At 63.3% G+C, this 57,671-nt stretch carries 47 protein-coding genes, 1 tRNA gene and 1 pseudogene (2 of these 49 cut by a window edge); 27 read left to right on the top strand and 22 right to left on the bottom strand.

Annotated elements, in window-relative coordinates; genetic code table 11:
* From QX041_RS23110 to QX041_RS23120, 3 genes are all read left to right on the top strand, one after another.
* On the top strand, nt 1-207 hold the end of the coding sequence (locus QX041_RS23110) for a hypothetical protein (protein ID WP_316166596.1). It extends 225 nt beyond the left edge of the window; only the last 207 of its 432 coding nucleotides appear in the window; its start codon lies off the left edge, out of view; the stop codon is at nt 205-207.
* A gap of 172 nt (nt 208-379) precedes the next feature.
* Complete coding sequence (locus QX041_RS23115) at nt 380-946, top strand: HPF/RaiA family ribosome-associated protein (RefSeq protein ID WP_315714350.1); 567 nt, start codon at nt 380-382, stop codon at nt 944-946.
* A gap of 51 nt (nt 947-997) precedes the next feature.
* Nucleotides 998-1,990 carry a ribose-phosphate diphosphokinase gene (locus QX041_RS23120; protein WP_316166597.1) on the top strand — a complete coding sequence of 331 codons (993 nt, stop codon included), beginning with the start codon at nt 998-1,000 and terminating at the stop codon, nt 1,988-1,990.
* A 22-nt stretch (nt 1,991-2,012) separates the two neighbouring features.
* Here the strand turns inward: QX041_RS23120 and QX041_RS23125 are convergent, their stop codons facing one another.
* Nucleotides 2,013-2,939: a hypothetical protein gene (locus QX041_RS23125; RefSeq protein ID WP_316166599.1), complete on the bottom strand. Its 927-nt coding sequence runs from the start codon at nt 2,937-2,939 to the stop codon at nt 2,013-2,015.
* Nucleotides 2,940-3,180: 241 nt separating this feature from the next.
* Here QX041_RS23125 and QX041_RS23130 point away from each other — a divergent pair, with 241 nt between their 5' ends.
* Nucleotides 3,181-3,843: a phosphoribosyltransferase gene (locus QX041_RS23130; RefSeq protein ID WP_316166600.1), complete on the top strand. Its 663-nt coding sequence runs from the start codon at nt 3,181-3,183 to the stop codon at nt 3,841-3,843.
* Nucleotides 3,844-3,854: 11 nt separating this feature from the next.
* Here the strand turns inward: QX041_RS23130 and QX041_RS23135 are convergent, their stop codons facing one another.
* Nucleotides 3,855-4,073 carry a ChaB family protein gene (locus QX041_RS23135; protein WP_316166601.1) on the bottom strand — a complete coding sequence of 73 codons (219 nt, stop codon included), beginning with the start codon at nt 4,071-4,073 and terminating at the stop codon, nt 3,855-3,857.
* Between the two features lie 162 nt (nt 4,074-4,235).
* Here QX041_RS23135 and QX041_RS23140 point away from each other — a divergent pair, with 162 nt between their 5' ends.
* From QX041_RS23140 to QX041_RS23160, 5 genes are all read left to right on the top strand, one after another.
* On the top strand, nt 4,236-5,579 hold the full coding sequence (locus tag QX041_RS23140) for a nicotinate phosphoribosyltransferase (protein WP_316166602.1): 1,344 nt from the start codon (nt 4,236-4,238) through the stop codon (nt 5,577-5,579).
* 67 nt (nt 5,580-5,646) lie between these two features.
* Nucleotides 5,647-5,910, top strand: coding sequence for a hypothetical protein (locus QX041_RS23145; RefSeq protein WP_316166603.1), 264 nt, complete (start codon nt 5,647-5,649; stop codon nt 5,908-5,910).
* Complete coding sequence (gene polX, locus QX041_RS23150; RefSeq protein ID WP_316166661.1) at nt 5,911-7,362, top strand: DNA polymerase/3'-5' exonuclease PolX; 1,452 nt, start codon at nt 5,911-5,913, stop codon at nt 7,360-7,362. It begins immediately after the preceding gene.
* A 75-nt stretch (nt 7,363-7,437) separates the two neighbouring features.
* Complete coding sequence (locus QX041_RS23155; RefSeq protein ID WP_315718649.1) at nt 7,438-7,767, top strand: hypothetical protein; 330 nt, start codon at nt 7,438-7,440, stop codon at nt 7,765-7,767.
* A gap of 58 nt (nt 7,768-7,825) precedes the next feature.
* Complete coding sequence (locus QX041_RS23160) at nt 7,826-8,173, top strand: cytochrome c (RefSeq protein WP_315718648.1); 348 nt, start codon at nt 7,826-7,828, stop codon at nt 8,171-8,173.
* A 193-nt stretch (nt 8,174-8,366) separates the two neighbouring features.
* Here QX041_RS23160 and QX041_RS23165 read toward each other — a convergent pair whose 3' ends face one another.
* The 3 genes from QX041_RS23165 to groL form a co-directional block, all read right to left on the bottom strand.
* Nucleotides 8,367-8,867 carry a DUF2267 domain-containing protein gene (locus QX041_RS23165; protein WP_316166604.1) on the bottom strand — a complete coding sequence of 167 codons (501 nt, stop codon included), beginning with the start codon at nt 8,865-8,867 and terminating at the stop codon, nt 8,367-8,369.
* Nucleotides 8,868-8,897: 30 nt separating this feature from the next.
* Nucleotides 8,898-9,752, bottom strand: a complete 855-nt coding sequence (locus QX041_RS23170) for a universal stress protein (protein ID WP_315718646.1) — start codon at nt 9,750-9,752, stop codon at nt 8,898-8,900.
* Between the two features lie 156 nt (nt 9,753-9,908).
* A complete protein-coding gene (gene groL / locus QX041_RS23175) occupies nt 9,909-11,531 on the bottom strand; it encodes a chaperonin GroEL (protein WP_315718645.1) in 1,623 nt (540 codons plus the stop codon).
* Between the two features lie 230 nt (nt 11,532-11,761).
* On the opposite strand from groL, the gene QX041_RS23180 reads away from it, so the two are divergent.
* The gene (locus tag QX041_RS23180; RefSeq protein ID WP_316166606.1) at nt 11,762-12,997 is read left to right on the top strand and encodes a hypothetical protein; all 1,236 of its coding nucleotides are present in this window, start codon (nt 11,762-11,764) and stop codon (nt 12,995-12,997) included.
* Between the two features lie 224 nt (nt 12,998-13,221).
* Nucleotides 13,222-14,310, top strand: coding sequence for a hypothetical protein (locus QX041_RS23185; RefSeq protein ID WP_315718643.1), 1,089 nt, complete (start codon nt 13,222-13,224; stop codon nt 14,308-14,310).
* Nucleotides 14,311-14,702: 392 nt separating this feature from the next.
* On the opposite strand, the gene QX041_RS23190 is transcribed toward QX041_RS23185, so the two are convergent.
* From QX041_RS23190 to QX041_RS23200, 3 genes and pseudogenes are all read right to left on the bottom strand, one after another.
* The gene (locus QX041_RS23190; RefSeq protein WP_315718470.1) at nt 14,703-15,026 is read right to left on the bottom strand and encodes a hypothetical protein; all 324 of its coding nucleotides are present in this window, start codon (nt 15,024-15,026) and stop codon (nt 14,703-14,705) included.
* Nucleotides 15,027-15,246: 220 nt separating this feature from the next.
* Nucleotides 15,247-16,014, bottom strand: a pseudogene (locus QX041_RS23195) (S1 family serine peptidase); the annotation flags it as partial.
* A gap of 18 nt (nt 16,015-16,032) precedes the next feature.
* Complete coding sequence (locus QX041_RS23200) at nt 16,033-19,554, bottom strand: caspase family protein (RefSeq protein ID WP_316166609.1); 3,522 nt, start codon at nt 19,552-19,554, stop codon at nt 16,033-16,035.
* A gap of 526 nt (nt 19,555-20,080) precedes the next feature.
* On the opposite strand from QX041_RS23200, the gene QX041_RS23205 reads away from it, so the two are divergent.
* Together QX041_RS23205 and QX041_RS23210 are read left to right on the top strand one after the other, a co-directional pair.
* Nucleotides 20,081-20,836: a hypothetical protein gene (locus QX041_RS23205; RefSeq protein WP_315718473.1), complete on the top strand. Its 756-nt coding sequence runs from the start codon at nt 20,081-20,083 to the stop codon at nt 20,834-20,836.
* Nucleotides 20,837-21,309: 473 nt separating this feature from the next.
* The gene (locus tag QX041_RS23210; RefSeq protein WP_315718474.1) at nt 21,310-21,459 is read left to right on the top strand and encodes a hypothetical protein; all 150 of its coding nucleotides are present in this window, start codon (nt 21,310-21,312) and stop codon (nt 21,457-21,459) included.
* 21 nt (nt 21,460-21,480) lie between these two features.
* Here the strand turns inward: QX041_RS23210 and QX041_RS23215 are convergent.
* From QX041_RS23215 to mobA, 5 genes are all read right to left on the bottom strand, one after another.
* Nucleotides 21,481-21,556 (bottom strand) — tRNA-Ile (locus QX041_RS23215).
* 175 nt (nt 21,557-21,731) lie between these two features.
* A complete protein-coding gene (locus QX041_RS23220; RefSeq protein WP_315717974.1) occupies nt 21,732-22,703 on the bottom strand; it encodes a tripartite tricarboxylate transporter substrate binding protein in 972 nt (323 codons plus the stop codon).
* Nucleotides 22,704-22,786: 83 nt separating this feature from the next.
* A complete protein-coding gene (locus QX041_RS23225) occupies nt 22,787-23,998 on the bottom strand; it encodes an ABC transporter substrate-binding protein (protein ID WP_315717975.1) in 1,212 nt (403 codons plus the stop codon).
* Between the two features lie 184 nt (nt 23,999-24,182).
* On the bottom strand, nt 24,183-24,773 hold the full coding sequence (locus QX041_RS23230) for a cation transporter (protein WP_315717976.1): 591 nt from the start codon (nt 24,771-24,773) through the stop codon (nt 24,183-24,185).
* 9 nt (nt 24,774-24,782) lie between these two features.
* Entirely contained in the window at nt 24,783-25,412 is a 630-nt protein-coding gene (gene mobA / locus QX041_RS23235; protein WP_315717977.1) for a molybdenum cofactor guanylyltransferase MobA, read from the bottom strand.
* A gap of 240 nt (nt 25,413-25,652) precedes the next feature.
* On the opposite strand from mobA, the gene mobB reads away from it, so the two are divergent.
* The 3 genes from mobB to QX041_RS23250 all read left to right on the top strand — a co-directional run bounded on the left by mobB (nt 25,653) and on the right by QX041_RS23250 (nt 28,908).
* On the top strand, nt 25,653-26,186 hold the full coding sequence (gene mobB / locus QX041_RS23240) for a molybdopterin-guanine dinucleotide biosynthesis protein B (protein WP_315717978.1): 534 nt from the start codon (nt 25,653-25,655) through the stop codon (nt 26,184-26,186).
* 106 nt (nt 26,187-26,292) lie between these two features.
* Complete coding sequence (locus QX041_RS23245; protein WP_315717979.1) at nt 26,293-26,553, top strand: sulfurtransferase TusA family protein; 261 nt, start codon at nt 26,293-26,295, stop codon at nt 26,551-26,553.
* A 699-nt stretch (nt 26,554-27,252) separates the two neighbouring features.
* Nucleotides 27,253-28,908 carry an OFA family MFS transporter gene (locus tag QX041_RS23250; RefSeq protein ID WP_315717981.1) on the top strand — a complete coding sequence of 552 codons (1,656 nt, stop codon included), beginning with the start codon at nt 27,253-27,255 and terminating at the stop codon, nt 28,906-28,908.
* On the opposite strand, the gene QX041_RS23255 is transcribed toward QX041_RS23250, so the two are convergent.
* Together QX041_RS23255 and QX041_RS23260 are read right to left on the bottom strand one after the other, a co-directional pair.
* A complete protein-coding gene (locus QX041_RS23255; RefSeq protein ID WP_315717982.1) occupies nt 28,895-29,197 on the bottom strand; it encodes a hypothetical protein in 303 nt (100 codons plus the stop codon). The two genes, QX041_RS23250 and QX041_RS23255, sit on opposite strands and share 14 nt — an antisense overlap.
* Nucleotides 29,198-29,275: 78 nt before the next feature.
* Nucleotides 29,276-29,728, bottom strand: coding sequence for a hypothetical protein (locus tag QX041_RS23260; protein ID WP_316166610.1), 453 nt, complete (start codon nt 29,726-29,728; stop codon nt 29,276-29,278).
* A gap of 440 nt (nt 29,729-30,168) precedes the next feature.
* Between QX041_RS23260 and QX041_RS23265 the strand changes: the two genes are divergently transcribed.
* From QX041_RS23265 to QX041_RS23300, 8 genes are all read left to right on the top strand, one after another.
* Complete coding sequence (locus QX041_RS23265) at nt 30,169-30,258, top strand: K(+)-transporting ATPase subunit F (RefSeq protein WP_042340291.1); 90 nt, start codon at nt 30,169-30,171, stop codon at nt 30,256-30,258.
* Nucleotides 30,259-30,292: 34 nt separating this feature from the next.
* On the top strand, nt 30,293-31,996 hold the full coding sequence (kdpA, locus tag QX041_RS23270) for a potassium-transporting ATPase subunit KdpA (RefSeq protein WP_316166611.1): 1,704 nt from the start codon (nt 30,293-30,295) through the stop codon (nt 31,994-31,996).
* 16 nt (nt 31,997-32,012) lie between these two features.
* Nucleotides 32,013-34,130 (top strand): potassium-transporting ATPase subunit KdpB, encoded by a 2,118-nt coding sequence (gene kdpB, locus QX041_RS23275; RefSeq protein WP_316166612.1) that lies wholly within the window; start codon nt 32,013-32,015, stop codon nt 34,128-34,130.
* Between the two features lie 122 nt (nt 34,131-34,252).
* A complete protein-coding gene (locus QX041_RS23280; RefSeq protein WP_315717986.1) occupies nt 34,253-34,858 on the top strand; it encodes a K(+)-transporting ATPase subunit C in 606 nt (201 codons plus the stop codon).
* 67 nt (nt 34,859-34,925) lie between these two features.
* Nucleotides 34,926-37,643: a sensor histidine kinase KdpD gene (locus tag QX041_RS23285; RefSeq protein ID WP_316166613.1), complete on the top strand. Its 2,718-nt coding sequence runs from the start codon at nt 34,926-34,928 to the stop codon at nt 37,641-37,643.
* Nucleotides 37,640-38,329 (top strand): response regulator transcription factor, encoded by a 690-nt coding sequence (locus QX041_RS23290; RefSeq protein ID WP_316166614.1) that lies wholly within the window; start codon nt 37,640-37,642, stop codon nt 38,327-38,329. Before QX041_RS23285 ends, QX041_RS23290 begins: the two co-directional genes overlap by 4 nt.
* 622 nt (nt 38,330-38,951) lie before the next feature.
* Nucleotides 38,952-39,131 (top strand): hypothetical protein, encoded by a 180-nt coding sequence (locus QX041_RS23295; RefSeq protein ID WP_315717991.1) that lies wholly within the window; start codon nt 38,952-38,954, stop codon nt 39,129-39,131.
* A gap of 183 nt (nt 39,132-39,314) precedes the next feature.
* Nucleotides 39,315-39,593 (top strand): DUF6496 domain-containing protein, encoded by a 279-nt coding sequence (locus tag QX041_RS23300; RefSeq protein WP_315750196.1) that lies wholly within the window; start codon nt 39,315-39,317, stop codon nt 39,591-39,593.
* Between the two features lie 232 nt (nt 39,594-39,825).
* Here the strand turns inward: QX041_RS23300 and QX041_RS23305 are convergent, their stop codons facing one another.
* Nucleotides 39,826-40,707: a Ku protein gene (locus QX041_RS23305; RefSeq protein ID WP_316166615.1), complete on the bottom strand. Its 882-nt coding sequence runs from the start codon at nt 40,705-40,707 to the stop codon at nt 39,826-39,828.
* A gap of 639 nt (nt 40,708-41,346) precedes the next feature.
* On the opposite strand from QX041_RS23305, the gene ligD reads away from it, so the two are divergent.
* Entirely contained in the window at nt 41,347-44,037 is a 2,691-nt protein-coding gene (gene ligD / locus QX041_RS23310; RefSeq protein ID WP_316166616.1) for a DNA ligase D, read from the top strand.
* Between the two features lie 95 nt (nt 44,038-44,132).
* Here the strand turns inward: ligD and QX041_RS23315 are convergent, their stop codons facing one another.
* Nucleotides 44,133-44,297, bottom strand: coding sequence for a DUF3309 family protein (locus QX041_RS23315; protein WP_006614022.1), 165 nt, complete (start codon nt 44,295-44,297; stop codon nt 44,133-44,135).
* 170 nt (nt 44,298-44,467) lie between these two features.
* Here QX041_RS23315 and QX041_RS23320 point away from each other — a divergent pair, with 170 nt between their 5' ends.
* Nucleotides 44,468-44,779: a polyhydroxyalkanoic acid system family protein gene (locus QX041_RS23320; RefSeq protein WP_315717996.1), complete on the top strand. Its 312-nt coding sequence runs from the start codon at nt 44,468-44,470 to the stop codon at nt 44,777-44,779.
* Here the strand turns inward: QX041_RS23320 and treY are convergent, their stop codons facing one another.
* Genes treY through treS form a run of 5 tightly spaced genes read right to left on the bottom strand, consistent with a single transcriptional unit; the run spans nt 44,780 to nt 56,866 of the window.
* Nucleotides 44,780-47,581, bottom strand: coding sequence for a malto-oligosyltrehalose synthase (treY, locus tag QX041_RS23325; protein ID WP_316166617.1), 2,802 nt, complete (start codon nt 47,579-47,581; stop codon nt 44,780-44,782). It lies immediately after the preceding gene.
* A gap of 1 nt (nt 47,582) precedes the next feature.
* A complete protein-coding gene (gene treZ / locus QX041_RS23330; RefSeq protein WP_316166619.1) occupies nt 47,583-49,349 on the bottom strand; it encodes a malto-oligosyltrehalose trehalohydrolase in 1,767 nt (588 codons plus the stop codon).
* Nucleotides 49,346-51,421 carry a glycogen debranching protein GlgX gene (glgX, locus tag QX041_RS23335; protein WP_315750201.1) on the bottom strand — a complete coding sequence of 692 codons (2,076 nt, stop codon included), beginning with the start codon at nt 51,419-51,421 and terminating at the stop codon, nt 49,346-49,348. The genes treZ and glgX overlap by 4 nt, the downstream gene beginning before the upstream one ends.
* Before the next feature lie 4 nt (nt 51,422-51,425).
* A complete protein-coding gene (gene glgB / locus QX041_RS23340; protein WP_316166620.1) occupies nt 51,426-53,564 on the bottom strand; it encodes a 1,4-alpha-glucan branching protein GlgB in 2,139 nt (712 codons plus the stop codon).
* Nucleotides 53,561-56,866, bottom strand: a complete 3,306-nt coding sequence (gene treS, locus QX041_RS23345; protein ID WP_316166621.1) for a maltose alpha-D-glucosyltransferase — start codon at nt 56,864-56,866, stop codon at nt 53,561-53,563. Before treS ends, glgB begins: the two co-directional genes overlap by 4 nt.
* Nucleotides 56,867-57,222: 356 nt before the next feature.
* On the opposite strand from treS, the gene malQ reads away from it, so the two are divergent.
* Nucleotides 57,223-57,671, top strand: the 5' portion of a protein-coding gene (gene malQ / locus QX041_RS23350; protein ID WP_316166623.1) for a 4-alpha-glucanotransferase. 1,504 nt of this gene lie beyond the right edge of the window; the window shows 449 of its 1,953 coding nt (coding positions 1-449); it begins with the start codon at nt 57,223-57,225; its stop codon lies off the right edge, out of view.

Below are 57,671 nucleotides of genomic sequence, written 5' to 3' on the forward strand. Positions count from 1 at the left end.
GCGGCCGGCGCGCTTCTCGGCGCCGGGATCGCGGCGACGGCATCGCCTTATTACTACGACGATCCCTATTATTATGGTCCGCCCTACGGCTATGTCGGCGTCGGCTACGGGCCGTATTACGGCCGTCCCTACTATGCCCGTCCGTATTGGCGGCATCGCTATTATGGCTGGGTGGTCCGTGGGGCGGCCCCTGGTGAGATCGGCTGATTGGTTCCGGATGCCCTGGCGTCTGCGCGAGCGATCGCGCAGACGATTTCGTGTTTGCTGCGAGCTGATCGTGATCGCGTGGCAGCCAGAACGCTAAAGGCAAGTTGATCTTGCTCAAAGCTGCTCCTCGCTCCCGTGGTCCAATAAGTTCGACACGGGAGAGGAGCCGGAAATGCAAACACCAGTTCAAATCGAATTTGAAGGGATTCGCGTCTCCGCTGAAATCCGGGCTGCCGTTGAGCAACATGTCGCGGAACTGGAGAGCCGCTTTGGCCGGATCACCGCGGCGCGCGTCATGGTCAAAGGTCCGGGCGGTCATCACCAAACCGGCGGTCAATATCTGGTGAGCGTTCGGCTGGCGCTGCCCGACGGTCGGGAAGTCCACGTTGGACGTACCCCGAAGCTGGATGAACGGTACGTCGACTTGACCTTCGCCGTGGACAACGCATTCAAACGCGCGCGTCGACAACTGCAGGACCGGGCGCGACTGATGCGTGGCGATGTCAAGACGCACGAGCCTCAACCGATCGGAACCGTTGCGCGTATCGATCCAAGCGGCCAGTTCGGCTTTCTGGAAGCCGCCGACGGCCACGAAGTCTATTTCAACTGTAATAGTGTCGTTGATGGTGGACCAAGCATCGTGCCCGGCGCCCGCGTAAGCTACGTCGAGGAGATCGGAGAAAAAGGACCGCAGGCGAGCACGGTCAGATTGCTCGGGAAACATGGGCTGCGGGCTTAGATCGGCGGCCGAGACGCGAGCGGCGAGCAGGTTTGACGTTGGAGGTAACCGATGATTGGTGATCGCCTGCGTTTGTTCTGTCTTCATGGCACGGAAGGGCTTGGCGAAAAAATCGCTCACGCGCTCGGATGCCGTCTCGCCGCTGTCGAAGAACGCAGCTTCGAGGACGGCGAACACAAGGTGCGGCCGCTGGAAGTTGTCGCCGGCTGCGACGTCTACGTTCTGCATAGCCTCCACGGCGGTCCTGACGAGAGTCCGAACGACAAGCTGTGCCGGCTGCTGTTCCTGGTCGGAGCGTTGAAGGATGCCGGTGCTGCGCGGGTGACGGCGGTCGCACCGTATCTGTGCTATGCGCGAAAGGATCGTCGCACCAAGGCCAATGACCCCGTCACGATCCGTTATCTTGCGACCATGTTCGAGGCGATCGGTGTTGACGCAGTGGTGACCCTCGAAGTTCACAACGAGGCCGCGTTCGAGAACGCGTTCCGTTGCCCATCGGTAGCGCTGAGCACGGCGCCGCTCTTGATCGGCAGGATCAAGGCGATCGCGGCTGATCGGCCGATTGCCGTGGTTTCGCCGGATCTCGGAGGCGGCAAGCGCGCGGACCTGCTTCGCGAGGTTCTGGGGAAAGCGCTCGGCCGTCCGATCGGCAAGGCATTCGTGGAGAAGCATCGCAGCTCCGGCGTCGTTTCGGGCGATTTGTTCGCCGGGGAGGTGGCGAACGCGCTGTGCGTAATCGTGGATGATCTCATCAGCAGCGGTGGAACCCTGGTGCGGGCGGCGAAGGCGGCCCGTGCCCATGGAGCCGAAGAGGTGATAGCTTGCGTCGCGCACGGCCTGTTCATGCCGGGCGCGGCAGCGACGCTCGCCGACCCTGCGATCGGCCGCATCATCGCGACCGACAGCGTGCCACCGTTCAGGCTTCCGCCGGGCGCGGTTCGCGATAAGCTCGAGATTGTCTCGGCGGCGTCCCTTCTCGGAGAGACCATTCGTCGGCTGCACCACAACGAGCCGCTGACGGAGCTGCTTCCGTATCAGGATTGATCCCCGCAATTCAAATTCTGGCTCACGCCGTGAGCTGCCGCTCAAGCTGCGCTGCGTCCGCCTTGGCAAGTTTGAGATAGGTGCGCGCCAGCCGCGGCCATTTTTCCGGCGTCCGTGGATGGGCGTCGACGAGATGAGCGATGGATAGCCTGGCGCGCAGCATGGCGCGGCCAATCCGATAGAACAAGAACAGTCCGCTGGCCGGGTCATCATTGAGCTGGACGGCCAGATATCGCCGAAGCCTCTCACCGACCCACGGTCCTCCCAGTCGAGCGCATTCCAAGTGCAGGAAGGCAATTTCGTCCAGTGCATCCGACGTCCGCAAGCGCGCATTGAACTCCAGGCAGTCGATGATGGGGAAGGGAGGGCTCAACCAGATATGTTCCGGCCGCAGATCGCCATGGCCGTCGAGGACGAGCCGGTGATGCACCCGCTGCGCCAGTAGATCGGTCCGCTGCCGCAGGAAACGGCATTGCAGGTTGGCGATGCGCTCGATGGTGCCGCGGGGCAGGTCGAAGGCCGACTCGAGCAAACCTCGCCGATCCGCCAGAACTGCCTTTTGCAGGGTCACCATGTAGCTCTCCGGATTGATCATGATCCGGCGCGCATGCGAATAGAAGCGGCTCAAGCGACTTGCCAAACCATCGATCTGGGCCCGGGAGACCTTGCGATCGCGAAGCCCGACTTCGAGCGTTTGGCCTTCGTCGAGCCGGCGCATGACGACGAGCCAATCAACGATGTGTCCGCCTCCTCCGATGGCGTAGCCACCCGGCGCAGCCGTCAGCGGCACCACGCCGTGATAGACGTCGGGCGCCAGCCTTCGGTTCAGCGAAACCTCAGCGCGGCAGGCCTCTGCGCGGCGCTCAAGGCTGGAGAAATCGAGATATGGAAAATGAACCGGCTTCTTGAGCTTGTAGACGCGCTCGTCAACCATGAAGACCCAGGACATGTGGGTCTCCCGCGTGATCACAGCGTCGGGCGCCGGGACATAACTGTTCGGCCGGCTGAGAAACGCCACCTTGCGAGCAAGAGCGCTCGCGCTGCCGTTCTCAGCGTCCTCGCCCCAGGGTTCATTCTGCCATCCGGGCATATGATGCCTATCGCCAATCGAGGCAGCCGGCAGCTTGATACGGATCAATAGCAGTGGTTGTCCGGCTCATATCCTGCCTCTCTTCCGCATGAGGTCTGCCATGCTGTTCCAGAACCGAACCGATGCCGGCCGGCAACTCGCCGAGGCGCTGCTCAAATACAAGGGGCGGCACCCGGTCGTTCTTGCGCTGCCACGCGGCGGCGTGCCGGTTGCGGCGGAAGTCGCAGCAGCCCTCAATGCGCCACTCGATCTGCTGCTGGTCCGCAAGATCGGGCTGCCGGGGCAGCCGGAGCTCGCAATGGGCGCCATCGCGGATGGTGAGGGCATGACCACCATACGTAACCAGGACGTGATCGAGCTATCCGGCGTCACCTCCGAAGAATTTGAGGTCGTCTGCAGGGAGGAACGTGCTGAGATCGAACGGCGCCGCAAGCGCTATCTGGGCGATCGGGCTCGCGCCGAAGTCAAGGGGCAGGTTGCGATCATCGTCGATGACGGCGTTGCGACAGGCGCAACCACGCTTGCTGCCATCAAGGCTGTTCGGAAGCAGGAACCGAGAGAGCTCGTGCTTGCGGTCCCGGTCGCGCCGCCGGACGCCATCAGGAAATTGCATGCGGAAGTCGATGCCGTCGTCTGTCTGCATGAGCCTCAGGAGTTTGGCGCGATCGGCTATTTCTATCGCGACTTTCATCAGGTCAGCGACGACGAGGTGATTGCCACTTTGAGGCAGTTTCCATCAAGCAGATCCATGCACGCCTCCTGACGAGCCGGCATCTAATGGTCGTGGGGCAGCGGTTCCCAGCGGTCGTCGACCTTCACGTAGGATCGCTTCACCGCTGCCCAGGCTGTGCGGTGAGCAATCTCTTCCTGCCGTTCGTCTTCCGCATGGGAGGCAAAGGCGTGGTTGAATGCTTCCCGATAGATGTCCTGCGCGTGCGATGGGAGGTGAGCGCGAACAGCAGGGGGAAGATCGATGTTTGTGCGATAGGGCATGGCTCTTGCCTCGGACGCTCACTGCCGCGCCTTGCTCGCGACGCCGCGGCGTTTCCACCAAAGAGGATAGAGGCAACTTGCTTCCGCCTCTTGACCGGCGTCAAATAGGGATGCGCAGACATCGACAGGATGGCTGACGTCATGTGAGCGCCGAGGACATCGATGGACCCGTTACCGAGCGCGCTGCTAACCGATCTGTATCAGATGACCATGATCGAAGCGTACCTTGAATCGGGCCAGACTGATACAGCCGTATTTGAGTTCTTTGTGCGCAAGCTGCCGCCTCAGCGCAGCTTCCTGATGGCGGCCGGACTGGAGCAGGCGCTCGACTTCCTGCAAAACATACGGTTCTCGCAAGACGAACTCGGCTGGCTTGAGCGAACGGAAAAATTCAGCAAGTCGTTGATCGACTATCTCGCCAATTTCCGCTTCACCGGCGAGGTTCATGCGATGCCGGAAGGCACCGTGTTCTTTGGCAACGAACCGATCCTTAGGGTTACGGCTCCTTTACCGGAGGCGCAGCTTGTCGAGACGCGCCTGATCAACATCCTGCATTTTCAGACGCTGATTGCGTCCAAGGCCGCGCGCATGGTCTTACTCGCGCCAGACAAGCTCCTGGTCGATTTTGGCTTGCGTCGCTCCCATGGTGCCGAGGCAGGGCTGCTGGCCGCCCGCGCGAGCTATGTCGCTGGATTCTCCGGTACGGCAACCCTCCTGGCCGAGAAGTCATTCGGCATTCCGACCTATGGCACCATGGCGCATTCGTTTGTTCAATCCTTTGATGACGAAGCTGCAGCATTCGAGGCGTTTGCGCGCGCCAGGCCAGAGAATCTCGTCCTGCTGATCGACACTTATGACACCGAGGCGGCCGCGAGGAAGGTCGTCAAGCTGGCGCCCCGATTGAAGGAGCTTGGAATTGCGGTCAGCGCCGTGCGGCTTGACAGCGGGGATCTGTCTGCGCTCGCCAAGAAGGTGCGCTGCATTCTGGATTCCGGCGGACTCAAGGACACCGGCATCTTCGTCAGTGGCGGGATAGAGGAGGGTACCCTGATTGCCTTCGCTCGGGATGCGGCGCCGATCGACGGTATCGGCATCGGCACGGGCCTCGTCACGTCGTCCGATGCGCCAGCACTCGACTGTGCCTATAAGCTGCAGGAGTATGCGGGCTTGCCCCGTCGCAAGCGCTCGACGGGAAAGGCCACCTGGCCCGGCCGCAAGCAGGTTTGGCGCCGGTATGACAGGAAGGGCCGCATGCTCGCAGACATTCTTTCGACCGAGGAGGACCAACAAGAGGGGGAAACGCTGATCCAGGCGGTGATGCTCGGCGGACGCCCTATCGCCTCTCAACCTTCACTTCACGACATCCGGGCTCACGCGCGCCGGCAGCTCGATCTACTGCCTCCGGAGCTGAGAACCTCCAAAGCGGTCGCGCCCTATCCGGTGCAGATTTCAAGCCATCTTGAACAGCTGGCAGCTGTCGCCGACCGGATAGGCTCGCGTCCCTGAATTCTGATCTGCATCAAGGGAAGCGGCTCGATCCCTCTCTAGCTTGTCAAGCGACGGAGGTGCATCGATGCCGGTACAGAATGCCGAAATTGCAGAGATGTTCGACCAGACCGCCGAACTTCTCGAGATCAAAGGCGACAATCCGTTTCGTTCGCGGGCCTATCGCAATGCTGCGCGGGTGATTGAACGTCTGCCCAGGAGCATCACCAACCTCTTGAAGGCGGGTGAGGATCTTTCCGAGCTGCCAGGGATCGGCAAGGATCTGGCCGGAAAGATCGAAACGATCATCGCGACCCATCATTTCGATGTGCTGGACAAGCTCAAGCGTTAACTGCCCGGCGATCTCGGAGAGATCGCGGCACTCCCGGGCTTGGGTCCGAAACGCGTCAAACTGCTCTACGACAAGCTGGGCGTGCGGTCACTCGCGGACCTCAGGCGCGCGGTGAGGTCGGGTCGCCTGAGAGAGCTTCGGGGCTTCGGTCCCAAGAGCGAGGAAAAGCTCACCGCGGCGTTGGCCAAGCCTCGAGCCGAGAGGCGCTTCCGACTATCCGAGGCCGAAGCCGAAGCGGAAGCACTCCTCACTTATCTGAGGCCAGACGCGACCGATGGACAGGTGATCGTCGCCGGAAGCTACCGTCGCAGGCGCGATACCGTCGGTGATCTTGATATCTTGATGGTGGCACGTGACGGCCACGCCGCCGGCGGGAGACTCTCTCGATACGACAATGTCGCCAATGTGCTCGCTCATGGCGATACACGGACGGCAGTGGTGCTGCGCTCCGGGCTGCACGTCGACCTGCGCGTTGTTCCTGAGGCCAGCTACGGCGCCGCGCTGATGTATTTCACCGGATCCAAGGCGCACAACATCTCCTTGCGCGGACTCGCTAACGATCACGGCTGGAAGCTGAACGAATATGGCCTGTTCGCCGGCAAGCGGCGCATCGCCGGAGCAACCGAGGAGGAGATCTATGGCAAGCTCGGGCTGCCCCTGATTCCGCCCGAGATGCGCGAGGATCGCGGCGAGATCGCGCTCGCAAAAGCAAAAAAGCTCCCGAAACTGATTACGCTGTCCGATATTCGAGGCGACCTGCACGTCCATTCCAAATGGACCGACGGCACCGCCGCGATCGCCGAGATGGCGACGGCCGCCAAGGCAAGAGGCTATGCCTATATGGCTCTGACCGACCATAGCCAACACGTCACTGTCGCCCATGGTCTCGATGCCGGACGTCTGTCGCGTCAGATCGACGAGATCGACCGTTTGAACGACCGGCTGGATGGATTTACGGTGCTGAAAGGCGCCGAAGTCGATATTCTGGCGGACGGACGGCTTGATCTGCCCGACAAGATCCTGTCGCGGCTCGATCTGGTCGTTGCTTCCGTTCACTACAAGTTCGAGCTCTCGCGCAAGATGCAGACCGAGCGCATCATCCGGGCGATGGACAATCGCCATGTCTCGATTATCGGTCATCCGACCGGACGGTTGATCGGGGACCGCGAGCCTTACGAGATCGACATGGAAGCCGTCATTGCGGCGGCGGGCGAGCGCGGCTGTCATCTCGAGCTCAACGCCGACCCGGACCGGCTCGATCTCAACGATATCCATGTTCATGCCGCCAAGTCCGCGGGCGTCAAGCTGGCGATCTCGACGGACGCACATTCGACCGCTGGATTCGCCAACATGCGTTTCGGCGTCGATCAGGCGCGCCGAGGCTGGCTCGAAGCCGCAGACGTCATCAACACTCAACCCTTGTCGCGGACGAAGAAAATGCTGAAGCGCTAGCCGGATTGCTTGATCCTTCGCAACGTGGCGCACGCGAAGTTGCGCTCATCTTAGATGACAGCACAGGAGGGTGAAATGAGCTTCGGGAAGAAGATTGGCACGGTTGCGACCGCGGCCGTCCTGACCCTCGCGCTGCTTGCACCCACGGGTGCCGACGCTCGCAACGGGCGCATTGCCGCGGGAATCGTCGGCGGCCTGGCTGCCGGCGCGCTGTTCGGCGCGGCCCTCGGCGGCGGCTATTGGGGGCCGTATCCCTATTACGGCTATCCGGGGCCAGCCTATTACTACCCACCGGCACCGTATTGGGGGCCAGGTCCGTTCTGGGGACCGTACGGATACGGCGACTGCTATGTCCGAGCTGTCCGGCACAGGCGGCATGTGCATTACGTGCGGGTCTGCTATTAAATCCGCTTGCACTCGAGCAACGGGCGGGGCTGTTATATTGCCGCGGAGAGCCAGACGCATGTCGGGGCGTTTCAAGTTTCGGGCTCTGGGCCTCTTCGTCGGACTGCTCTCGTGTTGGCCGACAAACGTGGATGCCGCGAACCTCAGCAAGGCCGCGCAACGAGGCAGGACCATCCTGCAGGAAAGATGCGGGCGCTGTCATGCGATCAAATCGGTTGGCGAAAGCCCGCTCGAGAATGCTCCGCCGATGCGCGATATCTACGCCCGGTTCAATCGGCGCGAGTTGCAGGCGGAGCTGTCGGAAGGCATGGTGTCGAAGCACAGGGACATGCCGCAAATCGAATTTTCCGACGAGGACGTCTACGCGATCATGAGCTACCTCTACATTCTTGCAGTCAGGAAATGAATGCTCGCTGCTCAGGAAAGCGCTGATCCCTGCACATCGAAGCTCACTTGGGAAGCTCACTTGGCCGGCTGCGCGGTCCATTCGACGGTCTGACGGCATCGCCGCTGGTCTGGCGACACGCGATTGGGCCGGTACGAAGGCGTCCCGTCGCTGAGTGCGCGGCGGACGTGCCGGGCGGGGCCAGATGACCGGATTACGATTTCAATTCGCGGATCTGCACCGGCAGATGGTGCATCAGTTTCTCAAATTCACCGGGATCGAGCTTCTCCCACGCGATCTCGAACACCCCGCGAATGACGGTCAGCGGCGCGATGGGAAACTGCTGGGGCAGCTCCATGGCGACGTGATCCGCGAAGTCGCTGGCATGTCGCTCCTTGGTCGGCGTTCCCGCCGCGTGCCAGTTCTCGTAGTAGATCCCGCGCAGGAGGATCGGCAGCTGGGCGCCAAGCTTGATCGCCACCTCCGGAATTACGCGATCGCGCAACGCATGCAGAACAGCCCGGAGCGCGTTGTAGGCCTGTTGACGACTACCGAACTCCAGCTTCTCCTCGATCGCCTTGAGCCAGAGATTGGTCTCCTGAATGGTGTGATCCAGCGCGGTGACGCCTGTTACGCTCATGATGCGTTCTCCTAGATTGGCCACAATAGCGGCATCCAGGATCGACGGCGTCACCGCAATCACGTCCGTTGTCATGATCCGGCGAGCACGGATGCCGGCCTCGATTCAATGCGACAGCAGGGTCGGGATCGTCATCGTCCTCAGCATTTCATGGGTGACGCCGCCGAAAATGCCTTCCCGCAGGCGGGAATGCCCATATGCCCCCATCACCAGCATGTCGAGACTTTCGTCGGCGGCCAGGGACAGGATGGACGGCTGAATTTCGGAATGCTCTGCCGTCAGCTCGAGCAGCGTTGTCGTAAGTCCGGCGCGAGCCATGTGTTCAGTCAATTTCCGCGCTGAGGCCTCGGTGGGAGCAACCTGCGCCTCATTGATCGAAATCGTGACCAGCGCTTCTGCTTGAGAAAGAAACGGTCTTGCGTCCTTGAAAGCGCGGGCGGCAAGGCGGCTTCCATCCCAGCAGATGCCGATACGGTTGGCTCTGAAGGTGCCGCGGAAGATATGCGGCACGAACAGGACGGGTCCGCCCGCCTGGAGCAGGATCTCCGTCGCAGTCCTAGTGTCGTAGCTGTCCTGTGTTGCGTCCGTCTGCAGGACCACCGTCAGTCCATAGAGCCTGGCCGCAGCGCCGAGCGCGGACGCGGCTTCACCGGGCAGGTCCTCGACCGAGCGGCTTGCGTGAGAGATGTTCGCATTCCGGGCTTCCGTCTCGAAAATGGCGAGTGCAGCCGCGCTGCGTTGGGCGGCGCGTTGCCGCTCCATTTCGAAGATCTCTGAAGCGGCGACTGCTGCGCCCGCGCCTCCATCGACCACATACGCGCTACTGGGCGGGATGTATCCGACTGCAATCGCATCGAGATGGGCGTCGAACCGGGCAGCCAACGAGACGGCGGCATCAACGACAGGCTGCGGTGGCTGCTCGGTCGGAATATGCACGAGAATGTCGTTGATATTGATCACGACGACCTCCCTCCGGGACCCAATCCATACTCTCCGTCGGATGAAGCGGCATGTTGACTTGAATCAACAGTCAATGGCCGGCCGTCACTAACCGGTCCGCCGCAAAGTTGTGCTCCGCTCGGGGGAGGGGGCACGGCCCCGTTTCGTGGTCTAGCGTCACACCGGAATTTCGGGTTCCGCTAACCGTTCGCGCTTTGGCTCCGCGATTTCGGTCATCGTCGCCTCGGTGAGCAGGAGGATGCCGGCAACCGACACCGCGTTCTCGAGGGCTGTCCGAACGACCTTCGCGGGATCGACAATGCCGGCCTCGACGAGATCGACATATTGCTTGCGCGCGGCGTCAAACCCGAAACTGCCGACGCCACTCAGCATGCGCGCCACGACCACGCCGCCATCCGTTGCCGAGTTCTCCGCGATCTGGCGAGCGGGGGCCTCAAGCGCGCGCTTCAAGATCTGTACACCGGTCTTTTCGTCGCCTTCGCAGAGTGCTTCCTCCTTGCCGACGGCTTCGATGCATCGAAGCAAGGCAAGCCCGCCGCCCGGCACGATACCTTCTGCAACGGCCGCCTTCGTCGAACTGATGGCGTCGTCAAGCGCCTCTTTTCGTGATTTCATCTCAGCTTCAGTCGGCGCTCCGACACGGATAACGGCAACCCCGCCCGACAGCTTGGCGAGCCGCTCCTCAAGCTTCTCCTTGTCGTACTCGCTGGTCGTTTTCTCGATCTCGCGGCGGAGTTGTTGCAGCCGCGCATCGATCTGGCTGCGTTCGCCCTTGCTGCCGATCAGCGTGGTGTTTTCCTTGTCGGCAACCACACGGGCGACATGTCCCAACTGCTGCAAAGTGGTGTTTTCGAGCTTCGAACCGAGATCGTCGGAGATGACCTGGGCGCCAGTGAGGATTGCAATATCCTGCAACATCGCCTTGCGTCGCTCACCAAAACCGGGCGCCTTGACGGCGCAGCCTTTGAGCACGCCGCGAAGCTGATTGACGATGAGCGTGGCCAACGCCTCGCCTTCAATGTCTTCGGCGATGATCAGGAGCGGTTGTGCCGACTTTGCGATCTGTTCGAGCAGCGGAATGAGGTCGCGCAGGGCGCTGATCTTGTGGTCGCACAACAGGATGAATGGCTCTTCAAGAACCGCTTCCATGCGATCGGCATCGGTCACGAAGTAGGGCGACAGGAAGCCGCGGTCGAATTTCATCCCTTCCACCACGTCGAGCGACGTTTCGGTGGTCTTGGACTCCTCCACCGAGATCACTCCATCGCTGCCGACTTTCTCGAGCGCATCGGCGACCAGCGCGCCAATCGATGGATCATTGTGAGCCGAGATGGTGGCGACCTGAGCTCTTTCCGCCTTTGTCTTGACGGGGCGCGCCATGGCATGGAGGGCCGCTATCGTCGCGTGGGCAGCGCGGTCGAGGCCCCGTTTCAGATCGATGGCACTGGCGCCGGCGACCACGTTCCTGACGCCGTCGGCAAGAATCGCATGTGCCAGGATCGTCGAGGTGCTTGTTCCGTCGCCAACGAGATCGCCGGTCTTCTCCGCGGCCTGACGCAGCACCTGCGCTCCGAGATTCTCCTCCGGATCCTTGAGGTCAAATTCCTTGGCGATCGTGACGCCGTCGTTGCATACGATCGGGGTGCCCCAGCTCTTCTGGATCAACACTGATTTTGATTTGGGGCCGAGCGTCACGCGCACGGCGTCCGCAAGCAGCGAGGCTCCGCGCAGGATCTTTTCACGGGCCGCGGAATGAAACAGCACCTGCTTGTGAGGCATCAATCGCTCCTCAGAAGGACGGCTTTCATCGAATCAAGATAGAAGTGACGCCGTTTTGAACGCTTGATCCTGATCAAGCCTAGGCCTGGGAGCAACTCGCCGGTCGGATGCCGAGTGGCCTTGCATTGCCCCCCGAGCAAGCCTACGCTGTTGCAAGCTTTAGTAGAAAACAGGTTTGCTGCAGTAACGCGCCGCGCAGCTTGCGCTGCGAAATTCATTGGGAGCGGGACGTGCGCTCTATTCCAATTCCTCGGCTCAATGGGGCTTTTTGGACCATCGTCCTTCAACTGGTGGCCTGCTTGCTTCCCGGCCTCACCTGGGCCGATGCTCCCGGCAAGCCGGCGTTGACGGTTATTCTCGCGCGCAATGAAATCCTCGCCGGCCAGACGATGGGCTTCAGCATATGGATCGAGAATGCGACCGAAGCCAGGATCATGGACGCGGGTCTTAGCTTGTTTGGTCCTCCTTCTTTGAAGATCGGAAGCCTCGGGCCAGACGGCACATGCGACGTAAAAGACACCATCGGTCTCGGCACCGTTGAGCCCGGTTCGACCTTGGTGCGCAGCAGAATGTGCCTCAAGGCCGATTCCAGCATCGCAGAGCGGGACGAGAACCTGGCGTTCAGTGTCAGTTATTCGCTCCAGAACGTGAAGGACAACAAAACGATCGCCGGCGCATCTGTTGCGGAAAAGAAGATGAGCATCGGTCTTTTCGGGACTGAGAGCGTGGGCGGTGTTTCGCTCCGCCTCGCGTCGTACGTCATTCCCGGCACGTTCTTCTTGATGATTTTGCGGCTATTCGCCCCCAAGGAGTCAAGAGTTGAACTGGGCGCGACCGAGTCCGTTACACTCAGCATCTTTATCTCGACTCTTTTGTTCCTTGGGACGGCGTACCTCATTCCTTCCTTGCAGCTGCATTTTGCGGGGATCGGATCGACTGTGAGCGCGATCGCGTTTCTCGCGCTGTGTGGCGCTGCAATTGTGCTTGGCGGAATCTTGGCTGCCGTCTTGCAAGGTATTTCGATGATCGGCGCCCGGGAGCGCAACGCGCGCATTGTCCAGGAAACCGACAGGGTCGGCCCGATCATTCAGAAAGCCGTGCGTGCGGCCGGGGGCAAGCTCGATCCGGTTATGATGATCGCGGATGGCAAGCAATATTTCGGCTCGCTTGTCGTGCCTGCAAGCAATGGCGGCAGGATTTTGCTCGGCTGGTTTCAGCTCAAGGCGCCTGATGCGAAGTGCCGATCGGAAATGAAAGAATGGTTCGATAAAGACGAGTTCATCAAACCCATTGATGCAGCAGCCCGATGGGGGGTCGAACCGACCATGTTCGACCCGATCAAGGAATCAAGAGCCGGCAATCTTGAGCCGACCGAATTTCTCTGGATGTACTTTGACGAAAAGGCAGCGCGGTTGCCGGCCGGGCGCGAGGATCTTGCACAAATGAAACCGCTCACCTTAACCTGAAGAGCCGGCCGGGACCGGCCTTGCGGCCGGTCCCAGGAGATCGCTGCCGCCTTGCTCGCCTGGTCGGTAAGCACTGGCGACATATTTGGGCAGTCGCCCAGCTGTACAGCTCGTTGAGAATAGCGCGCAAAGCGCGAGAAGACAATGGTTTGCGGATGACCGGCGAAGCGAGATGCCGGGGATGCTGCGCTTGTGAGGAAATCGATCTTGTGAGGAAATCGATAATGGCGCGCGCTGTCTATTGTGTTTTTGACGTTCACCTCTGGTCGCAGCCGTTCGTTGCGGCCGATTTTGATCCACGGGTTCACTTCCTTTGGTCCTCTCGTGATTATCGCGAGATGCGCAGCCAGGGGGCCAAGATCGAGCTCGCGAACCTTGTCCTTCTTCCACTGAATGATGAATTCGACCTGCGCCGGAATCACTTCTGGCCGCGCTATCAGGCGGTCGCTAGCAATATCCCGGGGACCATAACCTCGTTTGGAGATGCCTGCGATCTCGTGTGGCCTCTACGCTGCAGGCCCAAGAATCTCGACTTAACGCTGAACGAGGCCGTGTGGCACACGACGGGGAAAGTGCGGTCAACCATCTGGCTGTGGCCGTTCGGCTGGTCTTCCACGCTCGAGATCGACCTGCCTGCAGACGATGAATTTGACGGCCTGCTGGATATTGGAATCGCGTTGCGTGAGAAAGACCCGGCGCCTTTGCTCTTGAAGGGGAAGGCGGTCGGGGTATCAGGCGCGCTCGCTCATCTCTCCCAACTCGTCAGGCAGGATCTGTGCACGCCGGCCGCACAGGGAAAGGCGATGGAAACGACCCGCCTTCCGCGCTACGTAGTCTGCGCGCTTGAACTGTCGAAAGGATTTCAGATCCGTGAGAACATTCCTGTAGCGGATCAGATGCTGCTGATCGGGGCCGTGCGTGGACAGGAGCTCGACCTTGCCAAGTTTCTCAGCAATCGTCCGCTATTTACTCGGCTCGGCTACGGCAATTTTGCCGTTACAGATTTCGATGCGGGGACCGCAATCGTGCAGCGGCATTGGCAGGACCGGCCGGGCACAAAGCTCGAAAGCAATCATTGCTTCTACGTCAATACACGGAACTTTTTCTCGATTTTTCTGACACTTCACCGAATGATCGCCTACATCACCGTGAAATCAAAGGACGATGCAAGGGCGGTGGCGGCCGCATCGGTGCTTGCGTCGTTACCTATCGAGTACCAGAACAAGCTCTGCTCGGATTTCGCAGCCAACTACGCGCCGCTGCACGGTGTTCCTGTTGCCGGAAATAAGAGTCCTGCTGGGCCAGCTTCTTGAGGCAACCGTATGCAGTATCGATCCGCTGATCGTTCAGTGGATCGCAGGTTGAAGTGCAGGGACATACGAAGCGGTCTTGCGCGAGGTGCGCCTCTGCTGGAATTCGCCAACAGCGCTCCCGGATGCATCGGAACAGGCGTATCGGCAGCAAGCCGGAGCGACCTGATGAGCAGGTATGGCCACAAATAGTGCGGTGGGTCGGCCGGTTGGTCGATCACCCGCGCATTGTCTTTCGGACAGCGCTCGACGATTGAGCCCTTGACCCCGATAACCCCGTGCACGAGCGCACCATCGATCGCCTGCACTGAGAAGAGGTATGTTCCGGACTTGCCCGGAGCAAGCTTTTGCTCGAATTTCCACTCACCCCGCGGCTCCCGCCACGATGCCAGCAGCTATCCATCTGGATCAAACAGCTCGATCGCTATCGTTCCTTGCTCAGTCGCAAGCCAAAGCGAGATTACGTGCTCAGCGTACGGCGCCACCGACAACTCGAACTTTTTCGGTCCGTCCGATGTAACGACATATGGAACGAGGAACTTCTGCTGCCCAAGATCGGCGCTGACCCGATTGGTCTCCTGAGCGAGCCGCATCTCGCCGGCCGTCGAAGCCCGCGAGGCGTCCGGCTCGGAAATACTCTCTTCCGCAGCCGCACTAAAGCCAGAGCCGTACGCGAGGAAGAGTCCAACGATCGCAAGGAATCCACGAAGCTTAGACATCGCGACCTCATTCCGCAAAACCGGACACCGGAACGATTGCGCTGAAGAAACAGCCCGGCCTATTCTCGACAGGTTACCTGACTTGCTGCGACGGATGTCCACCGTGGCAGCTCAAGACCGCAATTACCAATATCGAACCCGTTTCCTCCGGGCTCTTAGGATCCGAAATGCAGTTCGCAGACGACCTAGATCAGTCTCTATCAGAGGAAATAACACGGTCAATCCAGTCCCGGTAGGCGCTTACTCGGGTATAGACGCCATATTTATGCTGCAGGGCGCAGCCCTCGCCGAAAGAGACCACGCCAACCAAGATTGCCCTGCCATTCAGACGCCAGACAAGGGGCCCACCGCTGTCTCCACCGCAGGAGTCCTTTCCACCTTTCGCATAGCCCGCGCACATCATGCTGGGCTTGATGGCGCCGTTATATGAGTTCTCGGCGTTGCATGTGGCATTGTCAACGTAGGGCACCGTCGTCATGCAAAGTGTGTCGGATGGCGTCCCTGTCTCAGTGATACCCCAGCCTGTAACTTGAAGGATCTGGCCGACGGAGAGTTTCTGGTCATTTTCGATGAGATCGATCTGCTTCCCTTTCGGCGTGCTTCTTAGTTTTACCAGCGCAAGATCGTTCTCTTGAGTTTTGGCATTATAATCTTCATGTCGAACAACGCGCGCAATCTCAGTCCACTCGCCGTCGAGGACAATATTGGTCACGCCTGTTTTGGCGCGGCCATCGCGAGGCTTGTCGGGTGTGGGAAAGCAATGCGCCGCTGTCAATACCCACTTCCCGTAGATGATTGAGCCCCCGCACAGGTAAGTCTTGCCGTCGGGGTATTTCACATTAAAGGCAACTTGCCAGTTATGGTCTTCGATGCGGCTTGGCTCACAACTGATGATGCGTTTTTCGAACGGGTGGATCTCCTCTTGCGCCGCAGCCTGGGGGTTGACGACGAGAAGGCCTATCGAAGCTAACGCGAATCGCATGGGCATGGCCGGTCTCCTTGCCACTCAATTCAGCCGTTGCACATCCTTGGCGGGGACATAGCCCTTCGCAACTCCGTGCCTGGCGATCTTGGTCCAGCTACCCAGAAACTCGATGACTTGAACTTCCGTGCAGCCGACCCCGCTCTCATTCAGGATCTCAACTGGACTTTCCTCTTCCGGAGACGCCTTGGAGCGCACCTCGATCTGGCTACAGATGACGTATTTGCCGGGCTCGACGTCGACCGGTTCGAAAGGCGGCGGTGGAAAGCCAGAGGGAGGAAGGCCAACCGGAAAGTATCCACCGATCTTATTGTAAACTTGTTGCTCTCTGTTCAGGAGCTGGCTGAGGCGCTTCACCTCGGGCTCGACCAGACGATCGATCGCCTTCACGTCAAGCAACTCGTTTCCCGGTTGCGGCTTGGCCAAGGCTTCCAACACTGCATAAGTGAGTACTCCATGACCAAGCGCATGTCCCTCCAGAGCGGCGTCCCTAGATGCAGTGAATACGCTCTCACCAATGGCGTGCTGCAGGCGAGTGGCTAGCGATTCCTGTACAATTCGCTCAGCATCCATCGCGCGCACGGTGCCGATAGCTCCCCAGCTCTTACAGGTATCGACGATGACCAGCTTCTTGGAGACTTGGACTTCCGCTATCCAGCGAGCCCAGGTCTCGATCCCGATGCCATCGGTCTCGACCGTATGCTCGCCGCCAAGTTCGGCGTCGCTTGGATAGTAGAAGTAACGCGGGACGACAATATCACCCTGTCGAGATTCGACCGATTCGCCGTGACCCGCGAGCAGTACGATCAAGGCGTCCTGGCGCCGCACCCGCTTAGCGAGATCCGCAAAGGCCAGTGAGATATTGTCTTTGATAGCACGCTCTTGCGTCAGATCGATAATCTCGACGGGCTTCTCATATCCGCCCGCTTCGGCCACGTTCTTAAATGCTTCAGCGAGCGCGCGCACGTCGTTAACAGGAAAGTCGAGATGCTTCAGTTGGTGTGCTTTGTAGTCATTAACGCCGATCTCGACGATGAACATGCGCGAGCGCGGTTCGGTCTCCTTGCTCTGCACGCCGAAGCGATTAATCTTGATCGGGTAAGGTTCGGTCGCAAGCAGATCTGCTCCATTGTAAGCCGTAACTGTAACGATGTTGTCCTTGCTAGGATCAACCTTGATTCCTTGAGAAACCGCAATTGGCCCCCTTGCATCCTTTGCATCTCGCAGCTCAGAAGGCTCGGTCTCGCCAACGGGCGTTCCGTTCAGGCGCCAGATTAGCCGTCGGCCGATACCTTTGCCAATTGTATGAGAGAGTTGCACCGTTACTTGGATGGTTTCGCCAGCTGCATCGGTGCGCAATTCCAAATGCTCGATTTTCGGCACGGGTCCGGAATCCAGAATCTTCTCCAGGTCGAGTCGAGCCTCCGCACTTTGATAGCGGCCCGTCACATCGCCTGTTAGTCGTTCCTGCACAAGTTCCGGAGCGTAGAGCTGGTCATAGAACTGCATCACCGAGTAAGTCTTGAGACCCCGAACGACCGCGAGCAATTTGTCAGCCCCATGGTCTGATGCCGCAAAGAAGCCAGCCGGTGTAATGACAAGCCATTCCCCGGTATCGTCTGCCAGCATTGCAACGAGCTCTGACCGTTTTCCGGGCTCCTTGCTCGTGATCGTCGGCTCCAAATCCCAGAGTCGGACTGTACCGTCCCAGCTCCCTGAGAGCGCCTGCCTGCCATCAAAGGAGAATGATATAGAGGTGACCATAGCCTTGTGGCCGTTGAGGCTTCTGAGTTCACGTCCACTAGCCACGTCCCACAGCTTCACTGTACCGTCCGCGCTTCCCGAAAGCGCCATCTTGGAATCGCGAGAGAGGGCAACCGCGATGATCGATTCGACATGGCCGGAGAAAGTCCTGAGCTCACGCCCCGAAGCGACGTCCCAAAGTTTCAACGTCTTATTGAGACTCCCCGAAAGCGCCTGCCTGCCGTTAGTGGAGAAGGTCGCAGATGAGATCACCTCATGAGAGCCGGCAAAGGTCCTGAGAATGCGCCCGCTGCTGAGGTCGAGGAGCTTTAATGTACGTTCGCCCAAGAGGGAGTCGCCTAATAGCGCCAGCTTACCGTCGGGAGAGAAGGCCACCGCCGTGACGGTGACTGGAACGACGAGGCTCTTAAGCTCGCGGCCGCTCGCCACTTCCCAAAGTTGAATAGTCCCCCAGAAGCACCAGGATAGCGCCAGCTTACCATCCTCAGAGAAGGCCAAGGACCAAACAAGCGGACCCCCTGTACGGCGATCAAAGGTCTTAAGCTCGCGCCCAGTCGCCACGTCCCAGAGTTTCAGCGTCCTGTCCGTGCTTCCCGAGAGCGCGAACTTGCCATCCGGCGAAAACGCAACGGACTCAATCGAGCCCGTGTGACCAGTGAACCTTCGCAGCTCCCGTCCTGAGACCACATCCCAAAGCTTCAGGGTGTTGCCGTTGCTGCCAGAGAGTGCCAACTTGCGATCTGGCGAGAAAGCCACCGAGTGAACCTGGTCCGAATAGCCGGCCAAGCTCCTAAGCTCGCGCCCCGACGCGAGATCCCAAAGTTGCAGCACGCCGTCCGAGTTCCCCGACAACGCCAGATGGCCATCCGAGGAGAAGGCTATGGCAGAGGTGAAACCATGACCCGAGAAGCCTTTGACCTCATGCCCGGTCGCCACGTCCCACACTCTCAGGGTCTTGTCGCTCGCCAGCGCCATGCTGTCCGAAAGCGCCAGCGTGCCATCAGGGGAAAGGGAAACCGAGTAAAACTCGTCCGCTTGCCTGGCAAAGCTCTTCAGCACGTGCCCCTTACCTACGTCCAACAGCTTCAGTGAGCCTCCTGTGCAAAGCCCATCCCGGTCTAGCGCATCGCAGCCGCCCCACAGCGCGAGCTTGCCGTCTCGCGAGAAGGCGACCGAATTCGTACTCCAATTAATATGACCGAAGAACCGTCTCAGCACCTGCCCGCTTGCCACGTCAATCAGTTCTAGAGAACTTCTCAGGCACGTCCCGCGGACCAGCGCGTCGCAGCCGCCCCACAACGCCAGCCTGCCGTCGCTTGAGAAAGTTGCAGAATTGAGTAGGGTCGCGTGGCTGCGAAAGCTCTTGATCTCGCGCCCGGTTGCCACGTCCCAGAGCTTCAACGTCTTGTCAGCGCTTGCTGACATAGCCAGACTACCGTTGGACGAGAAGGCTACGGCAATGACGGCGTTCGTATGGCCATCAAACCTCCTGATCTCGCGTCCCGTTGCCAGGTCCCAGAGCTTCAATGTCTTCCATCCAGCCGACAACGCCAGCGCCCCATCGGGAGAGAAGGCGACGGCGGTCACGCTTTCCGCCTGACCGTTAAAGCTCCCTATTTCGCGCCCCGTCGCCAGCTCCCACAGTTTCATGTCGTCGCCTGCGGAAAGCGCCAGCGTGTCATTGGGGGAGAATGCGACCAGGGAGATTGATTTCGTATGGCGGAGTTGCGTTACGACCCTTACGGGCGGACTTTCCGAAGCGGACGTTTCGATGGCTCCCATCCATAAGAGCGGAGCCATTCCAAACGCAACTAGCGAAACGAACGTCCGCGCGTGCATTTCCTCGTCTCCAAACAGTTGCCATTTAGTCAGGAGCGCTTCAGTTCCGCCGTCATGCTATTTGCGAACCTATTCAGCGCTTGTTCGCTGCGGATGGAAGCAAACTGCGGCAGGCTCGCGATACTTCTACTCCTCCAGAAAAAGTGCCGGGGATGTCATCACACGGGGACGAAGGCGCGTTGATGCAGATCAACATATGGTTGAAATCGGCTTCGGGAACGCGGAGGAAGTCTGTCGTCAAAAACAGCATCTCGGCAAGCAGCAGCGCCGCCGATCGAAGACGATGCCTGTGTCATTTCTATCACTGATTGCATTTATCCATTCGCAGGATAAAACTCCCGGTTGCCAGAGGTGCTTCCATTGATACGTTCTCGCAGTTGTCTCCGACGCGGTGCTTGCTGTGCGATCGATATTTGGTCCCCTTGCGGTCTGTCTGTTGGTGGGTGGTTGCGGGTCGGTCCTGCCCGTGATGGATTTTCGTCATCCCGAAGGCAACCGTTTTGACACGTTCGTTGAGAGCGTCGCCCAACACGTCCGGTGTGAACTGAGGCGCGCCATAAGGGCGAACGTCTATCGCGATCCGAAACGGCTCGCCGTGCTGCGAGGCTGGGCCGCCAAGATCGCGCTGAACCTGAAGGCGGTCGACGAGGGCTCTGTCAATCCATCCATAGCGGGCTCCAACGTGCCCATGAGCTTCGTTTTCACGGCGACCGGCCAATACAAGGGGGACGCGACGCGGGAGATGACGATGACGTATTTCCTTCTGTTTAGTGAGTTGCTCGACGAGGCTGATCCGGCTGCGCTGGATGCCAATCATATGCCCGTGCCTTGCCGGACGGCGAACGATGGGCTGGCTCCAATTGGAGGCGACCTGGGCATAGAGCAAACATTGCAGTCCTCCCTAAGATCCTGGGATTCGATGTATGTCCTGTCCGATCAGGTTCAGGGGGGGCCATTCGACACGATCAGCCACCACGTTCAGTTCGTCGTCGTCGCGGGTGGAACTGCAACACCTACATGGAAGCTCGTCAGGGTAGCGATAGATCCGTCGGGGACATTGCTGAACATAAATCGCACCACGACGGACGATTTGCTGATCACCATGGGGCCGACACAACTCGGGTCAAGGAGAGTCGCCAAGGCTGAGCGCCTGCCTTCAACGGAGCTCGACCAATCGTTTTTCACCGAGAGGCTCCGAAGTGCAATCCGGCCGCCAGGTCAATAGCGGGGCATCTCGATGAAGCTATCTCCCTCAGACGTCGCGCTCATGTTGTTCGTCGCGGCAATCGGAAACGGATTTGCACAAGCTGCGCCGAAAAGTCTTCACCCCGGCCACAGCTGTGTCAGCCATGCTCAGATCCCGATGAGCCGAGCGGTCGCGGCGGCGAATGGCTGGACGTGTATAAATTGTAATGGCGAGCTGCTGCCCAAGTCTCTTGCAACGCCCGACAAGAAATGGGGCCCTCCCTACGTGGTCGACAGGATATGTAAGGTCTACGTCAGTCCGCAATCAAACACCTGGTATGGGGACGGATCAACCTGCGCCTTTTCTTACGTCAAGGGCGCTGATCCCTGCTGATCATGAGGGGCTTCGCGCGTGCATAAGCCACGTCGCCGCCGTCTGGCGCAGCGTGTGCGGCGAGATATTCCCCGCCTGCAGCGGCGCGCTATCCGTGGCAGGTCTCAGGCCTTCTCGGAATGTCGGTCAAGGTGCTGCTCGACACCTTCGGCCATCATCATCCCGGACTGCATGCGCGAGGCCGCGGCCGCGATTACCTCGAGGGATCGCAAGCAGAACGTATCGGTGGTCGAAACGGTGGTTCACCTCGAAAAACACTTGGCGCGTGAGCCGTAAACTCTTGAGCTCATTGGTGGGCCCGGCAGGACTCGAACCTGCAACCAGACCGTTATGAGCGGTCGGCTCTAACCATTGAGCTACAGGCCCCGCGACGCTGAGGTCTTGCCGGCGGCGGGCAGGAGCGGGCCTGTCCGGCGCGGCGTCGGAACCCCAACGACGGCTCGGGCTCCGTTTACAGCCTGGCCAGCCATCCGGCAATGCCGCTGCCCGATTGTTTTGGCGCGCTTCCGTCGACGCCGGTCTGTCCCGGCGCGCCGCGACGCTAGTCCACCGAAACCCCGGCGAATTCCACCACCTTGCGCCACTTCTCGGTCTCGTCGACGACCAGCTTGCCGAACTCTGCCGGTGTCATCGCGCGCGGGATGCCGCCGGTCTCGGTGAGACGCGCCACCAGCTTGGGGTCCTTCAGCGCCTCGCCGACCGCCTTGTTGAGGATCTCGACGATGTCGGGCGGCGTGCCCTTGGGCGCCGAAATGCCGTAGAAGCCGACCGATTCGTAGCCCGGCACGGTCTCGGCGATCGCGGGCACGTCCGGCACCGTCGGCCAGCGCTGCGGCGAGGTGACGCCGAGCGCGCGGACGCTGCCGCCGCGCGACTGTTCCAGCGCCGTCGGGAGGTTGTCGAAAATCAACTGCACCTTGTTGGAGATGATGTCGGGAAAGGCCAGCGCCGAGCCGCGATAGGGCACGTGCAGCATGTCGCATTTGGTCATCGCCTTGAACAGCTCGGCCGCCATGTGCACCGAGGTGCCGTTGCCGGAGGACGCGAAGGCGATCTTGCCCGGGTTGCCCTTGCAGTAGTCGATGAACTCCTTGACGGTCTTGGCCGGTACGTCGTTGCTCACCACCAGCATGTTGGTGAGCTGCATGATGCTGGCGACCGGCACGGTGTCACGGATGAAGTCATAGGGCAGCTTCTTGTAGAGCGAGGTGCTGATCGCGTTGTTGGGCGCGACGAACAGCAGCGTATAGCCGTCGGGCGGCGAGTTGATCGCGGCGGCGGCCGCGATATTGCCGCCCGAGCCGGTGCGGTTCTCGACCACGACCTGCTGGCCCAGGTGGTCGGACAGCCACTGCGCCATGATGCGGGCGACGATGTCGACGGGCCCGCCGGGGGCGAAGCCGATCAGCCAGCGGATGGGACGGTCCGGATAGGCGGCGAGCGCCGGTCCCGGTTTGGCGGCGAGTCCCGCCGCGACGATCAACCCGAACAGCAGCGCGCGCGCCAGCTTCATGCTCGTCTTCCCCCATTGATTGTTGTCGTTCAGCTCGCATGCGGCGGCCCGGTCGCCCCGGCCGCCGATCGTTCAGTGCGCCGTCACTTCTTGATCAGCGGGCACGCCGGATCCGGCGGGCCGAACGCGTCATCGCCTTTGATGGTCGCGAGGATCTTGTAGTAGTCCCAGGGATATTTGCTCTCCTCCGGCGATTTGACCTGCGCCAGCACGAGATCATGCACCATCAGATTGTCGGCTCGCAGCTTGCCGTTGCGGGCGAAGAAGTCCTCGACCGGCGTGTCCCGCATCTTCGCGGCGACCGCGAGGGGATCGTCGCTGCCCGCCGCCTTGATGGCGTTGAGATAGTGCATGACGGCGGAATAGACGCCGGCCTGCCACATCGTCGGCATCCGGTTCATCTTGGCGAAATAGCGCTTCGACCATTCGCGCGTCTTGTCGTCCATGTCCCAGTAGAACGAGGTGGTGAGCAGGAGCCCCTGCGCCGCCGGAAGGCCGAGCGAATGGATGTCGGTGACCAGCGCGAGCAGCGCCGCCATCTGCTGGCCTCCCTTGAGCAGGCCGAACTCGGATGCGGTCTTGATCTCGTTCATGTTGTTGGGCGGGCCGGCGGCGATGCCGATGATCTTGGCCTTGGAGGCCTGCGCCTGCAGGATGAAGGACGACAGATCGGGCGTCGCGAATGGCGGCCGCACCGCGCCCACGACCTTGCCGCCATTGGCGATGACGACGCTGGAGGCGTCGCGCTCAAGCGAATGGCCGAAGGCGTAGTCGTCGGTGATGAAGAACCAGCTGTCGCCGCCGCGCTTGACGACCTCCTTCGCCGTGCCGGTGGCGAGTGCGCGGGTGTCGAACACCCATTGCATCGCGTAGGGCGAGCAGAACTTGCCGTGAAAATCGGCGGCACCGGTCGACTGGGTGATGAACAGCTTCTTCTTCTCGGTGGCGATGGTCTGCACGGCGAGGCCCACCGCGGAGACCGGCACGTCGACGATGAGATCGACCTGCTCGGTGTCGTACCAGCGGCGCGCGATCGCGGCGCCGATGTCGGGCTTGAGCTGATGATCGCCGACGATGACGCTGATCGGCTTGTCCAGCACCTTGCCGCCGAAATCATCGACCGCCATCTGCGCCGCGGTGACGGAGCCTTGTCCGGTCGGCGTCGAGGCCGGGCCGTTCATGTCGCTGAGCACGCCGATCTTGACGACGTTGTCGGAGATCTCGGCCTGCGCGGCGGTCGTGACCAGCAGCGCGGCTGCGGCCCACGCCGCCCGCTTCAAACAGCTGAGTTGCAATCAGTCCTCCACCGGTAGCGGCGTGACGCCGTTGTTTGTTCCGGCTCTGCCGGCCGGTCCGCCTATCTGCAATCAATCCAGGGCGGCCGTCAATCATGCCGGACGGCGGAGCGGTGGAGCGATCCCGTGCGCTGCAATGCCGCAAGCAGTGAGGTCGTCGCGCGCGCGCAGGATTCTCGGCCGTTCAGGCCTTGGCGGTCTTTTGCTCTTCGTGCGCAGCCTCCCACACCTCGCGCGCGGCGTCCGCATTCATGAGCGCGATACCGACGCCCACGATCAGGTCGGGCCAGATCGAGGGCCACACAAAGGCGGTCACGAGACCGACCGCGATGATCGCGATGTTGGCGAAGGCGTCGTTGCGTGCGGACAGGAAGGCGGCGCGGGTGAGGCTGCCCTGGTGGTCCCTGACCCGCGCCAGGATCAACGCGCAGCCGAGATTGACGATCAGCGCGCCGAGGCCGGTCACGGTGAGCGGCAGCGGTGCGGGTACGATCGGCGTGAAGAACTTCTCGCCGGCGGTCCACAGTCCGGCGACCGCCGGCGCCAGCAGGATCAGCGCCAGCACCTTGCCGAGCAGCGCCCGCCGCGGCGCGCTCCAGCGCAGCGCCAGCGCAATCAGGATGTTGACCGAGGCATCCTCCAGAAAGTCGACGCTGTCGGCGAACAGCGACACCGAGCCGATCGCCAGCGCCACGGCGAACTCGATGCCGAAATATCCGAGATTGAGCGCGGCAACGGCAAGCACGGCGCGGCGAACGATGGTTGTCGCGTCCATCAGGCGTCCTCAATCCTCGAGAGCTGCGAGCCGCTCCGCCTCGGCGAGGTCGACTGCGGTATTGGCATTGAAGAACGGATCCAGCGGCACCGTCGGCCAGCTCACGGTCGCGACCTTGTAGCGCGCCGTGAAGCGGGTGACCTTCCGGATGTCCTCCGCGACCAGGGCGTGCCGGAGATCCTCGCGCAGCCCGACCGGCCACAGTCCGATCACCGGGTGGATCTGTCCGCCGGACGCCGCCAACGCCAGCTTGGCCTGCTCGGCCGCCCGCGCTGTCGCCAGCCGCGCGACGAGATCACGCGGCAGGAATGGGCAGTCGCCGGCGGCGCTCAGCATCCACCGGGCCTCCGGCATGTGCGCCGCAACCCAGTCGAGGCCGGCGAGAATGCCGGCGAGCGGGCCCGGGAAGCCTGCGACGCCATCCGGAACGACGGGCAGACCGTTGCCTGCGAACCGCGCGGGGTCGCCATTGGCGTTGAGGATCAGTCGGCTGCACTGCGGCGCCAGCCGCGCGATCACGCGCTCGAGGATGGTGCGGCCGTCGACCATGCGCAATGGCTTGTCGCCGCCGCCCATCCGCTGCGCGCGACCGCCGGCGAGCAGCACGCCGGGGATCGAAGTCGAGGTCATGGCTGTCATCGCGGGTTCGTTACCACGACTGCTGCCAGGGCGTCAGTGTTGCGCCGCGCGCGATCCACCCATTTGCGCCTGCCCGGCGGCCATGCCGGCATGGCCCTCCCACGGCCCTTGCCTGGTCCATGGGGCTGCTGGCATGACATCGCCAAGAGTGGACGTGGCGTTCCACGGGGCCTTCGGGCCATCGATCGATCCCGCGCTCCTGGCTGTGCGAAAAACGCCGGGGCCTTTCTGGAGACCGCGATGAAAGTCATCGGCCTCGCCGGCTGGAGCGGCGCCGGCAAGACCACGCTGCTGACGCGGCTGATTCCTCATCTCAGGGGGCAGGGACTGCGCGTCTCGGTGATCAAGCACGCCCATCACAAGTTCGACGTCGACGTCCCGGGTAAGGATTCGTGGCGGCATCGCGAGGCCGGGGCCGAGGAGGTCCTCGTCGCGTCGGGCACGCGCTGGGCGCTGATGCACGAGCTGCGCGGCGCAAGGGAGCCGGCACTCGCGGAGCTTCTGGCGAAATTGTCTCCCGTCGATCTGGTCGTCATCGAAGGGTACAAGGCCGGGCCGCATCGGCGCATCGAGGTGCATCGCACGGCCAATGGCAAGCCGCTGCTGTTTCCCGACGATCCAGGCATTGTCGGGCTCGCCAGCGACGGCGATGTCGAGACGGCGTTGCCGCGCGTTCATCTCGACGACATCCCGGCGATCGCGGCGCTCGTCCAACATCTGGCGACGCCGCGGGCGGACGTTCTCGCGCTGTGCGACAAACCTGGTGTTCCGTGATGGAACTCGCTCGAGCTCGCACTCATCGCTTCTGGCATCCCAGGAACCCTGCTCCGAGTTCCATAGGATGGTGCCGCCCCGGTTGACGTGCCGGAACCGCTTCTCCATGGTCGCCCGCATGATGACGAGGCTGGATCTGACGGGCCTGAAGTGCCCATTGCCGGTGCTGAAGACCCGGAAGGCGCTGCAGACGCTCAAGGCGGGAGAGCGGCTCGAAGTGTGCTGTACCGACCCGCTTGCTGTGATCGACATCCCGAATCTGGTCCGGGAGACCGGAGATCGGGTCGAGAGCGTCGATCGCACCGAGCGCGGCATCCTATTTCGGATCGAGAAGGCCGCGGAATCGGCCGGATCCGTGCGGCGGTGAACATCCTCTGCTGCGGGTTGCTCGAACTACGTAGTTCGCGCGCGGTCTTGGTCGGACTGTCAAGAGATCGCGCTGCTTCCTATCGTCGCAGCGGCGCCAACCCGAGCTCACAACAATGCCGCGTTCTCAGTCCAGGCTTGCGACGCTGTTGCAAGGCAAGGACAAGTTGTTCTTCTTCACGTTTCCGCGAGCGCGTGCATGCTGATGGTCGGCCCATCTTATTAGTTGATTTCATCAGGTATGGTCGTGACGCGTCGAGAAAGTAATCGAGAGCAACATGACTACAGCCGGGAGTGGCGGTCGCGTTGGTTGCACGTGAATTTGTGTGTGTGCTAGCAACACATTCGCGCTGCAGTGCGATCAATCCACCAAGATTGACCGATTATTACCATTTTACTATCGACAATTTGCCTCGGTTCTGCACCAATTGGGGCGCTTCCGCGGAGGTTGCGGGGGGCGAGTCATGCCCGCTGGGGAGCGGGCCAGGCAGAACAGCGGCACAAGAAGCGGCACAAGAATGGTGAGGGCATAACGTCTCGGGTGGGGTGTTATGCGCATCGAGGCAGTGATGAGCGTTTGTGCGTTGCGAGACTGCTCTGGTACGCGATAGCGGGCGGGGTGAGTGGGCGTATTGATTCTGATCAAGGGGACAGAACATGACGTTGTTGCGTTGGACGAGAGTCCGTAGGGGAGGGATGCATGGCTACCATTGAAAGCGCGGGCACGCTCCCGGGCGCGCAGGCGGGGATCTTCGATCGTGAGCACACGGTCGCCAAGGCGGGGTTCAACCGCTGGCTGGTTCCTCCGGCTGCGCTGTGCATCCATCTCTGCATCGGCATGGCCTATGGCTTCTCGGTGTTCTGGCTGCCGTTGTCGCGCGCGATCGGCGTGACCAAGACCCAGGCCTGCCCGGACATGACCCTGGTGCAGGAGCTGTTCACGACGACCTGCGACTGGAAGGTCGCGAGCCTCGGCTGGATGTACACCCTGTTCTTCGTGCTGCTGGGCGGCTCCGCTGCCGTCTGGGGCGGCTGGCTCGAGCGGGCCGGACCGCGCAAGGCGGGTGCCGTCGCGGCCTGCTGCTGGGGCGGTGGCCTCCTGATCGCGGCGCTCGGCATCTATGTTCACCAGCTCTGGATGATGTGGCTCGGTGCCGGCGTCATCGGCGGCATCGGCCTCGGCCTCGGCTACATCTCGCCGGTGTCGACCCTGGTGAAATGGTTCCCGGACCGGCGCGGCATGGCGACCGGCATGGCCATCATGGGCTTCGGCGGCGGCGCGATGATCGGTGCTCCGCTCGCCAACCTGCTGATGAACTACTTCAAGACCCCGACCTCGGTGGGTGTCTGGGAGACTTTCGTCACGATGGGCGTGATCTACTTCGTCTTCATGATGATCGGTGCCTTTGCCTATCGCGTCGCTCCGGTGGGCTGGCAGCCCGAAGGCTGGACGCCGCCTGCGGTCAAGAAGGCAATGATCTCGGAGCACCATGTGCACCTCGACAACGCGCACAAGACTCCGCAGTTCTGGCTGGTCTGGTGGGTGCTCTGCTTGAACGTGTCGGCCGGTATCGGCGTGATCGGCATGGCCTCGCCGATGCTGCAGGAGATCTTCGCCGGCAAGCTGATCGGTTTGCCCGACGTCAGCTTCAACCAGCTCGACGCCGGCCAGAAGGCCGCGATCGCGGGCATCGCGGCAGGCTTTGCCGGCCTGTTGTCGTTGTTCAACATCGGCGGCCGCTTCTTCTGGGCGTCGCTGTCGGACCACATCGGCCGCAAGAACACCTATTACTGCTTCTTCCTGATCGGCATCGTGCTCTATGCGCTGGCGCCGACCTTCGCAGCGATGGGTTCGAAGCTGTTGTTCGTGGCGGCCTTCGCCATCATCCTCTCGATGTATGGCGGCGGCTTCGCGACGGTGCCTGCCTATCTGGCCGACCTGTTCGGCACCCAGTTCGTGGGCGCCATCCACGGCCGTCTGCTGACGGCCTGGGCGACGGCCGGCATCATCGGTCCGGTGGTCGTCAACTACATCCGCGAGTTCCAGCTTGCCGCCGGCGTGCCGCGCGACCAGCTGTACAACACGACGATGTATATTCTCTGCGCCATGCTGCTCGCCGGCCTGATCTGCAACTTCTTGATCAAGCCCGTCGATGACAAGTGGAACATGAGCGCGGACGAAGTCGCGAAGTACCAGGCAGAGCTCGCCAAGAACGAGTCGGCGATCCAGCACGGGTCGTTCGGCATCGGCAAGGGCGGTCTCGACGTCAAGGCCGCCCTGTTCTGGGCCTTCGTCGGCGTGCCGCTGGCATGGGGTGTCTGGAAGACGTTGGAAAGCGCGGTCAAGATCTTCTGACCGATCGGCGATGAGACAAGCGGGGCGGCCGGATCGGCCGCCCCTTTTTTTGCGGCGCAGAGGCTTGGTTTCCGGACGACTGGATCAGCGCCATCGTCGCGCAAAAGAGCGCGGTGTAGCCGATCATCTCGTCCCAATGGTTCAGGCCCGCGGCGAACACGCCCTTGCGGCGCAGCACCGCAAGCATGGCACACAGGATCATGGTCATCCAGAGCAGGGCGGCGAGGCTGCGACCGAAGCCGATGCGGCCGAACGTGGCGAACAGGATGAGGATTGCTAGTCGCAGCACAACTCGCAGCAGGACCCTGGCCGCCGGACGCTCAGCGGGCTTGTCGGTGGAGATCAGCGTCGCGCAGGTAACACCGGCTCAGAAGTTGTCGCAGCAGAGCAGGTCGGCAAGCCCCGGTTCGGCCTGGACGCCGCGCCTTGCGTCAGTCTGCGAGACGCCGGGCTCGAGACGGCGGGCCTCGGCCGCTGCGTGGAGAATGGCGAGGGCGAGATCGGCGTGGCGGGCTTCGACGCAATGATCGAGCCAGTCCGGCAATTCGCGCTGTTGCGACAATGCGCAGTGCCATTCGCCGTCATCATAGGCGATGCGCCGGAGCTGCCATCGTGGCAATTGCAGCGCGACCAGCTCCAGCGCGGCATCGATCCGCGCGTCGGTCTCCAGCAATCGTGCGATCCGCAGCCGGCGTCGCCCTCGCGCCGACAACGGTGAGACGTCCTCGTCTTCGCCAAGCAGGGCCGTCAGCATCGCCGTCGTGGTCTGCGCGAGTTGTACCCGCTCGGGCACATCCGGTCGTGTCGTCAAGGCAGCCATGCCGGCCTCCCGTCGTCAGTGAGCGATGGCCCGATGGGCCTTGATCGGCAATGTGGTCGACGGCGGCGTAGGAATGCGAGAGGGGCGAAGGCGCGAAGAAATAGCCGGCGCATAAAGACGCCTCGGCGGCATGGCCGGTTCATATGCGGCTGCGGCCGCGCGGTTCTGCCGGGGGGCGCGAGAACGCCGCGGTCTTTATGAGATTCCTATAACTCTGTCGGCAGTGCTGTCTCGAAAACCTATGAGGCCGGATGCCATCTGTCCGCCATGGAACGGACCGTGGCCGCAGCGGCGCTCCCGGCCGCTCCAAGCGTTGCGCGTCTTTCGCGCGCATGAGGAGCACACCATGCTGGACATCCTGATGCTGGCGCTGGCCGCCGGCTTGTTCGCCCTGGCGATCGGCTACACCTACGCCTGCGAGCGGCTCTAGGAGACGAGCCATGATCTTCGACTATTCGCTCGCCGGCGCGGTATCGCTCGGCCTTCTGATCTACCTCACCTACGCGCTGTTGCGGCCCGAGCGGTTCTGACCGCCACCGTCGCACCTTCAAGGACAACATCCCCATGACTGTGATCGGCTGGATCCAGATCCTGCTCTACTGCGCCGTCATCGTCGCGCTTGCCAAGCCGCTCGGCTGGTACATGACGCGCGTCTTCAATGGCGAGCGCACCTTCCTGTCGCCGGTGCTGCGGCCGGTCGAGTCCGCAATCTACTGGATCGGCGGCGTCGACGAGCGCCGCGAGCAGCATTGGCTGACCTACACGGTCGCGATGCTGCTGTTCCATGTCGGCGGCTTCCTGATCATCTACGGCGTGATGCGCTTGCAGGCCGTGCTGCCGTTCAATCCCGCGGGACAGTCTGCGGTCGCCGAGGATCTCTCCTTCAACACCGCGATCAGCTTCCTGACCAACACCAATTGGCAGAACTACGGCGGCGAGAGCACGCTCTCCTATCTCGTGCAGATGCTCGGGCTCACGCACCAGAACTTCCTGTCGGCCGCGACCGGCATCGTGCTCGCGATCGCGCTGATCCGCGGCTTCTCACGCGCCTCGGCGCGGACCGTCGGCAATTTCTGGGTCGACGTCGTCAGATGCACGCTCTATGTGCTGCTGCCGCTCTGCATCGTCTACACGCTGTTCCTGGTCTGGCAGGGCATCCCGCAGACGCTCGGGCCCTATGTCGGGGCCACGACGCTGGAAGGGGCGAAGCAGACCATCGCGGTCGGCCCGGTGGCTTCGCAGGTCGCGATCAAGATGCTCGGCACCAATGGCGGCGGCTTCTTCAATGCCAACGCCGCGCATCCGTTCGAGAACCCGAACGCGCTGTCGAACTTCATCCAGATGCTCTCGATCTTCGCGCTCGGTGCCGCGCTGACCAACGTGTTCGGCCGCATGGTCGGCAACCAGCGCCAGGGCTGGGCGCTCCTCGCCGTGATGGGCGTCCTGTTCATCGCCGGCGTCGTCATCACCTACTGGGCCGAGGCCAACAGTACGACCACGTTGAACGCGCTCGGACTGACGGGCGGCAACATGGAAGGCAAGGAGGTCCGCTTCGGCATCGTCGCGTCGTCACTGTTCGCCGTGATCACGACGGCCGCCTCCTGCGGCGCGGTCAATGCCATGCATGACAGCTTCACCGCGCTTGGCGGCATGATCCCGCTGATCAACATGCAGCTCGGCGAGATCATCATAGGCGGCGTCGGCGCCGGGCTCTACGGCATGCTGCTGTTCGTGGTGCTCGCGATCTTCGTCGCCGGCCTGATGGTCGGGCGCACGCCGGAATATGTCGGCAAGAAGATCGAGGCGCGCGAGGTCAAGATGGCGATGCTGGCGATCCTGGTGCTGCCGCTGATGTATCTCGGCTGGACCGCGGTCGCGGTGGTGCTGCCGTCGGCCGTCGCGTCGATGGCCAATGCCGGTCCGCACGGCTTCACCGAGGTGCTCTACGCCTACACTTCCGCGACCGCCAACAACGGCTCGGCATTCGCAGGACTCACGGGCAACACCTTCTTCTACAACCTCACGCTCGCGTCCTCGATGTTCGTCGGCCGCTTCTTCATGATCATTCCGGCGATGGCGATCGCGGGCTCGCTCGCCGGGAAGAAGTCGATCCCGCCCTCGGCCGGCACGTTCCCGACCACGGGCGGCCTGTTCGTCGGCCTCGTGGTCGGCGTCATCCTGATCATCGGCGGCCTCACCTTCTTCCCGGCTCTCGCCCTCGGTCCGATCGTCGAGCATCTCGCGATGGCCGCCGGCACCGTGTTTTGATCTCGGAGCAACCTCCATGGACACCATGAAACTGCAGAAGCGCTCGTCGATGTCGACGATGCTCGACCCGAAGATCGTGCTGCCGGCCATCAGGGCCGCGGTTGTCAAGCTCGACCCGCGGCTGATGATCAGAAATCCGGTGATGTTCGTGGTCGAGGTCGTCGCCGCGCTCACCACGGTGATCTTCCTGCGCGACGTCGTGACCGGCGGAGCGGATCTCGGCTTCACCTTCCAGATCATTCTCTGGCTGTGGTTCACCGTGCTGTTCGCCAATTTCGCCGAAGCCGTCGCCGAAGGCCGCGGCAAGGCACAGGCGGATTCGCTGCGCAAGACGCGCACCGAGAGCCAGGCCAAGCTGCTGACGGGCACGAACCCGGCCGATCACACCTACAAGCTCGTGCCCGGCACCAGCCTGAAGGTCGGCGATCTCGTGCTGGTCGAGGCCGGCGACACCATCCCTTCCGACGGCGAGGTGATCGAGGGCGTCGCCTCGGTCAACGAGGCTGCCATCACCGGCGAATCCGCGCCCGTCATCCGCGAATCCGGCGGCGACCGCTCGGCGGTGACCGGCGGCACGCAGGTGCTGTCGGACTGGATCCGCGTCAGGATCACGGCCGCGCAAGGCTCGACCTTCATCGACCGCATGATCAAGCTGGTCGAGGGCGCGGAGCGGCAGAAGACGCCGAACGAGATCGCGCTCAACATCCTGCTCGCCGGCCTCACCATCATCTTCGTGTTCGCGACGGTGACGATCCCGAGCTACGCGGCCTATGCCGGCGGCTCGATCTCGGTGGTGGTGCTGGTGGCGCTGTTCGTGACCTTGATCCCGACCACGATCGGCGCGCTGCTGTCGGCGATCGGCATCGCCGGCATGGACCGCCTGGTGCGCTTCAACGTGCTGGCGATGTCCGGCCGCGCGGTCGAGGCCGCTGGCGACGTCGATACGCTCCTGCTCGACAAGACCGGCACCATCACGCTCGGCAATCGCCAGGCGACTGCATTCCGTCCCGTCAAGGGCGTGAGCGAGCAGGAGCTCGCCGACGCGGCGCAGCTCGCCTCGCTCGCCGACGAGACACCGGAGGGCCGCTCGATCGTGGTGCTGGCCAAGGACAAATACGGCATCCGCGGCCGCGACATGGCCGAGCTCGGCGCCACCTTCGTGCCGTTCACGGCGCAGACCCGCATGAGCGGCGTCGATGCCGGCGGCTCCTCGGTGCGCAAGGGTGCGGTCGACGCCATCCTCAATTCCATCGGCGGCGGCCCGACCCAGCCCGTCTCCGGCAACACGGTGCGCGCGGTCCAGCCGGTCGAGAGCGAGCTTGTCCGCGAGATCCGTGCAATCTCCGACGACATCGCCAAATCCGGCGGCACGCCGCTCGCGGTCGCCAGGGACGGGCGCCTGCTCGGCGTCGTCCAGCTCAAGGACATCGTCAAGGGCGGCATCCGCGAACGCTTCGCCGAGCTGCGTCGGATGGGCATCCGCACCATCATGATCACCGGCGACAACCCGATGACCGCGGCGGCGATCGCCGCCGAAGCCGGCGTCGATGATTTCCTGGCGCAGGCGACGCCTGAGGACAAGCTCAAGCTCATCCGCGACGAGCAGGCCAAGGGCAAGCTGGTGGCGATGTGCGGCGACGGCACCAACGATGCGCCGGCGCTGGCGCAGGCCGATGTCGGCGTCGCCATGAACACCGGCACGCAGGCCGCGCGCGAAGCTGGCAACATGGTCGATCTCGACTCCAACCCGACCAAACTGATCGAGGTGGTGGAGATCGGCAAGCAGCTCTTGATGACGCGCGGCGCGCTGACGACGTTCTCGATCGCCAACGACGTCGCGAAATATTTCGCGATCATCCCGGCAATGTTCCTGGCGTTCTACCCACAGCTCAACGTGCTGAACGTCATGAACCTGGCGAGTCCGCAGAGCGCGATCCTGTCGGCGATCATCTTCAACGCGCTCGTCATCATCGCGCTGATCCCGCTGGCGCTGAAGGGCGTCGCCTACCGCGCCATCGGCGCCGGCGCGCTGCTCGGCCGCAACCTGATGATCTACGGGCTGGGCGGCATCATCATCCCCTTCATCGGCATCAAGGCGATCGACCTGATCGTGACCGCCTTGCATCTGGCTTGACAACCACAACCGCTGTCATTGCGAGCGAAACGAAGCAATCCAGGACTGTCTCGGACCACGCGACTCTGGATTGCTTCGTCGCTTCGCTCCTCGCAATGACGGGAGAGACACAGGAGATTCCCATGCTCAAAGAAATCCGTCCCGCCATCTTGGTCCTGCTCGCGCTGACCCTGATTACCGGGCTGCTCTACCCGCTCGCCATGACCGTCGTCGCCGGCACCATCTTTCCGGCGCAGGCCGAGGGCAGCCTGATCACGCGCAACGGCAAGGTGATCGGATCGGCGCTGATCGGTCAGGAGTTCAAGGACGACAAATATTTCCACGGCCGTCCGTCGGCGACCTCGGCCGCCGATCCGAACGACTCCACCAAGACGGTTTCTGCGCCCTACAACGCCGCCAACTCGTCCGGCTCCAATCTCGGCCCGACCAGCAAGGCGCTGGCCGACCGCGTCAAGGAGGACGTCGACAAGCTGAAGGCGGAGAATCCCGCGCAGGCCGTGCCGGTCGATCTGGTGACGACCTCGGCGAGCGGGCTCGATCCGGACATCTCGCCGGAGGCGGCGCTGTTCCAGGTGCCGCGGGTGGCCAAGGCACGCGGCTTGCCGGAGGCGAGCGTCCAGGCCGTGATCGCCCGGCAGACCCAGGGCCGTCTGCTCGGACTGCTCGGCGAACCCCGCGTTAACGTGCTTGCGCTCAACCTGGCACTCGATGCTGCCAAACCGCAATGACGCCCTGAAGGTCTTGGCCTTGAAGGTCTTGGCCTTGGCGCCGAGGTCCCTCCGTCTATAATGCCGCATGGCCAGTCAACGCCGCGATCCTGACCAACGTCCCTCGCCGGAGGCCCTGCTCGAAGCGGCCCGGCGGGAGGACAGTCCTGCCGGCAAGCTCAAGATCTTCGTCGGCGCCGCCCCCGGCGTCGGCAAGACCTATGAGATGCTGTCGAGCGCGCATGCCAAGCTGAGGGCCGGCGTCGACGTCGTGATCGGCTTCGTCGAGACGCATGGCCGCGCCGAAACCGAGGCGCTGGTGCGCGGCCTGGAGGTCGTCCCGCGCAAACGTATTTCCTACAAGGACCAGATCGTCGAGGAGATGGATCTGGATGCCGTGATCGCGCGCCGCCCCAAGCTCGCGATCGTCGACGAGCTCGCGCATACCAATGCGGCGGGCAGCCGCCACCCCAAGCGCTATCTCGACGTCGAGGAGCTGCTGTCGCACGGCATCGACGTCTACACGGCGGTCAACGTCCAGCACATCGAGAGCCTCAACGACGTCGTCGCCCAGATCACCCATGTGCGCGTGCGCGAGACCGTCCCGGACTCGGTCCTCGACCGCGCCGACGCCATCGAACTGATCGACCTCACGCCCGACGATCTGATCCAGCGACTGAAGGAGGGCAAGGTTTATGTGCCCAAGCAGGCAGAGCGGGCGCTGGAGCATTATTTCTCGCCCGGCAACCTGACCGCGCTGCGCGAGCTCGCGCTGCGCCGGACGGCCGAGCGCGTCGACGAGCAACTACTCACCCACATGCAGGCCAATGCCATCGCCGGCCCCTGGGCAGCCGGCGAGCGCATCCTCGTCTGCGTGTCGGAGGACCCGCGAGCGACAGGGCTGGTGCGCTACACCAAGCGGCTCGCCGACCGCGTCCACGCGCCGTGGACCGCCGTTACCATCGAGACCCGGCGCAACCTGCAGCTCACGGACAAGCAGCGCGACCGGCTCGCCGATACGCTGCGGCTGGCCGAGACTCTCGGCGGCGAGGCGCTGACGATTCCGGGCGTCGGCCGGCGTATCGCGGATGACCTCATCAACTTCGCGCAGGCCAACAACGTCACCCAGATCATCATCGGCAAGTCGAGCCGCTCGCGCCTGTTCGAGATCATCAGGGGCTCCGTGGTCCACGACCTCGTCAGGGGCGCCGGCAACATCAGCATCCACGTCATCGCCGGCGAGGAGGCGCCGGACACCACGAGCAGCTCGGTGCAGACGCGAGCGCGCAGCGAGCCGCTGCAGCCGAAGCCCTATCTGAAGGCGCTGCTGATCACGGCTGTCGGCCTTGGCCTCGCCGAGCTGATCCAGCCCGTCTTCGGCATCGAGAACGTCGATCTGGTGTTCCTCACGGCCGTGGTCGGCGTCGCCGCACGCTACGGCCTGTGGCCGTCACTGCTGGCGAGCCTCGCCGCCTCGCTCTGCTACAACTTCTTCTTCCTGCCGCCGCTGTATACGTTCACGATCACCGATCCGACCAACATCGGCGCGTTCTTCTTCTTCATGTTGATCGCGATCCTGGTGTCCAACGTCGCCGCGCGCGTTCGCGTTCAGGCTGACGCCGCCACCCACCGCGTCCGGACCACCGAGCAGCTCTATGCCTTCAGCCGCAAGCTTGCGGGCACCGCGACCCTCGATGACGTGCTGTGGGCCACGGCCTATCAGGCGGCGTTGATGCTGAAGGTACGGGTCGTGCTGCTGCTGCCGCAGGACGGCAAGCTCACGGTCATGACCGGCTACCCGCCGGAGGATCAGCTCGACGACGCCGACCTCGCCGCCGCGAGCTGGGCCTGGAGCAACGACCGCGCCGCCGGCCGCGGCTCCGACACGCTGCCGGGCGCCAAGCGGCTGTTCCTGCCGATGCGCACCGGGCGCGGCTCGATCGGCGTCATCGGCATTGATGACGATCGCACCGGGCCGCTGCTGACGCCGGACCAGCGCCGGCTGCTCGATGCCCTGGTCGACCAGGGCGCGCTCGCGATCGAGCGCGTGCTGCTGGTCGAAGACATGGACAAGGTCAAGCGCACCATGGAGCAGGACCGGCTGCGCTCGGCGCTGCTCACCTCGATCTCGCACGATCTGAAGACGCCACTCGCCTCCGTGCTCGGCGCGGCCTCGACGATGCGCGATCTCGCGGCCCGGCTGTCCGACAAGGAGAAGCTCGACCTGCTCGCCACCGTCATCGACGAATCCGAACGGCTCAACCGCTTCATCGCCAATCTCCTGGACATGACCAGGCTGGAATCGGGCGCAATCGTGCCGAACGCCGCGCGCCACGACGTCGGCGAGATCGTCGGCAGCGCGCTGCGGCGCGCGAGCAAGATCCTCGCCGGTCATCATGTCTCGCTCGAGCTGGCCCCCGATCTGCCGATGGTCGAGGTCGACGCGGTGCTGTTCGAGCAGGTGCTGTTCAATCTGCTCGACAACGCCGCCAAATATGCGCCTCCCGAGACCTCGATCGCGATCCGCGCGGCCCGCGACAACAACTGGGTCATGCTCGAGATCCGTGACGAAGGCGACGGCATTCCCGCCGCGGAGGTCGAGCACGTGTTCGACAAGTTCTATCGCGTGCAGAAGGGCGACCAGGTGCGGCCCGGCACCGGTCTGGGGCTCGCGATCTCGCGCGGCTTCATCGAGGCGATGCATGGCCGCATCTTCGCCGGCAACCGCACCGATCGGCCCGGCGCGGTCCTCACCATCCGCCTGCCCGTGCCGGCGCAGGCCAGACCGCTGGATACGGCCGCATGACCGGCGCTCCGATCAAGGTGCTCGTGATCGACGACGAGCCGCCGATCCGCAAGCTGCTGCGGATGGGCCTGACCACGCAGGGCTACGAGATTCTCGAAGCCTCGAACGGCAGGATCGCGCTGGAGCTGTTGGGCCAGGAGCCGGCGCTGATCATTCTCGACCTTGGCCTGCCCGACGTCGGCGGGCTCGAGCTGCTGCGAACCATCCGTGGCCGCAACGAGGCCGTGCCGGTCGTGGTGCTGTCCAGCCGCGGCGACGAGGCGGGCAAGGTCCAGGCGCTCGATCTCGGCGCCGACGACTACATCACCAAGCCGTTCGGCATGGATGAGCTGCTGGCGCGGCTGCGCGCGGCGTTGCGGCATCAGTTGCAGGTGCAGGGCGAGCGTCCGGTGTTCCGCACCGGCGATCTCTCCGTCGATCTCGTCCGCCGCATCGTCAAGGTCGGCGACCGCGAGATCAAGCTGTCGCCGAAGGAGTACGATCTGCTCCGCGTCCTGGTGCAGCACGCCGGCAAGGTGCTGACGCACCGCTTCCTGCTCAAGGAGCTGTGGGACGAACTGACCGACGCGCAATATCTGCGCGTCTATGTGCGTCAGCTGCGGCAGAAGATCGAGGCCGATCCCGAGCGCCCGCAATTCGTATTGACCGAGACCGGCATCGGCTATCGGCTGCGCGCGCCGGACTGAGCTTTGGCCGTATCGGCCGACTGGTCCTGTGTGTCAGGGGCGTTGGCATCGCCATTCGATGGGCGAGCTTGCGTGTCCCGCGGGCGGCATCAGCTCGTTTCGTTATATTTTCGAGCAATTTTGACCAGCCGGTCATCTCGCGCTGCGGCACAGTACGTCCGCAGGCGCCCGTTCTCTGGATCAACGGATGATCGAGACCGCGGTCGTGCCACCTCATCGGCGCAGCTGATCGTGCGTTTGCATGCACGACGGTGTAAACACGGGACGTGCCATGTCTCGGCTTGTCAGAACACGATCTGAATTTGGGGGGGCGAGGCTGCCGACTGCGGCGCAGAGATTGTCATCGGCGATACTGGGAAGAGCATCATGCCCGAAATTCATCTCAATCAAGGTCAGCCCGACGCGTTGCGGTGCCGCTTTGGCATGAAGGCCGGCCTATGTCCCGGTGAGGGGTTCTGCGCGTTCGATCTTTCAGCCTGCAGGGACTGTTCGAGATCGCAGCACAAGATCCAGACCTTGACGGGTTCGGAAGACCCGATGAGATCAAAGATATTGCACACCTGGATTTCGTTTGCCGTTCGTCCATCGACGTCGTTCTTGGCTCCCATCAGTGAGGTCGGTCATGGAAGAATACATTCATCTGCAGAACCTCATCCTGTTCAGGAAACGTCTCGCTGAATTCAACGATGAGTCCAAGCGGACGGTGCTCCTGAAATTGCTGACTGAGGAAGAGGCCAGGGACGCATCATTCGGACCGTCGCCTTGTCCAGTTGCGCCTCATGCAGCGGATCAGAACGTCTGATTGGCTTCTCGGTCTATCCGTCATCGAAACGATGAGCGCGAAGCTGCATTGGAATCTCGATGTATCGACGGGCTTCGATTCCCGCGATCGTGAAAGCATGGGTGGAGGTACGCGGCATCAGCTTGCGCTTTGGAACTTTCGTCTCGCCGACGCGGTTTACGTGTCGCAATCGGGAGGATGTTCATGGCACGACAATACTCGCGCAAGGCATCGGCCAAGGTCGGCCGGGCCATGAAGAAGCGCAAGGCCGGCACGCTGCGCAGCGGCGGTTCCGGTCGCAAGGTCAAGAGCCGCAAGCAGGCCATCGCGATCGGCCTGTCGGAGGCGCGCCGCGAAGGCAAGAAGGTGCCCGCGAAAAAGAGCGCGAGGGCCTCGGCGAAGAAGACGGCCAAGAAGGCGAGCAAGAAGAGCACGAAGAAGACTACCAAGAAAACGACGAAGAAGAAGTCGAAGAAGAGCTGACGAGGCGATCATTCGGGCTACGATCATCGCGCACGCCATGACCCGCAGCCGTCGCAAAATTCTCCGCTGTCGTCCCGGCGAACGCCGGGACCCATAACCCCAGGGAGATGTTATTGCGCGGGATGTGGGACAAGTCTTACAACACCCGCCGCGGAGTATGGGTCCCGGCGTTCGCCGGGACGACGGCGGTGGGTGTGGAGGCCGCTTGCGCCACGCAGGCAGCTGCTGGCTTTCACCCCGCCTTCCTCTGCCGCGCCGCCGACCGATGCGCCTTCTTCGCCGGGCGTCGATGCGTGCTCGTCCGCCGCGACGCCGCACGCGCTGTCTTTTTTCCGCTCTTGCCGTCCAGGCTCTGCTTCAGCGCATCCATCAGGCTGACGACGTTGTCGGGCCGTTCCGCGGGCTCCGGCAGCTTGATCGGCTTGCCCGAGGCCTTGCGCTTCACCAGCGCCTTCAGCGCGGTCTCGTACTGGTCCTTGAACTCCGAGGGGTCGAAATGGGCTGCCTTGGTCTGCAGGATGTGGCCGGCCAGCTCGACCATGTCCTTGCTGATCTTCGGCGCCCTGATGTCGTCGAAGAACTCGGCTTCGTCGCGCAGCTCATAGGGAAAGCGCAGCGTGGTGCCGAGCATGCCCTTGCCCATCGGCTCGATGGCGATGACGTGCTCGCGGTTGGTCAGCACGATCCGCGCCAGCGCCACGCGCTCCTGGTCCTTCATGGCGTCGCGGATGACCGCGAAGGCGTCGAGCGCCGCCTTGCCGTCGGGGGCGATGTAATAGGGGTGGTTGAGATAGCGCTGGTCGATCTCGTCGCGCGGCACGAAGCTGTCGATGTCGATCGTGTGGTTGCTCTCGATCTGGACCGCCTCCAGCTCCTCCGGCTCGATCTCGACATACTGTCCCTTGGCGAGTTCATAGCCGCGGCCCTTCTGGTCGCCCTCGACGATGTCGCCGGTCTCGGCGTCCACCATCTGCTGCTTGAGCCGGTTGCCGGTCTCGCGGTTGATCAGATGGAAGCGCGTCTTCTCGACCGACGTCGACGCCGGATAGAGCACGACGGGGCAGCTGACGAGCGAGAGTTTGAGCGAGCCTTTCCAGTAGGCGCGGGGGGCCATCGTGGTCTCCTTGGACAATCCGGACGAGGCTGCAACGGGCAAGCATCGGTGTGGGTTCCATGGGCCCGGCGAAGGTCGCTTCGGGAAAAAATAATTCGCTTGACGACTTCGTAAAATCAGCATTATGGTCCGGCCCGTTCCGTTGCGTCGGAGGGGACGTATCGCGGTCGTCACGGACGTCGGCAGCGGAATGCGATGGGTATGTCGGATTGCAGCGTGGTTCAGTCGCGCCGACGAACAATCCGGCATGCACGGTCAAGTCGCGCGGTCCTGATACCCCGATGCTGGTATCCAGCGCAATGCGCGCAGGCGCATTGTCGTGACACGGTGGCCAACAAGCCCGGCGCACCGGGGAGAACGCGAAGCAGCCGTTAAAGCCGTCGCGCAGGGAGGGCCGGGATGTCTCGGCTGCACCTGTGGTACCTGCCGCCTGCATTTCTTTCTGCAGGCGGGCCATGGGGGCGGCGAGCTCCCGGCCTTCCCTGCGCCCTCTCGACTGGAAGAGGGCGGACGCCAGCACAGCCTGGGCCTTCATGAGCCGCGGGAACGCGGAACTTTGCCCGAAGTTATCCTGCCGATGCGGCCGGTTCCACGAGTTCGCCGGCTTTGCTACGCTACCACTCAACGCGAGGGATCACCGTGGCGCTCGGGAAGCTTTCCACCTATCGCAAGAAGCGCGATTTCGACAAGACGGCGGAGCCGTCCGGCGACGCCAAGGTCGCGCGTACGGCGCGGCCGCGCTTCGTCATCCAGAAGCATGACGCAACGCGCCTGCACTACGACCTGCGGCTCGAATTCGACGGCGTCTTCAAGTCGTGGGCCGTCACCAAGGGGCCGTCGCTCGATCCGCACGACAAGCGGCTGGCGGTCGAGGTCGAGGATCATCCGCTCGACTACGGCGATTTCGAAGGTACGATCCCGGAAGGCGAGTATGGCGGCGGCACCGTCATGCTGTGGGACCGCGGCTATTGGGACAGCGAGGACCCGGAGCGCGGGTTCAAGAAGGGCGATCTCAAATTCACTCTCGAGGGCGAAAAGCTGCATGGCAGCTGGGTGCTGGTGCGGATGCGCCACGATCGCACCGGCGGCAAGCGGACCAATTGGCTGCTGATCAAGCATCGCGACGAGTTTGCCCGGGAAGGCGAGGCCAACGATATCCTGGATGCCGACAAGTCGGTCGCCTCGGGCCGCACGATGGAGCAGATCGCGGCCGGCAAGGGCAAGGCGCCGAAGCCGTTCATGCTCGCCAAGACGCAGCGCATGAACGCGGATGCGGTGTGGCACTCCAACCGCAGTGACAGCGAAACCAAGCCGACTACGAAGGCCTCATCACCGAAAGCGAGGGCCGAGAAGGGAAACGGCACCAAGGCCCGCGTTGCGCCGAAGACGGTATCGTCGCTGCCCGACTTCGTGCCGCCCGAGCTTTGCACGTCGGTCGCGCAACCGCCGAGCGGCGAGGGGTGGGGGCATGAGATCAAGTTCGACGGCTACCGCGTGCAGATCAGGGTCGAGGGCGGCGAGGCAACCCTGAAGACCCGCAAGGGCCTGGACTGGACCGCCAAGTTCGGCGCGATTGCGGAGGAGGCTGCGAAGCTGCCGGACGCGATCATCGACGGCGAGATCGTCGCGCTCGACAAGGACGGCAATCCGAATTTCTCCGCCCTTCAGGCGGCGATCTCGGCGGGTGAAACCGACGAGCTGATCTTCTTCGCCTTCGACCTGATGTTCGCCGAGGAGTTCGACCTGCGCCGCCAGCCGTTGCGCGAGCGCAAGGCACGGCTGGCGAAGCTGCTGAAGGCGCATATCAAGGGCAAGACACCGCGGATCCGCTACGTCGAGCACTTCGAGAGCGACGGCGAAGCCGTGCTGGAGTCGGCGCGCAAGCTGAACCTCGAAGGAATCGTCTCGAAGAAGTTGGACTCGGCCTATCATTCGGGACGGACGGAGAGCTGGACCAAAGCCAAGACCAGGCCCGGCCACGAGGTCGTCATCGGTGGCTGGAAGACGACCAACGGCAAATTCCGATCGTTGATGGTCGGCGTCAACAAGGACGATCATCTCGCTTATGTCGGGATCGTCGGCACCGGCTTCGGCCAGGACACGGTGAAGGAGATCATGCCGGCGCTGAAGGCGGCGGCATCCGACAAGAGCCCGTTCAGCGGCAAGAACGCGCCGCGCAAGTCGCGTGACGTGCATTGGCTCAAGCCCGAGCTGGTCGCCGAGATCGAGTTTGCCGGCTTCACCGGCGAAGGCAATGTCAGGCAGGCCTCGTTCAAGGGACTGCGCGAGGACAAGCCGGCCCGCGAGGTCGTTGCCGAGGCGCCGGTGGTGACGACGAAGGTTGCCAGGCCGGTGGCGCGGGCCGCCGCGAGCATCGCGACCGTCGGCACCACGCTGCACAAGACGCCGTCACGCACGAAGGGCTCGGCGACCGTGATGGGCGTTGCAATCTCCAAGCCCGACAAGGCGCTGTGGCCGGACGCCGGCGACGGCGAGCCCGTCACCAAGCTTGATCTTGCGACCTATCTGGAAGCCGTCGGCAACTGGATGATCGGGCATCTGAGGGGGCGGCCGTGCTCGATCGTGCGTGCGCCTGATGGCATCGGTGGCGAAAAATTCTTCCAGCGGCACGGCATGCAGGGCATGTCGGACCTGCTGGAGCTGGTCAAGGTCTCGGGCGACCGCAAACCGTATCTGCAGATCGACCGCGTCGAGGGATTGATCGCGGTGGCCCAGGTCGCCGCCGTCGAGCTGCATCCATGGAATTGCGCGCCGGACGCCTATGACGTGCCGGGTCGGCTGGTGTTCGATCTCGATCCGGCGCCGAACGTCGCGTTCGAGGAGGTGATCGCGGCCGCCAAGGAGATGCGCCAGCGCTTGAAGAGCCTCGGACTCGAGAGCTTCTGCAAGACCACGGGCGGCAAGGGTCTGCATGTGGTGACGCCGTTGCTGCACGGCGCGCGCGACAAGGTGAGCTGGCCCGAAGCGAAGGCGTTTGCACAGGGCGTGTGCCAATGGATGGCGAACGACCGCCCGGAGCAGTACCTGCTCAACATGTCGAAGAAGCTGCGCAAAGGGAAGATCTTCCTCGACTATCTGCGCAACGACCGGATGTCGACGGCGGTCGCCGTGCTGTCGCCGCGCGCTCGCGAAGGCGCCACCGTGTCGATGCCGCTGACCTGGGCGCAGGTGAAGAACGGGCTCGAACCCAAGCGCTACACGGTCCGAACCGCGCCGGCGCTGTTGCCCAAGACCAAGGCGTGGGAGGGCTATGACGACGCGGCCGGAGCGATCAAGCCGGCGATGAGGAAGCTCGCGAACGAAGTGTAAGGGATGCGATGCGGGGGCGCAATCAAGGCCAGGCCGACGTGGCGCGGCCACGTCGGCCCGAGCTGATCAGTTGGATGGCTATGAGATCGATCGGATCAGATGCGTCCGAGCAGGACGAGAATCAGCACGATGACGATGATCAGGCCGAGGCCGCCGCCGCCGTAGTAGCCGGTGCCGTAGAACGGACCGCCGCCGATGCCGGAAAAGCCGCCGAGCAGGGCGATGATGAGAATGATGAGGATGATAGTTCCGATGGACATGTGCTTCCCTCCAGTGCCCGGCAGCGGGGCGACAACGTGCTCTGCCTTCGCCGAGGAAACTGGTTGGAACTTCGAAAGTTCCGCGTGGGAACAAGTAAAATGCAGCGTGTGTCTTTGCGGTCGTAGCCACCGATGACTACGTAGAGAGGGTTGTTAGTCAGGAGATCGCGATGTCAAGACCGCTTGTCGTTTCCATTCCGCATCGCCTCGGCAAGGACGAGGCCGTGCGCCGGCTCCAGGCCGGTCTCAGCCGCGCCGCGACCAGCGTTCCGGTCCTGAAGGTCGACGAAGAGCGCTGGGAGGGCGACAAGATGATCTTTCGCGTTCGCGCGCTCGGTCAGGCGGCGTCGGGCCATGTCGACGTCGCCGACGATCACGTGCGTGTCGAGGTCGTGCTGCCCTGGCTGCTGCAGCGCTTTGCCGAGGCGGCGCAATCCGCGATCCGCAGCCGCGGCCAGCTGCTGTTGACGAAGAAGAGCTGATCAGGTCGGCGCCGCTGCTGTCCGACGTCGACCAGGCGGGTGGGCTGCCGCGTCGGTCCGCGCCGGGATCGCCGCTGCAGGCAAATGCGTGAAGATGGAGGACACCGCCAGGATGCCGTCCTGCATGTCCGCCGGTATGTAGCCGCGGGCATGAACCTCGGCTTCGAAACCATCTGCGTGGGGCCACACCCGGCCACCGTCGGTGAAGGGTGCAAAGTTGCGCACGGTGACGACGACGACGGCGTCGCGCCCACGCCGCCGTGCGAAGGCAATGACGTGATCGGCATGACGTCCGCTCACCTCGAGCGGCTCGTAGGAGCCGTCGGTGAACACGGCGGGCATCTGGTTGCGAAGCTTCAGCAGCTCCCGCGTCCAGGCGAGCTTGATGCGGCCGTCCGGCCATTGGTCCGCGAGGTGGGCCCAGTCGGGAGTCTCGCACGCACGCAGCGCATGCTCACGCGCGGCGAAATCGACCGGGCGGCGGTTGTCGGGATCGACCATCGAAAGGTCCCAGAACTCGGTGCCCTGATAGAAATCCGGCACGCCGGGCATCGTCGCCTTCAGCGTGAGCTGGGTCAGCGAGTTCAGCGCGCCGAGCAAAGCGAGTCGCCTGGAAAGCGTCTCCAGCGACTGCAGGAACTCGGGCGAGCGCTCGCGATCCAGGATGCGGTCGATGAAGGCGCGCAGGCCGTTCTCATAGGCCTCGTTCGGATTGAGCCAGCTGGTCTCCTCCTTGCCCTCGCGCGCGGCCTTCAGCGCATAGGCCTGCAACCGCTCGGGCAGGGTGCCATCGGTGCCGCTTGCCGGCCAGATGCCGACGAGTGTCTGATACAGCATGTATTCGAACGCCGCCGAGGGCGCGCGCATCTTGCCATCCGTGATGACGTGCGGCGCGTTCAAGGTCTTCCAGCGCGCCATTGCGGACGTCCAATCGTTGGGCAGCTCGGTGATGGCGGCGAGCCGCGTGCGCGCATCCTCGCCGCGCTTGGTGTCGTGGGTAGCAGTGGCGGTCATGCCGTGCGGCCAATGCCTGCCGCGGTCCCGCATCAGCTTGTGGAAGTCGGCGATCGCCAGAGCATGCGCCGCTGGATCGCCACCGACCTCGTTGAGCGCGAGCAGTCGGTGGAAGCGGTAGAAGGCGGTGTCCTCCAGCGACTTCGCCATCATCGGCCCGGTGAACTGCTGCACCTTGAGGGCGAAGCGGCGCACACGCGGGACGCTGTGGTTGGTGCTGCGGTCGCGCTTGATGAGATCCATGGTCAGCGCATCGCGCAGGAACTCGAAGATCGAGCCGTCGGAGGCGAACCATTCGGCCCGGGCGCCTGCGATGGCGTGGTCGATCAGCTTGCGGTCGGTCTCGGTCGGGCCGGCTGTGGTGAGATAGGTGCGATAGACCGGGAAGTGAAGAACATACAGCTCGAGCGCCTGGCGCAGGATGTCTTCCGAATAGTCGCGCGTCGAGTAGTGGCCGTTGGCGATGCGCGCCAGCAGGCGGGTCAGCACGGTGAATTCGCTGGTCAGCAGCGTCTCCAGCACGCGCCGCTTGGCCTCCTTGATCACAGGCGCGAGCTTCGGCGGCTTGTTGCTGATCTGGCGCCAGATCTCGTCCAAGGGCTCCAGACCTTTGCCGTCGATCAGGACCTGGGTGATGACGTTCATCCACTCGTAGCCGGTGGTGCCGTGCACGCCGGCAAAACCCGGCAGCTTCTCGTGCTCGCAGAGAATCTTCTCGATGACGACGTAGAACGGCCCGGCTGCGGGCCCCCGAGCGTCGCGGATCAGCCGGCGCAGGCGCTGAAAATATTGTGCGGGATCGCGCAGGCCATCGATATGGTCGAGCCGCAGACCCTGCAACTGACCATCCGCGATCAGCTTCTTGACCAGCCGGTGGATCGCCTTGAACGTGCCGGCGTCCTCGACGCGCAGGCCCGCCAGCGTGTTGACGTCGAAGAAGCGGCGGTAGTTGATGTCGCTGGACGCAAGCCGCCAATGGCCGAGCTTGTAGTGCTGTCGCTCCAGCAGATGATGCAGAGCGAGCGTCTGCGCACCACGGTCGGGGCCGGCCTTATAGGCCGCGATCCCCTGGGCAATGACGTCGGCCGCGCCGGGAATGGCCTTGAGGGCCGCCTTGAACGCCGGCGCTTCCTTGCGGTTCGGATGGCGCAAGCCGCGATAGCGCGACGCCAGGTCGAGGATCGCCTTGCCGGCCTCGCTGCTCTCCTCACCGGCCTCCTTGACGATGATGCGCAATACCTCGCCATAGCGCTCGGGCGCGATCGGCAGCCGATGTTCGAAGTACCAGCAGGAGAACGAGCCTTCGTCCGGGTCGTAGCGTAGCTCGATGTCGCCATGTTCGAGCGCGTGGCCGTAGGAGGTGCCGATGATCGGCAGCAGCACGCCGCCGCGCGCGCGGTACGGCAACTGGTCCCAGTCGATGTCGAACGAGGCGGCGTGCGGCGAAGCCTGGCCCCATTCGAGCACGTCGAGCCACCATGGATTGTCGTCGAAATGCACGCCGACATGGTTCGGCACGAAGTCGAGGATGAGGCCGAGATCGTGCTGCTTCAGCGCCGCGCACAGTTTCGCAAAGCCGTCCTCGCCGCCGAGCTCGGGATTGAGCTTGGAATGATCGGTGATGTCGTAGCCATGCGTCGAGCCCTTCCGCGCCGTCATGAAGGGCGAAGCGTAGACGTGGCTGATCCCGAGCGCCTTCAGATACGGCACGACGCGCGCGGCCGATTCGAAGTTGAAATCACCCGTGAGCTGCAGGCGATAGGTCGCGAGGGGAATGGCCGGAGGCATGCTATCCCCCGATGCTCCAGAACACCGACCACGGCGGCAGGCGGTCTCCAGGCGTGTCGCCCCAGATCGGGGTGCCCGGGACGCCGGTCGGCGAAGCCGCGAGCTCCTTGTCGGAGACGTTGGCAAGCAGATTTAGCCGGCTGCCATCGCCCATCAGCCAACGCGCGCTCAGGCGACCGTCATCGGTCACGTCCGCCTCGCCGAATTTCGCTCCCGGAAGCCGCGGCGCCACCTCCTTGTGACGCACCGCAAGGAGCGCGCGCACCAGCGCGAGACGCTCGCGCCCCGGCGACTCATTGCGGGAGTCCCAGTCGATGATTGCGGACTTGAAGGTTTCGATGTCGAGCGGATCGGGAACCTCGTCGCCATATTTGGCGTACGCCCACTCATACTCCCTGCGGCGTCCGTTGCGCACGGCATGCGCGAGGTCGCCCTGGAAGTCGCAGAAGAACGGGAACGGCTGCTTCGAGCCCCATTCCTCGCCCATGTACAGCATCGGGACGGTGGGCGCGAGCAGCGTCACCGCGAGTGCCGCCGCGATCCCTTCCGGCGACGCCAGCGCCTCCAGGCGGTCGCCGAACACGCGGTTGCCGATCTGGTCGTGGTTCTGCAGGAAGTTGACGAACGCGCCGGGGGCCAGATGACCGCTCGGCTCGCCCCGCGGATCGCCGCCCCAGAATGCCGCCGGTTCGCCTTGGTAGACGAAGCCGGAGGCGAGCGCGCGAGCGAGATCGCGGCGCGGCGCCTGCTGGTAGTCGCCGTAATAGCCGCCGCTCTCGCCGGTCAGGATCACGTGCCAGGCGTGATGATAGTCGTCGTTCCACTGCGCGCGGAATTTGCCGCGCGGCGGCTCCTCTGCGGAATCCAGCATGCTGGCGCGGTTGTCGCCGTTTTCGAGCACGAGATGGATGTGCCGCCCGGTTGCTTCGACCAGCTTGCCCACGGCGGCGCTGAGATCGTGCAGCATCGGGATCTCACCCTCGTTGGACAGGATGTGATTCACGGCGTCGAAGCGCAGGCCGTCGAAGCGATAATCCGTCAGCCAATGCAACGCGTTCTGAATCGCGAAGGCGCGCACTTCGGAGCGCCGGTAGTCGATCGCGCTGCCCCACGGCGTATGCGCGTCGGTGAAGAAGGTCGGCGCATAGCGGCCGATGTAGTTTCCCTCCGGGCCGAAGTGATTGTAGACGACGTCGAGAAACACCATGATGCCACGCAGATGCGCCTCGTCGATCAGCGCGCGCAGATCATCGGGACGCCCATAGACGCTGTCCGGGGCGTAGAGCAGCACGCCGTCATAGCCCCAGTTGCGGGAGCCGGCGAAGTCCGCCAGCGGCATCAGTTCGAGCGCGGTGATGCCGGTCTCGACGAGATGATCGAGCTTGTCGATCATTGCGCGGTAGGTGCCTTCCGTCGTGAAGGTGCCGACATGGCTTTCGAGGAACACGGCATCCTGCCATGGACGACCGCGCCAGTTTTCGGAGCGCCAGGTGTAGGCACGGTGGTCGATGATTTCGCTCGGGCCGGAGACATCCTCCGGCTGGAAATCCGAGCCGGGATCTGGAACGTCGAGCTCATCGTCAATACGGAACTTATACCGCGTGCCGGCGCCGGCGCCGGCGACGTCGAGCGAATACCAACCGCCATCCCCGCGTTGCATCTCATGCTTGACGTCGAGGATCAGATCGACGCGCCTGGCGGCAGGCGCCCACAGCCGGAACGTCGTGCCGTCCTGCGTGAGCCGAGGTCCGAATTGACGGCCGTTCATGACTGGCCCGCATACGCCAGCACGGAGCGGGACGGGGCCTTGAGGTCCGCACCGGACGCGAAATCGATCGGCGTCTGCTGGGCTTCGGTGGTGTTCAGGACCTGTTGCCACGTCTTGTACTCGGCAAGCTTGGGCAATTTGAATCCGATCTCTTCGGGGGCCGCGTTCAGAACGATAAAGATCGGAGCCTGTTCCTGTTCCACCGGAGCGAGCACATAGGCGAGAAATCGTCCGTCAGGAAAGGTCCAGTCGGTTTGCGTCATCTCCTCCGCCGAAGGCGTCAGCCACAGCACGCCGAAGCTGCCGTCCGGGCGGCGGCCATCGAGCCAGCGGCGCGCGCGAATCTGGCCGAAGCGGCGGCGCAGCTCGGTCATGTGCGCGATGAAGTCGATGAGATCATCGCCCTCGCGGCCCATGCCGCTCCAGTCCACCCAGCCGACCTCGTTGTCCTGGCAATAGGCGTTGTTGTTGCCATGCTGCGAGTTGCCGACCTCGTCGCCTGCGAGCAGCAGCGGCAGGCCCTGTGCGAGGAACAGACAGGCGAGCTGGTTCTTGCGCGACTGCCGCCGCAGCGCCGTGATCGTCACGTCGTCGGTCGGCCCCTCATGACCGAAATTGTTGCTGTGGTTGTCGTTGGAGCCGTCGCGATTGTCCTCGCCGTTCGCTTCATTGTGCTTGCTGTTGTAGCTGAAGAGATCGGCCAGCGTGAACCCGTCATGGACGGTGACGTGATTGACGCTGGCGCGCTGGGTGCGGCCGTCATGGTTGAAGATGTCGGACGAGCCGGTCATGCGGCTCGACACCTCGCCGATCAGGCTGCCTTCGCCGCTCCAGTAGCGACGCATGGCGCTACGATAGCGGTCGTTCCATTCGGACCATTGCGAGGGAAATGCGCCGACCTGATAGCCGCCGAGACCGACGTCCCAGGGCTCTGCGACCAGCTTGACGCTCGCCAGTACCGGGTCCTGGCGGATCGCGGTGAGAAAGCCGCTGCGCCGGTCGAAGCCGTGCTTCTCGCGCGCCAGGGTGGTGGCAAGGTCGAAGCGGAAGCCGTCGACGTGGCAGACCTCGACCCAGTAGCGCAGCGAGTCCATCACCATCTGGAGCACACGCGGATGCGTCAGGTTAACGGACGAGCCGCAGCCGGTGAAGTCGTCGTAGAAGCGCGGATTGTCGGGCTTCAGCCAGTAGTAGGACGCGTTGTCGATGCCGCGATAGCACAGGGTGGGTCCGAGATGGTTGCCCTCGGCGGTATGGTTGTAGACGACGTCGAGCATGACCTCTATGCCGGCATCGTGCAGCCTTGCCACCGTCGTCCGGAAGGCATCGAGCGGATTGTCCTGCGCGTAGCGAAGCTCCGGCGCGAAGAACGAGATCGTGTTGTAGCCCCAGTAGTTGACCAGCTTCTTCTCGACCAGCATGCGGTCGTCGATGAAGGCGTGGATGGGAAGCAGCTCGATCGTCGTGACGCCGAGCCGCTTCAGATGCTTGATCATCGCCGGCGACGACAGCCCGCCATAGGTGCCGCGCAGATTGGGTGGGACGTCGTCGCGCTTGTTGGTCAGGCCCTTGACATGGGCCTCGTAGATGATCGTGTCCTCCCACGGGATCTGCGGCCGCATTTCGCGCCGGCCCCAGTTGAAGGTCTCGTCGATGACGACAGCCTTGGGCATGCCGCGGGCGTTGTCGCGCCGGTCGAACGAGAGATCCTCGCGCGGCGAGCCGGCGCGGTAGGCGAAATGGGCGTCGCTCCAGACCAGCCGGCCGGCGAGCCGCTTGGCATAGGGGTCGAGCAGCAGCTTGTTGGCATTGAAGCGGTGGCCCTGCTCCGGCTCGTAAGGACCGTAGACACGGTAGCCATAGAGCTGCCCCGGCGAGACATCGTTGAGATAGCCGTGCCAGACATCCTCCGTCCGCTCCGGCAGTTCGATGCGCTCGATCTCGCGCCGGCCCTGGCTGTCGAACAGGCAGAGCTCGACCTTCTCGGCATTGGCGGAGAACAGGGCAAAATTGGTCCCCCGCCCGTCCCAGGTTGCTCCGAGACGGGCGTGGCTTCCAGCGGCCAGGCGCATTGCGTCAGGCTTCCGGGAGGAGAAATACCGCTGCCATGGGCGGGAGGATGAGGTTGAGCTGGTGTTCTTCAGAGGCATGGACCTGGCCGACGTTGCCGACATTGCTGCCGCCATAATGCAGGGAGTCGGAATTGAAAGCTTCCCTCCATCTGCCGCCGAACGGCACGCGGACCCGGTAATTGTAATACACGTTGGGCGAAAAGTTCACGACGACGACGCAGCGCGCGTGCTCATCGAAGCCCTTGCGCACCCAGGCGAAGACGTTTCGGTCGGAGTCGTCGGTCGTCAACCACTCGAAGCCGTCCGGCTCGCAGTCCCGCTCATGCAGCGCCGGCACGTTGCGGTAGAGGTGGTTGAGGTCGCGGATCAGGGCCTGGATGCCGGCATATTTGGCGTCGCCGAGCAGATGCCAGTCGAGCGAGGCATCGTGATTCCACTCGCGCTCCTGGGCGAGCTCGCAGCCCATGAACAGGAGCTTCTTGCCGGGATGCCCGAACATGAAGCTGTAATAGGCGCGCAGGTTGGCAAAACGCTGCCAGTCGTCGCCCGGCATCCGGCCAAGGATGGAGCGCTTGCCGTGCACGACCTCGTCATGCGACAGCGGCAGGATGAAGTTTTCCGAAAAGGCGTAGTGCAGGCCGAACAGGATCTCGCCGTGGTGATATTTGCGGTGGATCGGGTCCTTGCTGATGTAGCGCAAGGTGTCGTGCATCCAGCCCATGTTCCACTTGTAACCGAAACCGAGCCCGCCCATGTCGACCGGGCGAGACACCTGCGGCCACGCCGTGGATTCCTCGGCAGCCGTCGTCGCCTGCGGGAAATGGCCGAACACGTCGATATTGGTCCGGCGCAGAAACTCGATGGCCTCGAGGTTCTCGCGCCCGCCATATTTGTTCGGAATCCAGCCACCGGACGGACGGCTGTAGTCGAGATAGAGCATCGAGGCTACGGCGTCGACGCGCAGACCGTCGATGCCGTAGCGCTCCAGCCAGAACAGCGCGTTCGAGCGCAGGAAATTGGCGACTTCGGTGCGGCCGTAATTGTAGATCAGCGTGCCCCAGTCGAGATGCCGGCCCTGCATCGGGTTGGCGTGCTCGTACAGCGCGGTGCCGTCGAAATGGCCGAGGCCGTGCGGATCATCCGGGAAATGGCCCGGCACCCAGTCGAGCCACACCGCGAGGCCCTCGCGGTGGCACGCATCAACCAGCGCACAGAAGTCCTCAGGACTGCCGAAGCGGCTGGTCGGCGCGAACAGGCCGGTCGGCTGATAGCCCCAGGAGCCGTCGAACGGATGCTCGCTGACCGGCAGGAATTCGATGTGCGTGAAGCCCATGTCGCGTGCATAGGCCGGCAGTTGCTCTGCGAGTTCGCGATAGGTCAGCCACTGGTTATTGTCCTTGCGCCGCCACGAGCCGAGATGCACCTCATAGATCGAGACCGGCCTGTTCAGCTTGTTGATGTCATGCGGCGCGGGCCGAGGTCGCGGCAGGCTGGACTCGTCGACCACGATCGATGCGGTCTTGGGACGCATCTCGGCCGCGAAGGCCATCGGGTCCGATTTCAGCGGCAGGTGCTCGCCCTGCGGGCCGATGATGTCGAACTTGTAGTGGTCGCCGGCCCTGGCGCGGGGAATGAACAGCTCCCAGTAGCCGTTGCCGCGGACCCGCATCGGGTGGCGCCGCGCATTCCAGAAGTTGAAATCGCCGACCACGCTGACGCGACGCGCGTTCGGCGCGAGCACGACGAATCCGACGCCGTCGACGCCGTCGAGCACCATTGGATGCGCGCCGAGCTTGTCATAGAGCCGCTCATGATTGCCTTCGCCGAGCAGATGCAGGTCGAAGTCGCTCAGGATCGGCAGGAAACGATAAGGATCTTCGAGGTCGGTGACGTGGTCGCCGAATGTCGCCCGAAGCCGATAGCGCTGCAGCGAGGGCATGGTCCCGGTGAACAGGCCGGCATCATGGATGCGCGTCAGCGCGACGACGTCGCCGTGCTCGCCGACCACCTCGACGCGGGAGGCCTCGGGCAGGAACGCGCGCACGACGGCCCGCCCGTCGACATTGTGCTGACCGAGATAGCGAAACGGGTCGGCATGCCGACCTTCGATGATCGCAAACGCCTCGGGAGAAAGATGGGTCATGAGGACTCGCTGGCTGATGCTGGCTCGGACAGGACGCGAAGCAGGTTGCTCAATGCGATGCGCAACCAGTCCGGCCGGTGAGCCAGATCATATTCGAGCGCTCCGAGGGCTTTTTCCAGCATGAAAAAGTTAAGGAGCGCCTCCGCCGTATGCGGATCGTCCGGCCAGAGGCGCTGACTGGCCTTGATCTCGCGATAGCCAGCCAAGAAGGCGGTCGCTGCCTGGTCGCGCCATTCCGACAGCGCGGCGGCGATACGGCCGTGATCGTCCTGGCTCGCCCTCAGGGCGCGCTCCTGGGCGACGCGGACCGAGCAATCGATCGAGCGCAGGAAGCCTGCGATGTCGCGCGCCGGCGGCGCCTTGCGCCGACGCTCCGCAAGCGGCTGCTCCTCGTCACCGTCGAAGTCGATGATGAAAATATCGTCCTTGACGATGAGGATCTGGCCGAGATGGAAATCGCCATGCAGCCGGATGTCGCAGCCGCCGATATGGTGCGGGATCAGGCTGCTGAGGCGCTCCGACAGCTCGCCGCGCCTGGCGAGCACCTGGTCGACCAGCCCTCGTTCCGGATCCTTGAGGTGATCGCGGCGCTCGCTCAGGCCCGTGAGGATCCGGTCAGCCTGGCCGCGCAGCCGGTCGATCCAGTGATCGAGATGATCTGCGTTCGTGGGCTCGGGTGCGAAATCGACGATGTCGCTGCGCGAGGCGAGCGCCGCATGCAACTCGCCGACGCGACGGCCTGCCTGCGCCATGTAGCGCAGATAGGGCGACAGCTCCTCGCTCTGCCGCTCGTCGCCGCTCGCGGCGAACACGCGCTGGTCGTCGACGTAGCGATCGAGATAGGCGGCGCTGACGGTCCAGCCGTCGCCCTGGTTCTCGACGAAGCCGTGGACGCAGCCGACGGTCTGCCGCTCGCCCTCCTGGATCACCTCGACACTGCCGAGCAGCGGCGGGACATTGGCGAAGCCTACGGTCTCCGTGAGGAAACCGCCGATCTCGATCTCCGGGTGCGGACCAGCCTCCAGCTCGCGGCGGAGCTTGATGAAGAACTCGTTGTTGACCACCGCCTTGCTGCTGCAGCGGTCGGTCTCGACCACGCGCACCTGCTCCGATTCGCGGATCTGCTTGTCGGGAAACCGCGACGTCGGCCGGAATTCGAGGCGCACCCCGTTTTCCTCGACCGTCAACGCTTGCTTCAGATTGTGCAGGAGCAGCGCAAGAAAGATCGGGCTCGTCGCTGCATCGAGCAGCGTTCCCTCGCGGGCGCCCTGGCGCACGGCGGCGAAGGCCTGCGGATTGTAGCGATCGCGATCGAAACGCACCCACTCGATCTGCATCGGCAGCAGATAGCGCCGCTTCTCGTCGCGCTCGGCGGCCTTGAAGAAGATCAGCCAGGGCCGATTGTCGCCGATGTCGCAGAACGGGATCGCCGAGGTCAGCGTCGGATGGATCGCGTCCGCCGAGCGCTCGGGGTACCATCGTGCGCGCGCCAGATGACCGGGCAGAACGTCGCGTTCGAACACGCTGCGAGTGCGAGCCAGCGATACCCAGGTCGAGCCGAGCGGCACGACCAGCGTCTCGAACTCCGGTACCGCGCGCTGGATGATGGGCTCCGACTTCTCGCGCTCCTTGAGCTGGAACCAGTAGAATCCGTAGGGCGCGAGCGTGATCATGTAAGGCAGCTCGCCGATGGCGGGAAAGCGCGAGCGGCCGAGCATTTCGATCGGGACGCGATCCTTGAACGGCGAGAGATCGAGCTCGGTCGCCTGCGCCGAGCGCGACAGGTTGGCGACGCAGAGGATGACCTCGTCCTTGTATTGGCGGACATAGGCCAGAACCGACCGGTTGGCCGGGCGGATGAAGGTCATGGTGCCCCTGCCGAAGGCCAGCGTCGACTTGCGCACCGAGATCAGCTTCTTGGTGGCGTTCAAAAGCGACGACAGGCTGCGCGACTGCGCCTCGACATTGACCGCCTCGTAGCCGTACACCGGGTCCATGATCATCGGCGCGTAGAGCCGCGCCGGGTCGGCGCGCGAGAAGCCCCCATTGCGGTCGGGCGTCCATTGCATCGGCGTTCGTACGCCGTTGCGGTCGCCGAGATAGATGTTGTCACCCATCCCGATCTCGTCGCCGTAATAGATGATCGGCGTGCCGGGGAACGACATCAGCAGCGAGTTCATCAGCTCGATCTTGCGCCGGTCGTTGTCCATCAGCGGCGCGAGGCGGCGGCGGATGCCGACATTGATGCGCGCACGCGGATCGTTGGCGTAGGTCGACCACAGATAGTCGCGCTCGACGTCGGTGACCATCTCCAGGGTCAGCTCGTCATGATTGCGCAGGAACAGCGCCCATTGGCAGGTCGCGGGAATGTCGGGCGTCTGGCGCAGGATGTCGGTGATCGGGAAGCGGTCCTCCTGGGCGATCGCCATGTAGATGCGCGGCATCAGCGGGAAGTGGTAGGCCATGTGGCACTCGTCGCCCTGGCCGAAATACTCCTGCACGTCCTCGGGCCACTGGTTGGCCTCGGCCAGCAGCAGCTTATCCTTGGCGTAACTGTCGAGCTCGACACGCAGGCGCTTGATGATCGCATGCGTCTCCGGGAGGTTCTCGTTGTTGGTGCCGTCGCGTTCGCAGAGATAGGGAATGGCGTCGAGCCGGAAGCCGTCGACGCCGGCATCGAGCCAGCGCTTCATCACCTGGACGATCGCGTTGACCACGCGTGGATTGTCGAAGTTGAGGTCCGGCTGGTGCGAGAAGAAGCGGTGCCAGTAGAACTGGCCGGCCTCCGGATCCCAGGTCCAGTTGGACTTCTCGGTATCGGTGAAGATGATTCGGGTGCCGAGATATTTCTGGTCGGTGTCGCTCCAGACGTACCAGTTGCGGGCGCTGGAGCCGGGCGGGCTGCGCCGGGCGCGCTTGAACCAGTGATGCTGGTCGGAGGTGTGGTTGACGACGAGTTCGGTGATCACCCGCAGGCCGCGCCGCTTGGCTTCCTGGATGAAGCGCTTGAACTCCTTCATCGTCCCGAAATCGGGATTGATGCTGCCGTAATCGGCGATGTCGTAACCGTCGTCGCGGCCGGGCGAGGGGTAGAACGGCAACAGCCACAGCGTGGTGATGCCGAGGTCCTGCAGATAGTCCAGCTTGTCGGTCAGGCCGGCGAAGTCGCCGACGCCGTCATTGTTGCTGTCGGCGAACGCCTTGACGTGCAGCTGATAGATGATCGCGTCCTTGTACCAGAGACCGTCGCCGTCGGGCTCGGTCTGCAGGCTGGGCGAATCCAGGGATGACATCAGGTTCATGAGGCCCTCACCTAGGAGAGAGGATGATGATGCGGCTGCGATCGGAGGCGTCTCGAAAGATGTCTCGGCCTCGACAGATGCGGCTCTCCTCAAAAGAGGGCAGAATAGGGGAGAAAGCGTCTTTGAGGGCGACGCTCTCGAACGTGTGCGCAAATTTGTTCACGGTGATGCCATTGACAATAAAACGGCGTCCCGGTTCGCTAGAAACCGAGACGACCCCAAATTACAAAGCCGCAAGGCTCGTTTTGTTCCCCGGGGAACGACGGCCTTGCCGCGGCGTTAGGGGCTTATCCTCTTGCCGTCCCACAACAATTTTACGACGTACGACTTGCCGTTACGTCCAGATCGCGTGCCGAATGGATCTCTACAGCGAAGCCCATGGTCTCGGAATCCTGACAGAATTCTACGATGGTCAGGGGCACCGTCGTGTGACCGACGAAGCGGCCCTCAAGATCATCGTGGAGGCCTTTCCCCGGCCCACGCCGCATCGGCTGCTGAGCGATGCGGTGGTGATTCGCTCCGGGCAGCCCGCGCGCAGCCGCCTGACCGAGGCGGCGAAGCTGCCGGTCAGGTGGACCATCAGGCGTGGCGACGCTGAGATCGCGAAGGGAGACGCCGGCGAGGCCCTGGTCGAGTGGCCGGGTGATCTGCCGGTCGGCAGCTACCGCCTCGAGCTGGTGGATGCGTCGTCGTACCGCGAGGAGCTGCCGCTGCTCGTCGCACCGGCGAAGGCCTTCGCCGGTGATTTCGACCGCGTCTGGCTGCTAGCGGTCCAGCTCTACGGCATTCGATCCGGCCGCAACTG

It is taken from the genome of Bradyrhizobium sp. SZCCHNRI2009 (assembly GCF_032485115.1).
GTDB lineage: Bacteria > Pseudomonadota > Alphaproteobacteria > Rhizobiales > Xanthobacteraceae > Bradyrhizobium.

What these genes read in the sequence shown, in the direction of transcription:
- QX041_RS23115 (WP_315714350.1), top strand. Translation starts at nt 380, where the DNA reads ATGCAAACACCAGTTCAAATCGAATTTGAAGGGATTCGCGTCTCCGCT.
- QX041_RS23120 (WP_316166597.1), top strand. Translation starts at nt 998, where the DNA reads ATGATTGGTGATCGCCTGCGTTTGTTCTGTCTTCATGGCACGGAAGGG.
- QX041_RS23125 (WP_316166599.1), bottom strand. Translation starts at nt 2,939, where the DNA reads ATGTCCTGGGTCTTCATGGTTGACGAGCGCGTCTACAAGCTCAAGAAG.
- QX041_RS23130 (WP_316166600.1), top strand. Translation starts at nt 3,181, where the DNA reads ATGCTGTTCCAGAACCGAACCGATGCCGGCCGGCAACTCGCCGAGGCG.
- QX041_RS23135 (WP_316166601.1), bottom strand. Translation starts at nt 4,073, where the DNA reads ATGCCCTATCGCACAAACATCGATCTTCCCCCTGCTGTTCGCGCTCAC.
- QX041_RS23140 (WP_316166602.1), top strand. Translation starts at nt 4,236, where the DNA reads ATGGACCCGTTACCGAGCGCGCTGCTAACCGATCTGTATCAGATGACC.
- QX041_RS23145 (WP_316166603.1), top strand. Translation starts at nt 5,647, where the DNA reads ATGCCGGTACAGAATGCCGAAATTGCAGAGATGTTCGACCAGACCGCC.
- QX041_RS23155 (WP_315718649.1), top strand. Translation starts at nt 7,438, where the DNA reads ATGAGCTTCGGGAAGAAGATTGGCACGGTTGCGACCGCGGCCGTCCTG.
- QX041_RS23160 (WP_315718648.1), top strand. Translation starts at nt 7,826, where the DNA reads ATGTCGGGGCGTTTCAAGTTTCGGGCTCTGGGCCTCTTCGTCGGACTG.
- QX041_RS23165 (WP_316166604.1), bottom strand. Translation starts at nt 8,867, where the DNA reads ATGACAACGGACGTGATTGCGGTGACGCCGTCGATCCTGGATGCCGCT.
- groL (WP_315718645.1), bottom strand. Translation starts at nt 11,531, where the DNA reads ATGCCTCACAAGCAGGTGCTGTTTCATTCCGCGGCCCGTGAAAAGATC.
- QX041_RS23185 (WP_315718643.1), top strand. Translation starts at nt 13,222, where the DNA reads ATGGCGCGCGCTGTCTATTGTGTTTTTGACGTTCACCTCTGGTCGCAG.
- QX041_RS23190 (WP_315718470.1), bottom strand. Translation starts at nt 15,026, where the DNA reads ATGTCTAAGCTTCGTGGATTCCTTGCGATCGTTGGACTCTTCCTCGCG.
- QX041_RS23200 (WP_316166609.1), bottom strand. Translation starts at nt 19,554, where the DNA reads ATGGGAGCCATCGAAACGTCCGCTTCGGAAAGTCCGCCCGTAAGGGTC.
- QX041_RS23205 (WP_315718473.1), top strand. Translation starts at nt 20,081, where the DNA reads ATGGATTTTCGTCATCCCGAAGGCAACCGTTTTGACACGTTCGTTGAG.
- QX041_RS23210 (WP_315718474.1), top strand. Translation starts at nt 21,310, where the DNA reads ATGTCGGTCAAGGTGCTGCTCGACACCTTCGGCCATCATCATCCCGGA.
- QX041_RS23220 (WP_315717974.1), bottom strand. Translation starts at nt 22,703, where the DNA reads ATGAAGCTGGCGCGCGCGCTGCTGTTCGGGTTGATCGTCGCGGCGGGA.
- QX041_RS23230 (WP_315717976.1), bottom strand. Translation starts at nt 24,773, where the DNA reads ATGGACGCGACAACCATCGTTCGCCGCGCCGTGCTTGCCGTTGCCGCG.
- mobA (WP_315717977.1), bottom strand. Translation starts at nt 25,412, where the DNA reads ATGACAGCCATGACCTCGACTTCGATCCCCGGCGTGCTGCTCGCCGGC.
- mobB (WP_315717978.1), top strand. Translation starts at nt 25,653, where the DNA reads ATGAAAGTCATCGGCCTCGCCGGCTGGAGCGGCGCCGGCAAGACCACG.
- QX041_RS23245 (WP_315717979.1), top strand. Translation starts at nt 26,293, where the DNA reads ATGGTCGCCCGCATGATGACGAGGCTGGATCTGACGGGCCTGAAGTGC.
- QX041_RS23250 (WP_315717981.1), top strand. Translation starts at nt 27,253, where the DNA reads ATGGCTACCATTGAAAGCGCGGGCACGCTCCCGGGCGCGCAGGCGGGG.
- QX041_RS23260 (WP_316166610.1), bottom strand. Translation starts at nt 29,728, where the DNA reads ATGGCTGCCTTGACGACACGACCGGATGTGCCCGAGCGGGTACAACTC.
- QX041_RS23265 (WP_042340291.1), top strand. Translation starts at nt 30,169, where the DNA reads ATGATCTTCGACTATTCGCTCGCCGGCGCGGTATCGCTCGGCCTTCTG.
- kdpA (WP_316166611.1), top strand. Translation starts at nt 30,293, where the DNA reads ATGACTGTGATCGGCTGGATCCAGATCCTGCTCTACTGCGCCGTCATC.
- kdpB (WP_316166612.1), top strand. Translation starts at nt 32,013, where the DNA reads ATGGACACCATGAAACTGCAGAAGCGCTCGTCGATGTCGACGATGCTC.
- QX041_RS23280 (WP_315717986.1), top strand. Translation starts at nt 34,253, where the DNA reads ATGCTCAAAGAAATCCGTCCCGCCATCTTGGTCCTGCTCGCGCTGACC.
- QX041_RS23285 (WP_316166613.1), top strand. Translation starts at nt 34,926, where the DNA reads ATGGCCAGTCAACGCCGCGATCCTGACCAACGTCCCTCGCCGGAGGCC.
- QX041_RS23290 (WP_316166614.1), top strand. Translation starts at nt 37,640, where the DNA reads ATGACCGGCGCTCCGATCAAGGTGCTCGTGATCGACGACGAGCCGCCG.
- QX041_RS23295 (WP_315717991.1), top strand. Translation starts at nt 38,952, where the DNA reads ATGGAAGAATACATTCATCTGCAGAACCTCATCCTGTTCAGGAAACGT.
- QX041_RS23300 (WP_315750196.1), top strand. Translation starts at nt 39,315, where the DNA reads ATGGCACGACAATACTCGCGCAAGGCATCGGCCAAGGTCGGCCGGGCC.
- QX041_RS23305 (WP_316166615.1), bottom strand. Translation starts at nt 40,707, where the DNA reads ATGGCCCCCCGCGCCTACTGGAAAGGCTCGCTCAAACTCTCGCTCGTC.
- QX041_RS23315 (WP_006614022.1), bottom strand. Translation starts at nt 44,297, where the DNA reads ATGTCCATCGGAACTATCATCCTCATCATTCTCATCATCGCCCTGCTC.
- QX041_RS23320 (WP_315717996.1), top strand. Translation starts at nt 44,468, where the DNA reads ATGTCAAGACCGCTTGTCGTTTCCATTCCGCATCGCCTCGGCAAGGAC.
- treY (WP_316166617.1), bottom strand. Translation starts at nt 47,581, where the DNA reads ATGCCTCCGGCCATTCCCCTCGCGACCTATCGCCTGCAGCTCACGGGT.
- treZ (WP_316166619.1), bottom strand. Translation starts at nt 49,349, where the DNA reads ATGAACGGCCGTCAATTCGGACCTCGGCTCACGCAGGACGGCACGACG.
- glgX (WP_315750201.1), bottom strand. Translation starts at nt 51,421, where the DNA reads ATGCGCCTGGCCGCTGGAAGCCACGCCCGTCTCGGAGCAACCTGGGAC.
- glgB (WP_316166620.1), bottom strand. Translation starts at nt 53,564, where the DNA reads ATGACCCATCTTTCTCCCGAGGCGTTTGCGATCATCGAAGGTCGGCAT.
- treS (WP_316166621.1), bottom strand. Translation starts at nt 56,866, where the DNA reads ATGAACCTGATGTCATCCCTGGATTCGCCCAGCCTGCAGACCGAGCCC.